Annotated in this window: 50 protein-coding genes and 3 pseudogenes (1 of these 53 cut by a window edge); 30 read left to right on the top strand and 23 right to left on the bottom strand. The window is 70.9% G+C overall.

Features of this window, described 5'->3' with window-relative positions:
• Together ABT057_RS19425 and ABT057_RS19420 are read right to left on the bottom strand one after the other, a co-directional pair.
• A protein-coding gene (locus ABT057_RS19425; protein WP_133912456.1) for a response regulator transcription factor crosses the window boundary here: on the bottom strand, positions 1-536 show its 5' portion. Its footprint begins 205 nt before the window's first position; the window shows 536 of its 741 coding nt (coding positions 1-536); its start codon is at positions 534-536; the stop codon falls past the left edge of the window.
• A 122-nt stretch (positions 537-658) separates the two neighbouring features.
• The gene (locus ABT057_RS19420) at positions 659-1,354 is read right to left on the bottom strand and encodes a spermine/spermidine synthase domain-containing protein (protein ID WP_352344292.1); all 696 of its coding nucleotides are present in this window, start codon (positions 1,352-1,354) and stop codon (positions 659-661) included.
• A gap of 228 nt (positions 1,355-1,582) precedes the next feature.
• Between ABT057_RS19420 and ABT057_RS19415 the strand changes: the two genes are divergently transcribed.
• A complete protein-coding gene (locus ABT057_RS19415) occupies positions 1,583-2,341 on the top strand; it encodes a rhomboid-like protein (RefSeq protein ID WP_352344291.1) in 759 nt (252 codons plus the stop codon).
• Here ABT057_RS19415 and ABT057_RS19410 read toward each other — a convergent pair.
• Complete coding sequence (locus ABT057_RS19410; RefSeq protein WP_352344290.1) at positions 2,329-3,348, bottom strand: DUF5954 family protein; 1,020 nt, start codon at positions 3,346-3,348, stop codon at positions 2,329-2,331. The two genes, ABT057_RS19415 and ABT057_RS19410, sit on opposite strands and share 13 nt — an antisense overlap.
• Before the next feature lie 322 nt (positions 3,349-3,670).
• Here ABT057_RS19410 and lon point away from each other — a divergent pair, with 322 nt between their 5' ends.
• Complete coding sequence (gene lon / locus ABT057_RS19405; protein WP_352344289.1) at positions 3,671-6,085, top strand: endopeptidase La; 2,415 nt, start codon at positions 3,671-3,673, stop codon at positions 6,083-6,085.
• Positions 6,086-6,237: 152 nt separating this feature from the next.
• Complete coding sequence (locus ABT057_RS19400) at positions 6,238-6,720, top strand: MarR family winged helix-turn-helix transcriptional regulator (protein ID WP_352344288.1); 483 nt, start codon at positions 6,238-6,240, stop codon at positions 6,718-6,720.
• 10 nt (positions 6,721-6,730) lie between these two features.
• Here ABT057_RS19400 and ABT057_RS19395 read toward each other — a convergent pair whose 3' ends face one another.
• Positions 6,731-7,519: a hypothetical protein gene (locus ABT057_RS19395; protein ID WP_352344287.1), complete on the bottom strand. Its 789-nt coding sequence runs from the start codon at positions 7,517-7,519 to the stop codon at positions 6,731-6,733.
• A gap of 369 nt (positions 7,520-7,888) precedes the next feature.
• On the opposite strand from ABT057_RS19395, the gene ABT057_RS19390 reads away from it, so the two are divergent.
• From ABT057_RS19390 to ABT057_RS19370, 5 genes are read left to right on the top strand one after another with little or no spacing between them, the layout of a single operon-like run.
• On the top strand, positions 7,889-10,630 hold the full coding sequence (locus tag ABT057_RS19390) for a sensor histidine kinase (protein ID WP_352344286.1): 2,742 nt from the start codon (positions 7,889-7,891) through the stop codon (positions 10,628-10,630).
• Positions 10,627-11,130, top strand: coding sequence for a roadblock/LC7 domain-containing protein (locus ABT057_RS19385; RefSeq protein WP_352344285.1), 504 nt, complete (start codon positions 10,627-10,629; stop codon positions 11,128-11,130). The genes ABT057_RS19390 and ABT057_RS19385 overlap by 4 nt, the downstream gene beginning before the upstream one ends.
• The gene (locus ABT057_RS19380; RefSeq protein WP_352344284.1) at positions 11,127-11,549 is read left to right on the top strand and encodes a DUF742 domain-containing protein; all 423 of its coding nucleotides are present in this window, start codon (positions 11,127-11,129) and stop codon (positions 11,547-11,549) included. The genes ABT057_RS19385 and ABT057_RS19380 overlap by 4 nt, the downstream gene beginning before the upstream one ends.
• Complete coding sequence (locus tag ABT057_RS19375; protein ID WP_502973941.1) at positions 11,530-12,210, top strand: GTP-binding protein; 681 nt, start codon at positions 11,530-11,532, stop codon at positions 12,208-12,210. Before ABT057_RS19380 ends, ABT057_RS19375 begins: the two co-directional genes overlap by 20 nt.
• Positions 12,211-12,265: 55 nt before the next feature.
• A complete protein-coding gene (locus ABT057_RS19370) occupies positions 12,266-13,519 on the top strand; it encodes a styrene monooxygenase/indole monooxygenase family protein (protein WP_352344283.1) in 1,254 nt (417 codons plus the stop codon).
• Here ABT057_RS19370 and ABT057_RS19365 read toward each other — a convergent pair.
• The 5 genes and pseudogenes from ABT057_RS19365 to ABT057_RS19345 all read right to left on the bottom strand — a co-directional run bounded on the left by ABT057_RS19365 (position 13,516) and on the right by ABT057_RS19345 (position 17,107).
• Positions 13,516-14,628 carry a C40 family peptidase gene (locus ABT057_RS19365; RefSeq protein ID WP_352344282.1) on the bottom strand — a complete coding sequence of 371 codons (1,113 nt, stop codon included), beginning with the start codon at positions 14,626-14,628 and terminating at the stop codon, positions 13,516-13,518. The two genes, ABT057_RS19370 and ABT057_RS19365, sit on opposite strands and share 4 nt — an antisense overlap.
• A gap of 114 nt (positions 14,629-14,742) precedes the next feature.
• Positions 14,743-15,051, bottom strand: coding sequence for a DUF8847 domain-containing protein (locus ABT057_RS19360; protein WP_352344334.1), 309 nt, complete (start codon positions 15,049-15,051; stop codon positions 14,743-14,745).
• 14 nt (positions 15,052-15,065) lie between these two features.
• Entirely contained in the window at positions 15,066-15,716 is a 651-nt protein-coding gene (locus ABT057_RS19355) for a TetR/AcrR family transcriptional regulator (RefSeq protein WP_352344281.1), read from the bottom strand.
• Positions 15,717-15,783: 67 nt separating this feature from the next.
• A pseudogene (locus tag ABT057_RS19350) lies at positions 15,784-16,009 on the bottom strand (erythromycin esterase family protein); the annotation flags it as partial.
• A 147-nt stretch (positions 16,010-16,156) separates the two neighbouring features.
• Positions 16,157-17,107, bottom strand: a complete 951-nt coding sequence (locus ABT057_RS19345; protein WP_352344280.1) for an AurF N-oxygenase family protein — start codon at positions 17,105-17,107, stop codon at positions 16,157-16,159.
• Positions 17,108-17,226: 119 nt separating this feature from the next.
• Here ABT057_RS19345 and ABT057_RS19340 point away from each other — a divergent pair, with 119 nt between their 5' ends.
• On the top strand, positions 17,227-18,018 hold the full coding sequence (locus ABT057_RS19340) for a hypothetical protein (protein WP_352344279.1): 792 nt from the start codon (positions 17,227-17,229) through the stop codon (positions 18,016-18,018).
• Positions 18,019-18,033: 15 nt separating this feature from the next.
• Here ABT057_RS19340 and ABT057_RS19335 read toward each other — a convergent pair whose 3' ends face one another.
• The 7 genes from ABT057_RS19335 to ABT057_RS19305 all read right to left on the bottom strand — a co-directional run bounded on the left by ABT057_RS19335 (position 18,034) and on the right by ABT057_RS19305 (position 25,108).
• Positions 18,034-18,567: a DUF3291 domain-containing protein gene (locus ABT057_RS19335; protein WP_352344278.1), complete on the bottom strand. Its 534-nt coding sequence runs from the start codon at positions 18,565-18,567 to the stop codon at positions 18,034-18,036.
• A 44-nt stretch (positions 18,568-18,611) separates the two neighbouring features.
• Entirely contained in the window at positions 18,612-20,069 is a 1,458-nt protein-coding gene (locus ABT057_RS19330; protein ID WP_352344277.1) for a peptidoglycan D,D-transpeptidase FtsI family protein, read from the bottom strand.
• Positions 20,070-20,202: 133 nt separating this feature from the next.
• Positions 20,203-21,561 carry an FtsW/RodA/SpoVE family cell cycle protein gene (locus ABT057_RS19325; protein WP_352344276.1) on the bottom strand — a complete coding sequence of 453 codons (1,359 nt, stop codon included), beginning with the start codon at positions 21,559-21,561 and terminating at the stop codon, positions 20,203-20,205.
• A gap of 20 nt (positions 21,562-21,581) precedes the next feature.
• On the bottom strand, positions 21,582-22,289 hold the full coding sequence (locus tag ABT057_RS19320) for an SH3 domain-containing protein (RefSeq protein WP_352344275.1): 708 nt from the start codon (positions 22,287-22,289) through the stop codon (positions 21,582-21,584).
• 101 nt (positions 22,290-22,390) lie between these two features.
• Positions 22,391-23,647 carry an ATP-binding protein gene (locus ABT057_RS19315; protein WP_352344274.1) on the bottom strand — a complete coding sequence of 419 codons (1,257 nt, stop codon included), beginning with the start codon at positions 23,645-23,647 and terminating at the stop codon, positions 22,391-22,393.
• On the bottom strand, positions 23,644-24,501 hold the full coding sequence (locus tag ABT057_RS19310) for a hypothetical protein (RefSeq protein ID WP_352344273.1): 858 nt from the start codon (positions 24,499-24,501) through the stop codon (positions 23,644-23,646). The genes ABT057_RS19315 and ABT057_RS19310 overlap by 4 nt, the downstream gene beginning before the upstream one ends.
• Positions 24,502-24,598: 97 nt before the next feature.
• Positions 24,599-25,108: a protein-tyrosine phosphatase family protein gene (locus tag ABT057_RS19305; protein ID WP_352344272.1), complete on the bottom strand. Its 510-nt coding sequence runs from the start codon at positions 25,106-25,108 to the stop codon at positions 24,599-24,601.
• A 253-nt stretch (positions 25,109-25,361) separates the two neighbouring features.
• Between ABT057_RS19305 and ABT057_RS19300 the strand changes: the two genes are divergently transcribed.
• Entirely contained in the window at positions 25,362-26,165 is an 804-nt protein-coding gene (locus ABT057_RS19300) for a nuclease-related domain-containing protein (RefSeq protein ID WP_352344271.1), read from the top strand.
• Positions 26,166-26,177: 12 nt separating this feature from the next.
• Here ABT057_RS19300 and ligD read toward each other — a convergent pair whose 3' ends face one another.
• Positions 26,178-27,068: a non-homologous end-joining DNA ligase gene (ligD, locus tag ABT057_RS19295; RefSeq protein WP_352344270.1), complete on the bottom strand. Its 891-nt coding sequence runs from the start codon at positions 27,066-27,068 to the stop codon at positions 26,178-26,180.
• 77 nt (positions 27,069-27,145) lie between these two features.
• Here ligD and ku point away from each other — a divergent pair, with 77 nt between their 5' ends.
• The gene (ku, locus tag ABT057_RS19290; RefSeq protein ID WP_502973940.1) at positions 27,146-28,258 is read left to right on the top strand and encodes a non-homologous end joining protein Ku; all 1,113 of its coding nucleotides are present in this window, start codon (positions 27,146-27,148) and stop codon (positions 28,256-28,258) included.
• A 137-nt stretch (positions 28,259-28,395) separates the two neighbouring features.
• Here the strand turns inward: ku and ABT057_RS19285 are convergent, their stop codons facing one another.
• Together ABT057_RS19285 and ABT057_RS19280 are read right to left on the bottom strand one after the other, a co-directional pair.
• A complete protein-coding gene (locus ABT057_RS19285) occupies positions 28,396-29,790 on the bottom strand; it encodes an acyltransferase family protein (RefSeq protein ID WP_352344268.1) in 1,395 nt (464 codons plus the stop codon).
• A 249-nt stretch (positions 29,791-30,039) separates the two neighbouring features.
• On the bottom strand, positions 30,040-31,998 hold the full coding sequence (locus tag ABT057_RS19280; RefSeq protein ID WP_352344267.1) for an SMI1/KNR4 family protein: 1,959 nt from the start codon (positions 31,996-31,998) through the stop codon (positions 30,040-30,042).
• A gap of 581 nt (positions 31,999-32,579) precedes the next feature.
• On the opposite strand from ABT057_RS19280, the gene ABT057_RS19275 reads away from it, so the two are divergent.
• From ABT057_RS19275 to ABT057_RS19260, 4 genes are all read left to right on the top strand, one after another.
• A complete protein-coding gene (locus ABT057_RS19275) occupies positions 32,580-33,755 on the top strand; it encodes an MFS transporter (protein ID WP_352344333.1) in 1,176 nt (391 codons plus the stop codon).
• A 205-nt stretch (positions 33,756-33,960) separates the two neighbouring features.
• Entirely contained in the window at positions 33,961-35,718 is a 1,758-nt protein-coding gene (locus ABT057_RS19270) for a glycoside hydrolase family 35 protein (protein ID WP_352344266.1), read from the top strand.
• A gap of 123 nt (positions 35,719-35,841) precedes the next feature.
• On the top strand, positions 35,842-38,298 hold the full coding sequence (locus ABT057_RS19265; RefSeq protein WP_352344265.1) for a beta-galactosidase: 2,457 nt from the start codon (positions 35,842-35,844) through the stop codon (positions 38,296-38,298).
• Between the two features lie 180 nt (positions 38,299-38,478).
• Positions 38,479-39,564, top strand: coding sequence for a LacI family DNA-binding transcriptional regulator (locus tag ABT057_RS19260; RefSeq protein WP_352344264.1), 1,086 nt, complete (start codon positions 38,479-38,481; stop codon positions 39,562-39,564).
• On the opposite strand, the pseudogene ABT057_RS19255 reads toward ABT057_RS19260, so the two are convergent.
• Positions 39,564-39,697: pseudogene (locus tag ABT057_RS19255) on the bottom strand (transcriptional regulator); the annotation flags it as partial. The gene ABT057_RS19260 and the pseudogene ABT057_RS19255 sit on opposite strands and share 1 nt — an antisense overlap.
• Before the next feature lie 205 nt (positions 39,698-39,902).
• On the opposite strand from ABT057_RS19255, the gene ABT057_RS19250 reads away from it, so the two are divergent.
• The 5 genes from ABT057_RS19250 (at position 39,903) to ABT057_RS19230 (ending at position 43,889) form a co-directional block, all read left to right on the top strand.
• Positions 39,903-40,427, top strand: a complete 525-nt coding sequence (locus tag ABT057_RS19250; protein ID WP_352344263.1) for a hypothetical protein — start codon at positions 39,903-39,905, stop codon at positions 40,425-40,427.
• Between the two features lie 513 nt (positions 40,428-40,940).
• Positions 40,941-41,345 carry a PepSY domain-containing protein gene (locus tag ABT057_RS19245; protein ID WP_352344262.1) on the top strand — a complete coding sequence of 135 codons (405 nt, stop codon included), beginning with the start codon at positions 40,941-40,943 and terminating at the stop codon, positions 41,343-41,345.
• Positions 41,346-41,375: 30 nt separating this feature from the next.
• Positions 41,376-41,525, top strand: coding sequence for a hypothetical protein (locus ABT057_RS19240; protein ID WP_352344261.1), 150 nt, complete (start codon positions 41,376-41,378; stop codon positions 41,523-41,525).
• A gap of 187 nt (positions 41,526-41,712) precedes the next feature.
• A complete protein-coding gene (locus ABT057_RS19235) occupies positions 41,713-42,456 on the top strand; it encodes a response regulator transcription factor (RefSeq protein ID WP_352344260.1) in 744 nt (247 codons plus the stop codon).
• Positions 42,453-43,889, top strand: coding sequence for a sensor histidine kinase (locus tag ABT057_RS19230; protein ID WP_352344259.1), 1,437 nt, complete (start codon positions 42,453-42,455; stop codon positions 43,887-43,889). The genes ABT057_RS19235 and ABT057_RS19230 overlap by 4 nt, the downstream gene beginning before the upstream one ends.
• A 190-nt stretch (positions 43,890-44,079) precedes the next feature.
• On the opposite strand, the gene ABT057_RS19225 is transcribed toward ABT057_RS19230, so the two are convergent.
• The gene (locus ABT057_RS19225; RefSeq protein WP_352344258.1) at positions 44,080-44,415 is read right to left on the bottom strand and encodes a hypothetical protein; all 336 of its coding nucleotides are present in this window, start codon (positions 44,413-44,415) and stop codon (positions 44,080-44,082) included.
• A 151-nt stretch (positions 44,416-44,566) separates the two neighbouring features.
• Positions 44,567-45,853, bottom strand: a complete 1,287-nt coding sequence (locus tag ABT057_RS19220) for a condensation domain-containing protein (RefSeq protein ID WP_352344257.1) — start codon at positions 45,851-45,853, stop codon at positions 44,567-44,569.
• Positions 45,854-46,298: 445 nt separating this feature from the next.
• Between ABT057_RS19220 and ABT057_RS19215 the strand changes: the two genes are divergently transcribed.
• The 10 genes and pseudogenes from ABT057_RS19215 (at position 46,299) to ABT057_RS19170 (ending at position 56,442) form a co-directional block, all read left to right on the top strand.
• Positions 46,299-47,180: an ABC transporter ATP-binding protein gene (locus ABT057_RS19215; protein WP_352344256.1), complete on the top strand. Its 882-nt coding sequence runs from the start codon at positions 46,299-46,301 to the stop codon at positions 47,178-47,180.
• Between the two features lie 2 nt (positions 47,181-47,182).
• Positions 47,183-47,950 carry an ABC transporter permease gene (locus ABT057_RS19210; protein ID WP_352344255.1) on the top strand — a complete coding sequence of 256 codons (768 nt, stop codon included), beginning with the start codon at positions 47,183-47,185 and terminating at the stop codon, positions 47,948-47,950.
• The gene (locus tag ABT057_RS19205) at positions 47,947-48,735 is read left to right on the top strand and encodes an ABC transporter permease (RefSeq protein WP_352344254.1); all 789 of its coding nucleotides are present in this window, start codon (positions 47,947-47,949) and stop codon (positions 48,733-48,735) included. Before ABT057_RS19210 ends, ABT057_RS19205 begins: the two co-directional genes overlap by 4 nt.
• On the top strand, positions 48,732-49,214 hold the full coding sequence (locus ABT057_RS19200; protein WP_352344253.1) for a cobalamin B12-binding domain-containing protein: 483 nt from the start codon (positions 48,732-48,734) through the stop codon (positions 49,212-49,214). Before ABT057_RS19205 ends, ABT057_RS19200 begins: the two co-directional genes overlap by 4 nt.
• Positions 49,211-50,515: a methylaspartate mutase gene (locus ABT057_RS19195; protein ID WP_352344252.1), complete on the top strand. Its 1,305-nt coding sequence runs from the start codon at positions 49,211-49,213 to the stop codon at positions 50,513-50,515. The genes ABT057_RS19200 and ABT057_RS19195 overlap by 4 nt, the downstream gene beginning before the upstream one ends.
• A 100-nt stretch (positions 50,516-50,615) precedes the next feature.
• A complete protein-coding gene (locus tag ABT057_RS19190; protein WP_352344251.1) occupies positions 50,616-52,952 on the top strand; it encodes a lantibiotic dehydratase in 2,337 nt (778 codons plus the stop codon).
• A gap of 190 nt (positions 52,953-53,142) precedes the next feature.
• Positions 53,143-53,293 (top strand): annotated as a pseudogene (locus tag ABT057_RS19185) (IS5/IS1182 family transposase); the annotation flags it as partial.
• 175 nt (positions 53,294-53,468) lie between these two features.
• Positions 53,469-53,714, top strand: a complete 246-nt coding sequence (locus ABT057_RS19180) for an acyl carrier protein (protein WP_352344250.1) — start codon at positions 53,469-53,471, stop codon at positions 53,712-53,714.
• Entirely contained in the window at positions 53,711-55,192 is a 1,482-nt protein-coding gene (locus tag ABT057_RS19175) for an AMP-binding protein (protein ID WP_352344249.1), read from the top strand. Before ABT057_RS19180 ends, ABT057_RS19175 begins: the two co-directional genes overlap by 4 nt.
• Positions 55,189-56,442 (top strand): ATP-grasp domain-containing protein, encoded by a 1,254-nt coding sequence (locus ABT057_RS19170; RefSeq protein WP_352344248.1) that lies wholly within the window; start codon positions 55,189-55,191, stop codon positions 56,440-56,442. Before ABT057_RS19175 ends, ABT057_RS19170 begins: the two co-directional genes overlap by 4 nt.
• Before the next feature lie 252 nt (positions 56,443-56,694).
• Here the strand turns inward: ABT057_RS19170 and ABT057_RS19165 are convergent, their stop codons facing one another.
• Entirely contained in the window at positions 56,695-57,033 is a 339-nt protein-coding gene (locus tag ABT057_RS19165) for a hypothetical protein (RefSeq protein ID WP_352344247.1), read from the bottom strand.
• Between the last annotated feature and the right edge of the window lie 638 nt (positions 57,034-57,671).

The following is a 57,671-nucleotide window of genomic DNA, read 5'->3' as shown; positions in this document are numbered from 1 at the left end:
TCGGTGGGCGTGAGGTGCACGTCCTCCGAGCGCACCCGCACCCGGCGCTGCGCATGGTCGATCTCCAGCTCGCCGAGCCGCAGGATCCCGCTGCGGGGCGTGGTCGCCGCGATCGCGGCGCGCTCCACCCGGCGCAGCAGCACGTGCACGCGTGCCGCGAGTTCCCGCATGGAGAACGGCTTCGTCATGTAGTCGTCGGCGCCCACGCCGAGCCCGACGAGCATGTCGGTCTCGTCGTCACGCGCGGTGAGCATGAGCACCGGCACCGGCCGCGCGGCCTGCACGCGACGGCAGACCTCCAGACCGTCGAAGCCGGGCAGCATGATGTCGAGGATCAGCAGGTCGGGCTGCCAAGCCTCGGCGGTGTCGACGGCCGCCGGTCCGTCGCCCGCGGTTTGCACGAGGAACCCCTCGGCGCGCAGGCGGGCCGCGATGGCGTCGACGATCGTCGGGTCGTCCTCGACCACCAGGACGCGCCGCTGCGCGCCCGGGGTCGCCGTCGTCGTGCCGTTGTGCGAGGTGTGTGTTGTCTCCATCGCCCGCCCCTGAGTGAGCTTTCCGGAACCAGTGGGGTGGTCCCTTGTCTTCGCATGACTGCGGTTGACGCGTAAATGATCGGCGTCAGGCATGCAACGTACCCGGAGTCACCTTGCCTTTGCTATCCAGGCCTGACGGCGACGTGCACGACGTCCGGCACGCCTCGGGCAACGGGGATCTCTTCGGTACGCACCCACCGGAACCCGGCATTCCCCATGGTTCCCTCGAATTCCGGCGAGGGTTGTGCAGACCATACGGCGAGGACTCCACCAGGTCTCAACACTCGTGCGCAGCTTGTGAGTCCGGTGTGTGAATACAGGTTTTCGTTGCCCTCGGTGACGGTCCAGGCCGGGCCGTTGTCGATGTCGAGGCATACCGCGTCGAACGTGTCGTAAGTCTCATCGAGATGGTCCAGCAGGTCCGCGGTCACGATCCGTGTGCGCGGATCGGCCAGGGCCCGCGCGCTGAACGCGGACAGCGGGCCGTCGAGATGCCAGTCGATGACGGCGGGCTCGCGCTCCACGACCGTGATGCGGCCCCAGCGGGGATCGGCCGCGGCGTGGGCGAGCGAGAACCCCACGCCGAGGCCGCCGATCAGCAGGTCCGGGGAGTCGCGGCCGTCCAGCGCGGCGAGCGCGGCGTCGACGAGCAGCCGTTCCGAGCGGCCGTCGGAGGTGTCCATCAGGAAGCAGCCGTTGGCGATGATCTGGAGCAACTCCCCGTGCCGCCGCAGGACGACCTCGCCGTAGGGCCCTGTGCGGCGGTCCAGCACTTCGGGTACTCGGGTGTCGTCCGGGACGTCCTGGGAGAGCGGCATCGGTCCATCGTTCCATTCCCCTGACGGTTTGTTGACGAATTCTCGGGACCGCCTGTCAGGCGAGGGTGAACGACCGCTGCGACGTTGACGAACCCCTGTGTTCCCACCCTGCCGGACCCTCCGGGGGACTCTGAGGTTCCTGTGAATCGGCCCCCGGGTGGCGCCGGTCACAGACACGCCACAGGTCGGGCGCGAAGGGTGGGGTGTGACGGAAGGAGCGCCTCTCAAGTGGAACGCACGGTGAAACCCACGAGTCCGCCCCTTCCCGACGCCGGCGGACTGCTCGACGGCATCCCGGGCCAGCGCGCGCCCCGGCGCACCGGCAGCCCCGCGGCGCCGGCCCTCCGCCCCCGGCCCCGCCTCCGCATCCCCGTCCCCTTCACCCTCTCCTACGGCGCCGTCCTCGCCGTCACCTCCTACGTCACCGCGCACGCCGACCCGGCCCTCGTGCACGCCCTGCACCAGGGCTCCAGCACGGACGTGGCCCATCTGCTGCGCACCCCGGTGCTGGTGCTGCTGGCCAGCGCCCTGTGGGTGGCGGGCGGCTTCGCCTCGCCGTTCACGCTCGGCTTCCTGATCGTCCTGACCGCGCTGGAGCGGCGCGTCGGGGCCGCCCGCACGGCCGTCGTCTTCCTGCTCGGGCACGTCCTGGCCACCCTCGCGACCGAGGGCCCGGTGGGTCTGGCCGTCCTGGCGGGCCATCTGCCGGACAGTTCGCTGCACCGCCTCGACTACGGCATCAGCTTCGGCGTCGCCACGAGCGTGGGCGCCCTCGCGGGCCTGCTGCGGCCCTGGCTGCGGTGGCCGCTGCTCGCCGCGTTCGGCGGGATGCTCCTGCAGGACCTGATCGGGTTCACGGACCCCATGACCAACTGGGGACATCTGATCGCGCTGGCCACCGGCGTCGCGGCCTGGCCGTGGGTACGGCGCTGGAGCCGGGCCCACCGGGACGCGGCCGCTGCCGCAGCGGGCCGTCAGTCGTCGTAGCGGACGGTGCCGTCCTCCCGCAGGGTCGGGTGGATCTTCATGGGGCCGTACTCGTCGACGTCCGAGGGGCGGGGCGGCTCGGGGCCGTCCGGGCCCATGCGGATCATGCGTTCCACGCGGCAGACCCGGAACAGGCGGTTCTCCACCCTCACCTCGTCGGCGCGGCCGGCCGCCCGGAATTCCTCGGCGGCCCGGGCGTAACGGGCCTTGCGGCGGTCGTCGTAGCGGTACAGCATCGCCCACACGCGGGACATCCCGTCGTACAGCGAGCGCCGGGCTTCGTGCGGGGTCGGATGGAGCGAGCCGGAGGGCGTCCATCCGTCGTCCCCGCGTTCGGCCACCGCGAAGCCGACCGGCAGCCGGACCACGTCCGGGTGCGTGCCGGCCGCGCGCGCGGAGTCCGCCCGTACGTCGGCCGGGAAGCGGGCGCCGGTGTACACGAACTCGCGCAGTCCCAGCCGCAGGGCGCCCGCCATCGGCCCCTCGTCCCGGCCGGGGTCGAGCACGAAGCCCACGTCGGGCGAGCGGGCGGTGCCGCGCTCCTCCCAGGAAGGGGACACCGGCTCCGGGTCGGTGGGCCGGGGCGGCTCCAGACCGTCGTCGCCGGTCCGCGCGAACTCGTCGCCGCGTACGACGCGGTAGCGCACCCCGAGCGCCTCCACCTCGTCCGCGGGGTGACGCTCCAGGACCGAGACGGCCGCGAGCAGCGCACGCCGGGCGGCCGGGTCGTCGGTGCCGTCCTTCGCCGTGAACCACAGGTGGGAGTTGAGCCCGTCCCTGGCCTGCTGGGGCATGCCGTCCACGACCGGCTTCAGCAGCCGCCAGCCCCCCGCGGACCCGGCCGGGTCCTGGGCGGCGACACCGAAGACGGGCCCGCGCAACGCGATGTGCGGGTAGCGCCGGGAGGCCTCCACGGCGTCCGCCTCCGTCACCCAGGCGATGGGGTCGTCCCGGAGCACCAGCTCCGCGTGCAGGGCGTCGAGCCGTCGCTTCCAGTCATCGGTCATATGCGCATTGTGGTCGCGGCGCGGGGCGGCTTCGGGGCGAATGCCGGAAGTGGGCGGGGAGAGGGAAAAGAGGCGGAAGTGGGAACGTGCGCCGGGTCGCACGCTCCCGCGGACACGCCCCCGACCGCCCCCGCGCACGACCGGCTGCACGACACCGGAGCCGCTGAGGCGCGGCTGACGCTCCGCGGTCGGCACTCCTCGAGGTTCACCCGTCCAGGGCGGTCGTGATCGCCCACAGCGAACGTGCCGCATGCCGGGGAACATTCAGGGGCTCATGTGCATTGAGTCGGCATAGCTCAACTTGACTGCCGAAGGGGAGATCATGGCTTCGACGTCCGCACCGCTCACTCTGCCCGTACTGCCTCTCGACGACGAGGTCGTGCTCCCCGGCATGGTGGTCCCGCTGGACCTCAACGACACCGACGTACGTGCCGCCGTGGAGGCCGCCCAGGCCGCCGCGCGGTCCGAGCCCGGAAAGCCCAGGGTGCTGCTGGTGCCCCGGATCGACGGGACATACGCGAGCACCGGCGTGCTCGGCACGATCGAGCAGGTCGGCCGGCTGGCCGACGGCGACCCGGGCGCGCTGATCCGCGGCCGGGGCCGGGTGCAGATCGGCGCCGGGACGACCGGACCGGGCGCCGCCCTGTGGGTGGAGGGGACACGGATCGACCAGACCGTGCCCGAGCCGCTGCCCGGTCATGTCGCCGAACTCGTCAAGGAGTACAAGGCCCTGGCCACCGCCTGGCTGCGCAAGCGCGCCGCCTGGCAGGTCGTGGACCGCGTGCAGGCCATCGACGACGTCTCCGCGCTCGCCGACAACTCCGGCTACTCGCCGTTCCTGACCACCGAGCAGAAGGTGGAGCTCCTGGAGACCGCCGACCCGGTGGCCCGCCTGAAGCTCGCCACCCAGCAGCTGCGCGACCACCTCGCCGAGCAGGACGTCGCCGAGACCATCGCCAAGGACGTCCAGGAAGGCGTCGACAAGCAGCAGCGCGAGTTCCTGCTGCGGCGCCAGCTGGAGGCCGTGCGCAAGGAGCTGCGTGACCTCAACGGCGAGCAGGAGGGCGAGGAGTCCGACGACTACCGCTCCCGCGTCGAGGCCGCCGACCTGCCGGAGAAGGTCCGCGAGGCCGCCCTCAAGGAGGTCGACAAGCTGGAGCGGTCCAGCGACCAGTCGCCCGAGGGCTCCTGGATCCGCACCTGGCTGGACACCGTCCTCGAACTGCCGTGGAACGAGCGGACCGAGGACCGGTACGACATCCAGGGCGCCAAGGCCGTCCTCGACGCCGAGCACTCGGGCCTGGAGGACGTGAAGGAGCGCATCACCGAGTACCTGGCCGTGCGCAAGCGCCGCAGCGAGCGCGGTCTCGGGGTCGTCGGCGGCCGGCGCGGCGGTGCCGTGCTCGCGCTGGTCGGCCCGCCCGGAGTCGGCAAGACCTCGCTCGGCGAGTCCGTCGCCCACGCGATGGGCCGCAAGTTCGTCCGCGTCGCCCTCGGCGGCGTCCGTGACGAGGCCGAGATCCGCGGCCACCGCCGTACCTACGTGGGCGCGCTGCCCGGCCGGATCGTGCGCGCGGTCAAGGAGGCCGGGTCGATGAACCCGGTGGTCCTGCTGGACGAGATCGACAAGGTGGGCTCCGACTTCCGGGGCGACCCGGCGGCCGCCCTCCTGGAGGTCCTGGACCCCGCGCAGAACCACACCTTCCGGGACCACTACCTGGAGGTCGAGCTCGACCTTTCGGACGTCGTCTTCCTCGCCACCGCCAACGTGCTCGAAGCCATCCCGGAGGCCCTGCTCGACCGCATGGAGCTGGTCCGCCTCGACGGCTACACCGAGGACGAGAAGGTCGTCATCGCCCGTGACCACCTGCTCCCGCGCCAGCTGGAGCGGGCCGGCCTGGACAAGGACGAGGTCACGCTCGACGAGAGCGCGCTGCGCAAGCTGGCCGGCGAGTACACCCGCGAGGCCGGCGTGCGCACCCTGGAGCGGACCGTCGCCCGGCTGCTGCGCAAGGTCGCCGCCCAGCACGAACTGGGCGAGCGGGAGCTGCCGTTCACCGTCACCGACGAGGATCTGCGCGGCCTGATCGGGCGCCCGCACCACGTGCCCGAGTCCGCCCAGGACCCCGCCGAACGCCGGACGGCCGTCCCGGGCGTCGCGACCGGCCTCGCGGTCACCGGCGCCGGCGGAGACGTGCTCTACGTCGAGGCATCCCTCGCCGACCCGGAGACGGGCGCGGCGGGACTGACCCTGACCGGCCAGCTCGGGGACGTGATGAAGGAGTCGGCGCAGATCGCGCTGAGCTTCCTGCGCTCGCACGGCGCGGAGCTGGAGCTGCCCGTCGGCGACCTGAAGGACCGGGGTGTGCACATCCACTTCCCGGCCGGCGCGGTCCCCAAGGACGGCCCGAGCGCCGGCGTCACCATGACGACGGCCCTCGCGTCCCTGCTGAGCGGACGGCTCGTCCGTACGGACGTGGCGATGACCGGAGAGGTCTCCCTGACCGGACGGGTGCTGCCGATCGGCGGCGTCAAGCAGAAGCTGCTCGCCGCCCACCGCGCGGGAGTGACGACCGTCGTCATTCCCAAGCGCAACGAACCCGACCTGGACGACGTCCCCGCGGAGGTCCTGGACAAGCTCGACGTCCACGCCGTCACCGACGTCCGCCAGGTACTGGAGCTGGCGCTCGCGCCCGCCACCGAGAGCGCGGCGCCCGAGGTTCCGGCAGCGGCGTGACGGACGCTGCCGGATGAAGGCAGGGCCCGGGTCCCCTTGAGGGAGCCCCGGGCCCTCGCCGTACCCGGCCGGGCCGCCGGCGGCCTGTGCCTGCGGAATACTTGAACCGCCGCGCCAATGGCCCGGAACTGGCGGAAAACAGGAGTGCTGACGTGCACGAGGAAGCAAGCGGCGACGAGCTGTCGTCGCGCGGGGTGGAGCAGGGCGACCGGGAGTTCCTCTCCCTGGAGCGGGAGCTGACCGTGCTCTTCCGCCGCGCCCGGGCCAACCAGGGCGAGATGGCCCGCGAGGTCCACCCGGACCTGGAGTCCGCCGCGTACGGCCTGCTCGTGCGGCTGGAGGAGTGCGGGCGCCAGCGCGCCACCGAGCTCGCCGCCTACATCGGCGTCGGCAAGGCCACCATGTCCCGCCAGCTGCGCGCCCTGGAGCAGCTCGGCCTGATCGCCCGCGAACCCGACCCGGCGGACGGCCGCGCCTGGCTGGTCGACCTGACCGAGGAGGGCCGCAGCCGGGTGAGCCGGGTCCGCGAGGCCCGCCGCGAGCGGTACGTCAGCAACTTCTCCCACTGGGACCGCCGGGAGGTCGCGGAGCTGGCCCGCCTGCTCAACCAGCTGAACCGGGGGATGGAGAAATAGCCCGGCGGCTTCACAGCTCCACGTACACGGCCGTCGCGTCGTCGTGCGTCTTGGCGCGCCCCAGGAACGCCCGCCCGGCGGCGTCCGCGAGCTCCAGCTCCCGTACGCGCTCCACCAGCGCCCGGGCGCCCGCCCCGCGGACCAGGGCGAACAGGTCCGTCCAGTCGCCCTGCCGGAAGGTCTCCGCCCAGCGCGTCGCCCCGTCCGACAGCGCGGCCAGGGCCCGCACCCGCGCCCGCGGCACGCTCCCCGTCACCGCCCGCCCGGCCACCGCCGGATCCGCGGCGGCCGTGAAGAAGCCGCCTTCCCGATTGCGCAGCCGGCCGTCGACGATTTCGGCGCTCCTCAGGAGCTCGCGCGGCAGCAGGGCCAGCCGGTCGTCGAGGACCGGGGTGACCATGCCGTCGGGTGCGGCGAGCAGCAGCGCGGCGTCGGACAGGACGAGGTACTCGACGCTCTCCGCCGACCAGCGCGCGACGGCCACCGTCGCCTGCGGGGTTCGCGGGTGAGAAAGGTCACAGGTTTCCGCATGGGCCCCGGCGGTACGTGCGATGGCGAGGGAAAGGGCCTCGATCAACGGAACATCCGGGAGTGAAACGGTCAGTTCGGTCAGGGCCCCGCCCAGTCGCGCAGTGAACCAGGGGACCGAATGCAGACAGCCCGCACCACCCGGCGGCGGCGTCACCCCGTCGAGGAGGACGACCGAACCGCCCTGCCCGCAGATGGGAACCCCGACGCTCGCGAAGTCCTCGTTGGGGCGGGCCGGATCGCCGGGTTCCGACACAAGTTCCGTACGCATTCGGCCAGTCTGCACGAGCCCTTCACGGTTTCCGCGAAAGGCTTGCATCCACCGCCGAACGGGCCTGCCGTCGCAGGTCAGACGCCTGTTTTGGGGGGTAATGCTGGGGTGCGGGAAGGTGTGGCGGCGAATCCTGCCAAAGCCCGCCGCCCACGTCCAACCGGCCCGCCCGGCAAGGGCGCCGCACACGCCACAGGAACTTGCCCGGCAACTCCCCTCCGATGTTCACTCCTTCGGGTGGCGGGGCATGCGATGCACGGCCCGCGCCCACCGGCACTGGGAGGGTCGGGGACCGAACCGGACGTACGCGCCAGTTGACGGGGCGTCATATCCGGCCCATGGGTACACGAGTCAGGAATGCGAGCACCGGTGCAGAAGACGCGGCCTCGGCGCACAGGCAGCAAGACGGCCTCCGAGGGGGGCGCGGAGCGCACCCCTGTCGGCAAGGGCCGTCCCACCCACGTACGCAACCGGCTGATCGTCGCCGTGGCCGTGGTGGCCGCCGCCATCGCCGGAGCGGGCGCCCCCGCCCTGCTCACCGCCTCGGGACAGTTGAAGGACTCGCAGGACCTGGTCACCCTGGCCGAGCAGACCGAGGACGCCCTGGTCCTCGCCCAGTCCGTCGCGGACGAGCGTGACGAGGTCACCACCTACCTCGCGGCCGGCCGCCCCAAGTCCGGGGCGCCCTCCTCCGACGGCACCGCCCGCGTGGACCGCCAGGCCCGCGAGCTGACCCAGGAGGGCGACACCTCCGCGGCACTGCGAGGGGCCATCGCCTCCCTCGCCTCCGTACGCGAGTCGGCGCTCACCGGCAGGAGCACGGCCGTTGAGGCGCACCGGGCGTACTCGGACGTCATCCTCGCGCTGCACGGCCTCGCCGACCGGCTCGCGGAGGACATGCCGCCCCGCGCGGGCGGCGGCGCCTACGCCCTCGCCCAGCTCGACACCGCCGTACAACAGGCCTCCGCCGCCCGGGGACTGCTGCTCGCCGCACTGAACGTGCCCACGAGCACCAAGACCGTCTACGACCCCGTCACCGGCCTGTCGACCACCCGGAAGGTGTCCTCCGAAGCCGGCACCAAGGTCCGCGACGCCCTCACCGAAGCCGCCCAGCAGGCCCGGGTGCGCTCCGACGCGGCCCTCGCCGACTTCCGCGAAGGCGCCCCGAAGGACGCGGTGGACTCCTACGACTCCACCGTCACCGGCGGCGACGTCGACGCCGCCGAGAAGTACCTCACCACCCTCACCGACCAGCCGACGCTGAGCGACGACGAACTCGGCACCAGCACCAGGAAACTGGACGCGGCGCTGTCCGCCCGCGTCGACCTGATGCGTGGCCTCGAGTCCTCGTTCTACGACCACCGCACCAAGGACCTCGCCGGGCTGCGCGACGACGACGTCACCGCGCTGGAGATCCGGGTCGCCCTGCTCGGGGCCATCATGCTGCTGGCCGTCGTCGTCACCACCGGTATGGCACGCAGCCTCACCTTCCCGCTGTCCGTGCTGCGCCGCGGCTCCGCCCGGCTCGCCGAGACCGAGAACCCGGCCGCCGAGGAACCCGTCCGGTTCACCGGCCGCAACGACGAGTTCGCCCAGGTCGTCCGCTCCGTCAACGCCCTGCACGAGCACGCCGTCGCCCTCCACGAGCGCGTCACCACCCTGGAGTCCGACCGCAAGCACCTCGTCGGACAGCGCCAGAAGATGGCGGACGCCCGCGAGGAACTCCGCGCCGAACTCGCCGAGTCCGCCGACCGGCTGGAGCGGCTGCGCGGCGCCATCACCGGCACCTTCGTCAACCTCGCGCTGCGCACCCTCGGCCTCGTCGAGCGTCAGCTCACCGTCATCGAGAGCCTCGAGGAACGCGAACAGGACGCGGACCGCCTCGCGACCCTCTTCAAACTCGACCACTTCGCCACCGTCATGCGCCGCCACAGCGAGAACCTCCTGGTCCTCGCCGGCACCGAACACGTCCAGCAGCACGCGGGCCCGATCCCGCTGGTCGACGTCGTCCGGGCGGCGGTCAGCGAGATCGAGCGCTACGAACGCGTCCGCATCTCCGCCCTGCCCCCGCACGCGCACGTGGCCGGCTTCGCCGCCGACGACCTGAGCCACCTGCTCGCCGAACTCATGGAGAACGCCACCTCGTTCTCCCCGCCGGACCGCCCCGTCGAGGTCTCCGGCTGGCTCCTGGAGAACGGCGAGGTCATGCTCTCCGTCCAGGACGAGGGCATCGGCATCGACGCGGAGAAGGCGACGCGCCTCAACTCCCGGCTCGCCGAGTTCGACCCGGACGCCCCCTACGACCAGGAGGGCGAGGAGGGTCTCGGCCTCGGGCTGTACGTCGTGGCCCGGCTGGCCCACCGGCACGGGGTGCGGGTGCAGTTGCGCGAGCAGAAGCAGGGTGGGGTGGCCGCCGTGGTCGTCCTGCCGGGCACCCTGCTGGCCGAGGCCTCGGCCGCCGCGGTCCCCTCGGCCACGCCGGCCTCGTCCACCGCCCAGTCCTTCACCCTGCCGGGCGTCGACGCCGAGGCCAACTCCAACGTCCTGCCGGGCCGTTCGAAGGACGCCGGGGACCCGCTGGTCGCCCTCGCGGAGAAGGCCGTCCGCAAGGCAGAGGACCAGCCCGCACAGCCCGTGGAGGACATTCCCGCGGAGCGCGCCGCCGAGACGACCATGGAACTCCTGCTGCCGATCCCGCCAGGGGAAGCGGACGACGAGCGGGAACCCGTGGCCGCCGAGGCCGACGCCGAGCACACCCGGGTCCCCGACGAGCCCGAGGAACTCGTCACGGACAAGGGCCTGCCCAAACGCACCCCCAAGATCACCACTCCCGCCCAGGCTCCGCGCAGGCGGACCGGGGCGGTCGACGCCGAAGCCCTCCGCCGCCGCCTGGGCGGCTTCCGCCGGGGGGCGGAGGCCGGATACCGCGAGGTCGAAGCGGAGACCACCGAGACGGGCCGGAACAAGGTCCCGTCACCCCCGGCCTCACCACAGGCATCACCTCAAGCGTCACCTCAGGCATCACCTCATGCAGACCGAGTCGCACCTCAAGAAGCACACGTACATGCCGAAGAAGACACGGGGGGCACAGTCGAGGAGGCAAGCAGTTGACCGCGCCCAGTACCTTCGGACTGAGCAGTGAAGCCCGTAACCTGCACTGGCTGTTGACGAACCTCGTGGAGGAGGTGCCCGGCATCCAGTCCGTGGCGGTCGTCTCCTCCGACGGCCTGCTCCTGCTCTCCTCGGACCCCGGACGGAACGACGAGGCACGCCAGGCCGGCAGCGGCAAACCCGCCGGCCCGCGCGGCTCCTCCGCCGACCTCGCCACCATCGTCTCCGGCATCGGCAGCCTCACCGTCGGCGCCGCGAAACTCATGGAGTCCGGCGGGGTCAAACACACCATGGTCGCCATGGAGGAGGGCAGCCTCTTCGTGATGTCGATCAGCGACGGCTCCCTGCTCGGCGTCCACGGCTCCGCCGACTGCGACATGAGCGTCGTCGCCTACCACATGGCGCTCTTCGTCGGCCGGGCCGGCCACGTCCTCACCCCCGAACTCCGCAGTGAGCTACGGCAGTCACTGGAGTCGGAGTCGGCCGGGAGCGGCCGATGAGCACCGGCCCGGTCGACAAGAGGCAGCAGCTCCCCGTGCGCGGCGGCGACCGCAGGCCCGCCCGCGTCCGCCCCTACTCGCTCACCGGCGGCCGCACCCGCGCCGGCCACGTCCTCCTCGTGGAGACCTTCGTGGCGGCGCTCGAGGCTCCCGAGGAGCGCAAGGAACTGACGAACGGTTCCCTCAGGTCCACGGTCATGCCGGAACTGCGGGCCATCGTCGAACTCTGCCGCCGTATGCGCACGGTGGCCGAGATCGCCGCGCTGCTGAAGATGCCGCTCGGCGTGGTCCGCGTGCTGCTCAGCGACCTCGCGGACCAGGGAAAGATCCGTGTGTACGGCACCGGTACCGCTCACGGTACGGGCCGTCCCGACCGCGCTCTGCTGGAAAGGGTGCTGAGTGGACTCCGTCGTCTCTGACGCCGCCTCCTCCTTTGGCGTCACCCCGGTCACACCCGTCACACCCGCCCCTCCCGTCACGCCGCTCGCCGAACCCGACGAGCCCCTGCAGCCGTGGCAGACGGACCGGACCCGCGCCCCCATCGCCACGAAGATCGTGGTGGCGGGCGGCTTCGGGGTGGGCAAGACCACCCTCGTCGGCACCGTCTCGGAGATCGAGCCCCTCCAGACGGAGGCGCTGATGACCGAGGCCGGCGCCGGCACCGACGACCTGACCGGGACGCCGCAGAAGACCACCACCACGGTGGCCATGGACTACGGCCGTCTCACGCTCGACGCCGATCTGGTGCTCTACCTGTTCGGCACGCCGGGCCAGCAGCGGTTCTGGTTCATGTGGGACGACCTGGTGCGCGGCGCGATCGGCGCGGTCGTCCTCGTCGACACCCGCAGGGTGAAGGACTCCTTCCCGGCGCTGGACTACTTCGAGAGCTGCGGACTGCCGTACGTCGTCGGGGTCAACCACTTCGACGGCAGCGAGCTGTTCGAGCCGGAGGACGTGCGGGAGGCCCTGACCATCCCCGCGCACATACCTGTCATGATCATGGATGCGCGCCGCCGGATCTCGGTGATCGAGACCCTCTTGGCCCTGGTGGGCCACGCGCTCGACGAAACCCCCGAGTAGCCCCCCACTCGCCCCGAGCAGCCCCGAGCAAGGCCCTTCAAGGAGAGTCCCCCGCATGCGGAAGATACTCGTCGTCGGAGCCGGCCAGTCCGGTCTCCAACTCGCCCTCGGCCTCCAGTCGCACGGGTACGAGGTCACCCTGATGTCGAACCGGACGGCGGACGAGATCCGCTCCGGGCGCGTCATGTCGACGCAGTGCATGTTCCACACCGCCCTCCAGCACGAGCGGGATCTCCAGCTGAACTTCTGGGAGTCCCAGGCCCCGAAGATCGGCGGGCTCGGCGTCTCGGTCGCCGCCCCGGGCTCGCACGACCCCGGCCCGACGCAGCGCGCGATCGACTGGGTGGGCCGCCTCGACGGGTTCGCGCAGTCCGTCGACCAGCGGGTGAAGATGGCCGGCTGGATGGAGACCTTCGCCCAGCGCGGCGGCCAGCTGGTCATCCACGGCGCGGCGGTCTCCGACCTCGACTACTTCTCCCGCGCCTACGACCTGGTCCTCGTCTCGGCCGGCAAGGGCGAGCTGGTGTCGATGTTCGCCCGCGACCCCGAGCGCTCCCCGTACACCGAGCCCCAGCGGGCGCTGGCCGTCTCCTACGTCCACGGCCTCGGCCCGCGCCCCGAACACCCCGACCTGGAAGCCGTCCGCTGCAACCTCGTCCCCGGTGTCGGCGAGCTGTTCATCATGCCGACCTACACCACCTCCGGCCGCGCCGACATCCTCTTCTGGGAGGGCATACCCGGCGGCCCGCTCGACGTGTTCAACGGCGTCAAGGACCCGGCGGAACACCTCTCCCTGACCCTGGAACTCATGGAGAGGTTCACGCCCTGGGAGTACGCCCGCGCGACGAAGGCCGAACTCACCGACGCCGGCGGCACGCTGGCCGGCCGCTACGCGCCCACGGTCCGCAACCCGATCGGCCGTCTCCCCGGCGGCGGCATGGTCCTCGGCGTCGCGGACGTCGTCGTCGCCAACGACCCGATCACCGGCCAGGGCTCCAACTCCGCGTCCAAGTGCGCTACCGCGTATCTCGCGTCGATCCTCGAGCAGGGCGAGAAGGAGTTCGACGAGGAGTGGATGCAGGCCACGTTCGACCGGTACTGGGACACCGCCCAGCACGTCACCAAGTGGACGAACGCGATGCTGGCGCCGCCGCCGGAGCACATCGTGAACCTGCTGGGCGCGGCGGGACAGCTGCCGGCCGCGGCTGATCGTTTCGCCAACGCCTTCAACGACCCGGCCGACTTCGAGAACTTCTTCTACGAGCCGGAGAAGACGGCGGCATACCTGGCCGAGGTCTCGGGCGCCTAGGGCGTCCCAGAGGGTGGGGCGTCCGGGCGTACGGCTCCGAGGATCGGGTGGGATGCGATGGGGGAGACCCTGATCTCCTCTCCCGTTCGAGGCGCCTGGATCACCTCGCCCTCGCCCAGGTAGACCGCCACGTGGGTGGCCTCCGGGAAGTAGATCACCAGGTCGCCGGGGCGCAGTTCCCCGAGGGGGACTCTCGGGAGCCGCGCCCACTGCTCCTGGCTGGTGCGGGGGATCGGGGTGCCGGCGTGGTTCCAGGCCTGGGAGGCCAGGCCCGAGCAGTCGTACGACGTCGGGCCCTCCGCACCCCATTCGTACGGCTTCCCGATCTGCCGTACGGCGTACCGCACCGCCCTCTCGCCCTCCTCCGACGGCTTGTCGTCGTCGCCGAGCGCGCCGGACGCCATGAACTCCTCCTGGGCCCGCGCGACCCCGTCCTTCTCCAGTTCCGTGACCGCGGTGAGCTGGGCGGCGGTCAGCGAGGAGAGGAGTCTCTCGACGTCGGCGAGCCGGCGGCGGACGTCGTCGCGTTCCCTCTTCCGCCGCTCGGCGAGGGTGAGCTGTGCGTCGAGGGCGGCCCGTGCCCTGCGGGCCAGTCCGCCGGCCCGGCGTTCGCTGCCCTCCAGCCGGCCGACCGTCTCGGCCCGCTCGTGCGCCAGCCGGCCGATGACGTGCCCCTGGTCGAGCGCGTGCTGCGGATCGCGGGCCAGCAGGAGCCGTACGTAGGGGGAGATGTCGGTGGTGTTCTGGTACTGCTGGCGGGCCAGTCGGCCGGCCGCGCCCCTGCTGTCGTGCAGGGTCAGCCGGGCCCTGGCGAGTTCGGCGTCCAGGCGGGCGGTCTCGGCCCGCCGCTCCGTGAGCTGTTCCTCGGTGGCGTTGTAGGTCTCGGTCGCCTTCTCGGCCTCCCGGTACAGCCGCTGAAGGTCCGTCAGCAGCGCTGCCACGGTCCGTCCGGCGGGCGGTCCCGGCTTCTCGGGCGCGGACGTCGGCCGCTCACCGGGCCCCGGCGGCTCCGGTACGGCGACGGCGGCGCCGGGGGTCGGTGCCGTCCCCGTGGCCAGCACCCCCGCCGCGGCGACCGTACAGGCCAGACGCAGCAGCCTTTCCGACACGTCGTCACCTCCACCGCGGGGGAGGCGCCCGGGTGGCGGCTCCGGCCCGCAGGGCGAGCATGGGACGCACGGGCGCGGACCGCGCGGCGGGGTGCTCGGTCCGGCGCAACGGCGTCACCCGTCGGTGTCGTCCCGCCTGTCGCCAGGCCTGGTGGTATCGGGTTTCGACCACGGCCACTTCAGCCGGCCGGCGGCCTTCCCCTCGGGGTCGAACTCGTACTTCCACCCCTGTGGCAGCCCCAGCTTCCCCCCGGCCCGGCTTCGCGGCACCCGCTGGTAGACCAGGACCGTCGGGGGTCCGCCGGCCGCGTCGGGGACGGGGATGCGGTATGTCTTCGGCGGGTGCCCGGTCGGGCCCAGCAGCACGGGCAGGACGCGGCCGTCCATGGGCCCGCCCTCGAAGGGGGTGTCTTGGCTCTTCACACCACCAGTGTCGATCAGGTCTCCGCCGCCAGCGCACCCCGGACCAGCTCGGCGGTCTGCGGGTCGCGGCCCGCGGTCACCATGAGGACCGCGACGAACTGTTCCACCAGCCAGTCCCGCAGCTCCCCGGCGGGCGGCTCCTTGCCCTCGTCCAGCCAGATCAGCGAGGCCGCCTCGACCGCGGTGATCCACATCCGTACCGTCATCCGCAGCCGGGGGCCGGGATCGGTGACCCCGAGATGGCTGTAGATGTTCTCGGCCGCGGCCCGTCGTACGCCGTCCACTATCGCGGTCGTACGGGAGGTCTCCACCACGCTGCCGCCCTGGAGCAGAGCGCTGAAGCCGGCGTCGTGCCGGCCGACGAAGCCGAGGTAGCGGTCCAGGGCGCGGGCGAGGCGGGGGAGGAGGGGACCCTCGCGGGGCTCGTCGAAGCAGTGCTCCAGCTCCTCGGCGGCGGAGCGCAGCGCGGCCTCGTACAACTGCTGCTTGCCGCCAGGGAAGTACCGGTACACGAGCGGGCGGGAGACCCCCGCGGCCTCCGCCACGTCGTCCAGCGAGACGTCCTCGGGAAGCCGGTGCGCGAACAGCGAGAGCGCGGCGTCGAGCAGCTGGCTGCGCCGCTCCTCGACACTGAGGCGACGGTAGGCGGGCGCGGCGGGGGTCATGGGGTGCAGGGTAGCCGCCCCGACGCCGCGGACATCCATCGGAAAGGGCCCTGGCCGTGCTGTCCGGGTCGGCGGTGTCCGGCGGCGGCGTGTCCACTCCTTGGTGCCGGTTCGTGCCGACGGCCGTGGCCACGAAAGGCGTATCCCTCGCCGGGCCGGGCGCTCACCAGTGCCCTGGCGCTCCACCGCTCCGGCACCGTCCCGCCCATCCGCATCGTGCTCTTCTCCCGCCGGAGACGGGAGTCGTGGGCGTGGACGAGTGCCGGGCCGCGAGCGGCGACGGCGAGGAGGCTGACATCGGGCCGCCGGAGGCCGCACTGCACGACCGGCGGGCTCGCCCTTCCGCCCGGGGGCTGGCGATGCAGGCCGGGGCCGGCCGCAGAGCCGGAGGCGTACACCCGCGAGCGCGGATGAGACGCCGGGCGGGGCCGGGCCGGTACCTACGCCAGCAGCCCGGACGACCTCCACATCCGTCGGCCGACACCCCGCAGCACGCCGATGTCGTCCAGGAAGTCCGTCAGCCGCTTCGCCCCCGTCTGCATGACCTCCCGCCGGTGCCCGCTCGCCTTCACCTGCGCCAGCGCCTCCCGCTTGTCCAGGCCGACGTTCGTGTAGACCTCCGGATTCACGAAGGCCACCGAGAACACCCGGGCGAACTCCCCGGACGTCAGCCGGGTGAACCCCTGCGACCACCGCGGCGCGGTCATCATCTGCCGGCGCAGCTCCTCGCGCGCGTACCGCACATGCCGCGCCTCCTCCGCCACGTGGATCCGCGTGACCCCCCGGACCAGCGGCTGCACCCGCTCGTCGGGGAAGGTCAGGCGCTGCATCCAGTCGAGCACCTCCTCACCCAGCAGGGTCGCCGTGAAGGACCCGGGCGTGGTGGAGATCGTCTTGAACAGGCGGCCCAGCTGCTGGTGCGTCCGGCTCACCGGGTACCAGGGCGTCCCCCCGGCCGTGATCAGCCGGGCGAACATCTTCGAGTGCCGGCACTCGTCCTCGATCTCGGTGAGCGCGTAGCGCACATGCGCGCTCGTCGCCGCCTTGTCGTAGATGTGCCGCACCAGCAGCTGCATCAGGATGATCTCGAACCAGATGCCCAGCGAGGCCAGCGCCGCGACCTCGTGCCGGGACAGCAGCAGCCGCTGCTCCTCGCTCATCCGCTTCCACAGGGGTGTGTCGTACAGCGACACCAGCTCCGGCGGCCAGAACCACTTGCCTTCCTCGAAGGGCGCGTCCCAGTCCAGTTCCTTGTCGGGGTCGAAGGAGTGCTTCGCGGAGGACGTCAGCAGCCGTTCGGCCACCTGCTCACGGTCCTTGAGCAGCCCCAGCGCGTCCCGCAGGCCGTCCAGCGCTTCGGCTTCCGTGAGGGTCGTCGGAGTCGTCGTCATGGCCCTTATGAGACTGCCTGTCAGTAAGGGCGTCAATCCTTTGTGCGCGACTTCTCGCCGGGTGTGAGGCGGGGGTCACCCAGGGGTGGTCTGTCATCCCCATGGAGTAACGTTCTGACGTGTCCACGCCTCCACCGCCACAGAACCCGTACGGCCCGCAGCCGCAGCAATCGCAGCCGCCGCAGGGTCCGGACGCCCCGGGCCCCTACGGCGGGCCGCCCGTGCCCCAGCCGTACGGCGCCGCGTACCCGCCGCCGGCCCACGGCTGGGTGCCGCCGCCCCCGAAGAGCCGGGCCCCGCTGATCCTCGGGATCGTGGGCGGGGCCGTCGGCGTGGTCGTGCTGGGCATGGTGGCGCTCGTGCTGATCGGGGCGAAGGCCGAGAGCGACTTCCCCGACGCCGAGTACCGGCTGACCCTGCCCAGGACGCTGCTCGACGACCGCTACGAACTCGCCGACGACCTCTCCGACACCGAGGGCCGGGAGATCGAGCAGGAGATGGACGGCGCCTGGGACGCCGAGGTCACCGACTCCAAGGTCGGCCAGTACAGCCTGGGCGGCGTCGAGACCGACGGCGCGCTGCTGGTCTCGGGCATGTACGGCCGGTTCCAGAACACGGACGACAACCGCGACGCCTTGCTGAAGGGCGTCGGCGACGCCGAGGGCCTCACGGTGACCGTGCAGCCGAAGGACTTCCGCCCGGGCGGCTCCGACACCACCGTCACCTGCGAGGTCGTCACCCAGGGTGCGGCGCTGGCGTACCCGGTCTGCGCCTGGGCGGACGGCAACACGGCGGCCGTGGTCGTCGAGATCACCGTGGCCGGGGTCGGCCGGGCCGCCTCCGAGATCGACCTGGAGACGGCCGCCGAGACCACCTTCGAGATCCGCTCCGAGACCCGCAGGCCCCTTTAGGGACTGTCGGCCCGCTCAGACGGAGCAGCCGAGGCCTTCGGGCACCGCGAAGCCGACCGGTTCCGCCCCCTGCGCCGGGAACGCCGTCCGCAGGGTGAAGGCGTACGGCGTCGGGCCGTTCGCGCGCAGATGCAGCAGCCGGGCCTCCGCCTCCGCGACCGTGGGGCGGTGGCCCGCCGGCACCCACCACAACGTCACCATCGCCTCCCGCACCCGCTCGAACCACTCCCGCCGGCGCGCGAGCATCTCCCGGTGCCGCCCCTGGTACATGTACGCGGTCAGGGCATCGGTGTCCCGCCACACCGACATGTTGATGATCAGCCACTGGTCGCCGAAGACCTCGATGTCGGTCGCGTCGCCCTCCTCGGACTGCAACCGCCACACGAAGCCGTCCGCGGCGTCGGCGTCCGCGTTGACCGGGTCGAGGGCGTCGACGAAGTCCTTCAACTCCGGGGAGTCCAAGGGGAACTTGAGGCGGGCCAGATTGACCTGTGCGAGTTCGAAGGCGGCGGTGACCTTCCCGGCGGCAGCGGCAGCGGCATCAGTCATGCGCGAACGTTAGGACGCACCTGTCCGCTCCGGAACCCCCCGTCTCACGAAGTGAGCACCGCCTTCATCACCGCCCGCGCGATCGGCGCCGCCACCCCGCCGCCGGTGATCTCCCCGCGGTTCGCCCGCCCGTCCTCCACCACCACCGCCACCGCGACACTCGGCTCGAAGTCCCGCGCGCCCTGCGCCCAGGAGACGAACCAGGCGTACGGCGTCCCGGAGTTGCCGATGCCGTGCTGGGCGGTGCCGGTCTTGCCGCCGACGCGCGCGCCCCGGATCGCCGCGGTCCTCCCGGTTCCCTCGCGCACCACGTCCTCCATCAGCTCCCGCAGCCGTCTCGCGGTCGACGGGTACATCGCCTGCCGTACCGCGCGGGAACCGGCCGTGGCCACCGTCGCGCCGCCCCGCCGCGTCGTGCGCTCCACCAGGAACGGCTCGCGCACCTGCCCGCCGTTGGCCACGGCCGCCGACACCATCGCCATCTGCAGTGGTGTCGCCCGGGTGTTGTACTGGCCGATCGACGACAGCGCGAGCTGTGCCCTGTCCAGCGAGGTGTCGAAGGTGCTGGTGGCGACCGGGAACGGGACGCGTACCCGGGTGTCGTTGAAGCCGAACGCCCGCGCCGTGCGCGACATCCGCGCGAGCCCCACGTCCACGCCGAGCTTGGCGAACACCGTGTTGCACGACCACTCGAAGGCCGCCCGCAGCGGAGCGTCGCCGCAGCCGTCGCCCTCGTTGGTCAGGCTCGTCGTCGTCCCGGGCAGCCGGTAGGGGGCGGGGGAGCGCGTCGGCCTGTCCAGGTCCGTGATCACACCCGCGTCCAGCGCGGCCGCCGCGGTCACCACCTTGAAGGTCGACCCCGGCGGATACGTCTGCCGCACCGCCCGGTTCAGCATCGGCTTGTCCGGATCGCCGTTCAGCCGCGCCCAGGCGCGTTCGGCGGCCGCGTCGTTCCCGGAGAGGACGGAGGGGTCGTACGACGGGACGGACACCAGCGCCAGGATCCGGCCCGTCGCCGGTTCCACCGCCGCGACCGCGCCCTTGCGGCCGGCCAGTCCCTCGTAGGCGGCCCGCTGGGCGCCGACGTCGAGGGTCGTGACGACGTTCCCGCCGGGCGGGCGCCCACGCGTCAACTCGTTCCACAGCGGGAACCCGGCGAGCATCGGGTCGACGCCGGAGAGGAGATCGTCCTCGGCGTGCTCCAGGAACGACGTCCCGTACTCCTGCGAGGAGAAACCCGTCACCGGCGCGTACAACGGCCCGTCGAGGTACGTCCGTTCGTAGCGCAGCTGCTCCCCGGTGTCCCGCGATCCGGTCACCGGGGCGCCGCCGACCAGGATGTCACCGCGCGGCTGGCCATAACGGGCGATGGACTCACGGCGGTTGGCCGGGTTGCCGTCGTAGTCGGCGGACCGGACGACCTGCACGCGCAGGGCGTTGACGAGCAGCGCCAGCAGGAGCAGGGCACAGAAGACGGCGGCGCGCCGGATGTACCGGGTCACTCCGGTACCTCGGATGCCTCGGAGGATTCGGGGCGTTCGGATGCTCCGGGGAGTCCGGGGAGTCCGGGGAGTCCGGGGAGTCCGGGGACCTCGGGAACTTCTGGGACTTCGGGGACCTCGGCCGTCATCGTGCTCACGGTGCCGCCTTTCCGTCGTACTGCCGCCGCGCCGAGTCGCTCACCCGGATCAGCAGCGCCACGATCGCCCAGTTGGTGACGACCGACGAACCGCCCTGCGCCAGGAACGGCATCGCCATGCCGGTCAGCGGGATCAGCCCGGTCACCCCGCCCGCGATCACGAACACCTGGAACGCCACGATCGAGGCGAGCCCGATGGCGAGGAGCCGCCCGAAGGGGTCGCGCAGCGCCAGGCCCGCCCGGTAGCCGCGCTCCACCAGCAGGCCGTAGAGGAGGAAGAGCGCCGAGAGGCCGGCCAGGCCCAGTTCCTCACCCGCCGTGGCCAGGATGAAGTCCGACTTCGTGGCGAAGCCGATGAGGACCGAGTGGCCGAGACCCAGCCCGGTGCCGAGCACACCGCCCGCGGCGAAGGCGAAGAGCGACTGGGCGAGTTGGTTGGGCCCGAGGCCCGCCTCGATCGACGCGAACGGGTGCAGCCAGTCCTCGATCCTGCCGTGGACGTGCGGTTCGAGGCGGCCCACGGCCACCGCGCCGAGCGTCGCGAGCAGCAGACCGACCGCGATCCAGCCGGTGCGGCCCGTGGCGACGTACAGCATGATCACGAAGAGGCCGAAGAAGAGGAGCGAGGTGCCGAGGTCCCGCTCCAGGATGAGAACGCCCACGCTGAGCAGCCAGATCGCCACGATCGGACCGAGCACCCGCCCGGTCGGCAGCTGCACGAACCAGATCTTCCGTCCCGCGTACGCCAGGGCCGTGCGGTTCGCCGCGAGGTACCCGGCGAAGAACACCGCGAGCAGCACCTTCGCGAACTCGCCCGGCTGGATGGAGAACCCCGCGATCCGGATCCAGATCCGGGCGCCGTTCACGGCGGGGAAGAAGATCGGGAGCGTGAGGAGAGCGAGCGCGGCGACCACGCAGACGTACACGTACTTCTGCAGTACGCGGTGGTCGCGCAGGGCCGCGACGACCACGATGAACAGGCCGATGCCCAGCGTGGACCACACGAGCTGGGCCGGGGCCGCGCGATCGCCGGGTGTCTCCAGGTCCAGCCGGTAGATCAGTACCAGGCCGATGCCGTTGAGCAGCACGCCGATGGGCAGCGGGAGGGGGTCGGCGTAGGGGGCGCGCAGGCGCACGGCGAGGTGCGCCAGCAGGGCCAGCACGCCGAGCCCGGCGCCGTAGCCCGCGGCACCGGGCGGAACCGTGCCGGTCCTGGCGAGGCCGACCGCGCAGTAGCCGTACACGGACAGCAGGACGGCCACGACGATGAGGGTGAGTTCGACTCCGCGGCGCCGGGGGAGGCGTCCGGCGGAGGCGACCGCCTCCGCCCTCGTCGTGTCCGTCATGTTCGCCATGTCAGGAACTTACCCAAATGTCAGCACCAGCGTGGGGCCTCGCCGATGTTGTCGATGTAGCGCGCCGCGCCCCAGGCCCAGGTGCCGTCCGTGAGGAGGTACCAGAGGGGGTTGCCCTGGACGTTCTGGCCGGAGGTCTTGCAGAAGATCGAGACGATCTCGCCGCGGTGCACGGTCCGGATCACCTGGCTGGCGCGGGTCGGCCTGCTGCGCAGGAGGAGCCGGCTCGCGGTGACGCGGCCGCGGTAGAGGCGCTGGCTGCTGCCGTTGTGCCCGCCCTGGCCACTCTGCCCACTCTGTCCGCCCTGTCCGCCTTGGCCACCCTGGCCGCTCTGCCCGCCCTGGCCACCCTGTCCGCCTTGGCCGGCTTGGTTGTTCTGGCTCCACTGGCCGCCTTCGCCGCCGCCCTGCCCGCCCTGGCCGCTCTGCCCGCCCTGTCCGCCTTGGCTCCACTGGTTGTTCTCGTTGCCGCCTTGGTTGTTGCCCCCCTGGTTGTTGCCGCCCTGGTCGTTGTTTCCCTCGTTGTTTCCCTGGCCGCTCTGGTCCTGCCAGTTGGTGCCGCCGCTCTGGTCCTCCTCGTCCCACTGGCTGGAGCCGGGGTCGTCGGTGCCCGAGTTCGTGTTCCATTCGTCGTCGGCGGCGGCCGGCGTGACGACGGCCGCGGTGACCAGTGCGCCGACGGCGGTCGCCAGGGCGAGGCGGGTGAGGGCGGAACGGCGCAAGGACATGGCGATACCTCCATGAACAGGATGGAGCTGACTAACCGCCACATTAGGAGCGCGGCCGGGCTGGCGCCCGTCACGCTGGGCCATCGGGGAGGGCGTCCCCGTCAGGAGGTGCCCGGCGGCGTCTGAGGGAGCGTCAGTGTGGCCACCGCGCCCCCGTCCGCCGTGTTGGCGAAGGCCAGCGCCGCGCCCAGCACCTCCGCCTGTCCCGCCGCGATGGTCAGCCCCAGCCCGTGCCCCTTCGCCCCGCCCTCGGTACGGAACCGCTGCGGCCCGTGCGCGACGAGGTACTCCGGATAGCCGTCCCCGTGGTCCCGCACGGCGACCACCGGCCCGTCCACCGTGAGGACGACGGGTGTCCGCCCGTGCCGGTGCGCGTTGGCCACCAGATTTCCCAGCACCCGCTCGAGCCGCCGCCGGTCGGTCTCGACCCGGGCGTCCCGTACGACCCTGATCTCCGTGTCGGTCCCCGAAGCCCGCACCACCCGCCCGGCGAGCGCGCCGAGCTGCTCCGAGTCCAGTTCCAGCCGCTCCCGGCCGGTGTCCAGACGGGAGATCTCCAGCAGGTCCTCGGTGAGCGTGCGCAGCGCCGCCACCCGGTCGCGCACCAGTTCCGTCGGCCGGCCCGGCGGCAGCAGCTCGGCCGCCGCGTGCAGCCCGGTCAGCGGGGTGCGCAGCTCGTGCGCCACGTCGGCGGTGAAGCGCTGCTCGCTGAGCAGCTTGCGCTGGAGGGTGGCCGCCATGGTGTCGAGCGCGACGGCCACGGCGGCCACCTCGTCCTGCGGCCGGGACGGTTCCCTGGTGTGGGGGTCGTCCACGCGTGCGTCCAGGTCCCCCGCGCTGATCCGGCGGGCCACCTGCGCGGTGGTGTGCAGCCGCCGGGTCACCCGGGTCACCGCGAACGCGCCGACCAGCAGGGTCGCGCCGATCGCCAGTCCCGACGACCACAGGATCGCCGAGTCGAGCGCCTCGATGGTGCGGGCGCTCTGCGAGTAGTCGACCTCGACCGCGAGGGCCCGCCCGCCGTCCGCGGGGCCGGCCGCCCACATCGTGGGGCGTCCCCGGTGGTCGGCGACCATCGTGCCGCGCTCCCCGGCCAGCGCCAGCGTCCGCAGCGGCGCGGGGAGGCCCGCCGGGTCGAGGCCGGCGCCCCCTCCGAGGCTGTCCCCGGCCTCGAACGCCGTCGTGGCGTCCGTCAGCCGGGACAACGCCAGGTCGCGGGCCTCGCCGACGGTCTGGTTCGTCACCGAGACGTGCACCAGGACGCCGAGCAGGGCGGCAAGGGCGCAGCACATCACCGTGATGAACACGGCGGCCTTCAGGGCGAGCGTGCCGGCCCACCGCGGGAGCGCGAGCCTCATCGGCCGCTCGCGGAGGCGGAGGCGGAGGCGGAGGGGGAGGGGGACAGGGATGGGGGCGTGGACGTGAACGTGGACATGGACGGGGACGGGGAGCGTGCGGGAGTGGCCGTCGGCGTCAGGGACGCGGACTTCCGGGACACGGGCTTGCGGCTGCCGGTGCGCAGCATCTCGTCGTGGGTGAGCAGCATGGCGTGCTGCTGCTGGTCCCAGGTCCACTGGAGGCGGTACTCGTACCCGGCGACCTCCGAGGGCGAGCGGATGATCACGGACCGGCCGGCCAGTTCGACACCGCTCACGGCGTCCTCGTAGGCCATGACCTGCACGAGCGTTTTCTTGCGGACGGTGTAGACCCGGACGGCCGTCAGATTGCCGGGCAGCTGCCGGAAGCCGAGCGTCATCTCGTCGTGGCCGTCACCGGTCAGATCGCGGTAGTAGGCCTTGAGAACAGGACAGTCGCGCCCACGCGCTCCGCCCTTCCCGCAGTCGGCCATCCGGCGGGCGGTCTCGTCGTACGCGCCGTCGCCGTAGTCTCCCGGACTCGCGGCGATCTCCGCTCGGACGACGGCGACGGGGTCCACCCGGTGGATGTCGCCGTCGGGTACGGCGATGCCCTTCACCGCCTCGGTCTCCACCTCGCCGATCTCGAAGGCGGGGCTGGAGGCCGGAGTCAGATCGGGCCAGAGCCTGTCCGGGCTGATCGCGGTGGGCGTGGATCCCGCGGCCTGCAGCCCGCCCGCGTCACCGCAGCCCGCGATCACCGGGGCCAGCAGGGCGGCCGCGGCGATGGCGAGGGCGGCGCGAGCGGCTCGGGTGCGGGGACGGCGACGGGGCGGCACGGGACTCCTGAGGTGCATGGTGATGCTGGGCCCCGTACACCTTATTCATGGGGAAGTCCTTTTTACCTACCGGGCGGCCGGGGGATGCCTGGACCGAGGAAACGATTGTGCATGATCACTCCGCCAGTTCTTCCAGCAACCGGGCGGTCGGCAGTCCGGCCCGCAGGTACTCCACGAACAGCTCGTTGTGGAGGGCCCACGGCGAGCGCCGCGAACGTATCAGCCGGATCGCCTCGTCGGCCGACCGCCCCCGGCGCATCAGGGTGTGGGCGACGACCAGCCCCGACCTGTTGTAGCCGCTGTAGCAGCGGACGAGGACGCTCCGCCCCTCGTCCAGCGCCTCACCCGCGGCCTGTGCCAGCCGGATCACCCCGGCGAGCTGGGTGCCGTCCAACGGCCCGTCCGGAATCGGCCACACATGATGGACGACCCCCGGATCGGGGCCGTGCCCGGAGCGGGCCCGGGTCAGCGTCTGCACGAGATCGAACTCGCCCTGCACCACGGCCAGTGCCGGCTGCCCGGCGGGCCCCCGGTACTCGTGTCCGCCCATCCACAGCCCCGGCACGATCTCGTCCCACGGCCGGTCCGGAGCCGGTACGTCGGGTTGCTTCCTGCGGGTCCGCAACGGCGCCTCCCCACGTGCGCTCCCTGAGCCCTGAGCCTGCCCGAGCGCCCGGCCCGCGAATCATGCCGCGGGCACGGGGTCCGGCACGCACTTTCCCCGGTGGGGGTCGCTCCGCCCCCGCTCACCGGCAGCGGACGGCACCCGTCGGCCTTCCGCGGCCCGATGCGGCGGGCAGGCCGACCCTTCCTCAAGGTAACCGCCTTCTTGCCCTGGCGGCATCCCGCCTGTTCCCATGGTCATGGGGTGATGGGGCATGAGCGGACTGCGCGTCATACCGACCTGGCGCCATGGTCAGGAGCGGCTCTACGTCTGTCTCACGGACGGCAGGAACGTCGCCTGGTACGACCGTGAGGCGGCCAGGATCAATCTGCTGGCCGAAGACCGCAGAGAGGACGTACTGGAAGCCCTGGGCCCCTTCCTGACCGGCCGGGTCGCGGTCGGCCCGCCGCCGGTCCCGACCCCCGCGGAACTGGCCCGCCTGGCCCTCCACCCGGACGACGACCTGGCCCCCAACCGCCCCGGCGAGGCCCTCCTGATCGCGCTGGACCGCGACCCCGGTCCCGCCCACCGCCTCAGGACAGATCCACGCCGCCACGCCCTGACCGCGGAACAGACAGTGGGCGCGGCCCTGGACCGCCTGGACGGCGCGGGCTGGCACGTGGTCCACTCCGTCCCGCTCCCCGGCGGCGACCGCATCCACCACCTGGCCATCGGCCCCGGCGGGCTCTTCGCGATCCACGCCCTCCACGCCCGCAAGCAGCGGGTCCGGATCGCCGATCCCGTGGTCACCCTGGGCCGCCGCACCGCGGACCCCCTCCTGCGCCGCATCCGCTCCGACACGGCCCGCGCCTCGCACGCCCTCACCGCCGAGGTCCACGCCGTCCTGGCCCTGGTCGCCCCGACCGACGTCTCCTTCGCCACCCCGCCCCGCGACGTCCGCATCCTCACCGACGCCGACCTCCCGGGCCTGTCCCGCCTCGGCGGCGTACTGAAACCGGCGGACGTGGAGGCCCTGCACTCGATGGCCCGGGACCGAAGGACATGGACCAACCTCTGAACCCCCGCCGACTCAGGGCACCGCCCCGGCCGCCCCACCCTCGAACAGCCCCGCCAGCAGATCTCCCCGCTCCCGCACCCGTTCCACCACCTCCGACGCCCGCAACACCAGCCCCTCCAACACCCCCGACTCGGCCACCTCCGCCACCTCCTCCCACCCCACCGGCGCCGAAACAGCCGGCTCCGCCCGAGCCCGCAACGTATAAGGCGCAGCGGTCGTCTTACGCGCCGCGTTCTGACTCCAGTCCACGAACACCTTCCCCGGCCGCAGACTCCGCGTCATCCGATGCACCACCAGCCGCGGCATACCCCGCTCCGCCTCCACGGCCAGCCGCTTGGCGTACTCCGTTACCCGTTCGGAGGACGCCCCCCGCACCGCCGCCAGCAGATGCAGCCCCTTCGACCCGGATGTCTTCGCGTACGCCTCGATCCCGTCCGCCGCCAGCCTCTCCCGCAGCCAGAGCGCGACCTCGCAGCACTCCACGACCGTCGCCGGCGCCCCCGGGTCGAGGTCGAAAACCAGCCGGTCGGCCTCACCGGGCTCCTGGATCACCCACTGAGGCGTATGGAACTCGGTGACGAGGTTCGCCGCCCACATCAGGCTCGCCAGATCCTGGACGAGCACCATCCGCGCCGGTCCCTCCGACCGCGGCACCTCGGCCGTGGTGACCCACTCCGGCGTCCCCGGCGGCACGTTCTTGGCGAAGAAGACCTGCCCATCGGGCCCGTCCGGGTAGCGCAGGAAGGACAGCGGCCGGTCGCGCAGATGGGGGAGCAGCACGTCGGCGACGGTCGCGTAGTAGTGCAGCACCTCGCCCTTGGTGAACCCGGTGGCCGGATACAGCACCTTCTCGAGATTGCTCAGAGCGAGCCGCCGCCCCTCCACCTCCGTGATCGGCGTCATACGATGAGAATCACACGAAATGCTCCCATAGCGCTCATCTCGTAGAGATTCCTACGTCTCCCAGGAGGGTGCTGCACGTGCGATCCATATGGAACGGCGCGATTTCCTTCGGCCTGGTCAGCATCCCGATCAAGCTGGTGAACGCCACCGAGAGCCACTCGATCTCCTTCCGCCAGATCCACATCGAGGACGGCGGCCGCATCCGCTACCGCAAGGTCTGCGAGCTGGAGGACCGAGAGGTGAGCTCGGCGGAGATCGGCAAGGGCTACGAGGACGCGGACGGCGCGATCGTCCCGATCACCGAAGACGACCTGGCCCACCTCCCCATTCCCACCGCGAAGACGATCGAGATCGTGGCCTTCGTACCGGCCGACCGGATCGACCCTCTCCAGATGGACGCCGCGTACTACCTCCAGGCGGGCGGCGCCCCCGCCGCGAAGCCGTACACGCTCCTGCGCGAGGCCCTCAAGCGCAGCAACAAGGTGGCGATCGCCAAGTACGCGCTCCGCGGGCGTGAGCGCCTGGGCATGCTCAGGGTGGTCGGCGACGCGATCGCCATGCACGGCCTGCTCTGGCCGGACGAGGTACGGGCCCCCGAGGGCGTCGCCCCGGACACCTCCGTCACCGTCCGTGACCAGGAACTCGACCTCGCGGACGCCCTGATGGACACGCTCGGCGAAGTCGACCTGGAGGACCTGCACGACGAGTACCGCGATGCCGTGGAGGAGGTCGTGGCCGCGAAGGCGGCCGGCGAGAAGCCACCCGAGGCTCCGTCCGCACCCTCCGGCGGCAAGGTCCTGGACCTGATGGCCGCCCTGGAGAGCAGCGTGCGGGCGGCGCAGAAGTCTCGGGGCGAGGAGGCCTCGGCGGAGGCCTCCGAGGAGGCCGACGTCAGATCCCTCCCGGAACGCAAGTCTGCCCGTACGTCACCCAAGGAGACAGGCGGCAAGAAGACGACATCCACGGGGAGGAAGACGGCGACCGCGACCGGCTCCGCACGAAAGTCCACGGCGAAGACGTCGAAGACGTCCAAGTCCACCGGAACGGCGAAGTCGGCGCAGGGCACTCGCGGAGCGAAGAAGACGACGGCATCGAAGAGCACGACCGCTGGTACGGGCAGGACGGCGAAGAAGACGGCGGCGAAGAAGACCACGGCGAAGAAAGCGACACCCCGCAAACGCACGGCCTGACCCCAGGCCTCCGCGCCGAGGCGCCCCCGCGACACGCCCGTCCCACGGCACGCCCTGCTCCGTCACCCGTGCCCGGCGGTTCGCGCGCTCCCTACGTCACTGTCCCCCACCGCCCGCACTCCCCGTCGCCCCCACCCTCACGCAGCCTCCCCCAAGTCCCCTCCTCCCGCTCCTCCTCCCTCTTCCGCGGCCACGACCGACCGGCCGCCCGCCACGGCCCGCCCCGGAAACAGAACCAGTCCCGTCCCCACCGCCAGCCCCACCGCGGCCGTGACGGGGAACCGGCCGTCGTACGCGAAGCCGTGCCCGGCGAAGTAGGCCAAAGCCCCAGCGCTCACCCCGAGCCCGGCCCACAGCCGCCACGCCGCAGCCCCTCGGAGCCCGGCGCCCGGCCGCACCCGTCCGCCCAGCGCCCCGAGCCCCCGCTCCAGCGGCCGCAGCGCTGCCACCACACCGGCCAGTACGACCCCGAGCACCAGCAGCCACGGCACCCGCAACCCCCACCAGGCCGCCGAGCCGTAGTCGGGCTCGGGCGCGAGGCCGGTCAGATAGAAGGCCGCGGCCGCCACCAGCACCGGCACCATGTGCCACAGGTACAGCGTCATGCTGGCACCCCCCAGCCCCCGCACCGCCCGCCACACCGCCGCCCGCTCCAACACCCGCCGCACCCCCGGCGCGATCAGCAGACACACCCCGACCTGCGCCACCGCCCAGGCCAGCATGGCCGGCGACGGCGGGTTGGTGTTGCCGGGGTCCTGCCCGGTCACCAGGATCAGGCTCACCGGGAAGGGCCCGAGGCCGACGAGCAGGGCGAAGCCGAGCCCACCCCCGGCAGCCATGGCAACAGGCACCCCCCGTCTCCTGCCCAACAGCCCGTCCCGCCAGCAGAAACCGAGCTGGTAGACGACACCCCACACGAGCAGATAGTTGAGCGCCCCCAAGACGTCGACGGCCTGCCCGAACCAGCCCCCTCCACCTCCGCTTCCACCTTCACCACCCACGACCTGCAACGCGCCCACCCCGAGACCGACCACCCCCATCCCCGAAGGAACCCACATCCCCCACCGTCGATGCAGGGCATGCATCGCCGGAGTCAGGCCGCTGAGCAGCAGATACACCGGAAGAAACCAGAACTGCATCCCCATCGCCCACCCCACCAACGCGAGCAGGCCCGGATCCACGCCGGCCGCCGAGGAGACCCCGACCGCGAGCAGCACGAGGCAGCTGTACGCGGCCACCGGCACGAGCAACCGCACCGCCCGCTGCCCCACCCACCCCGCGGCCGTCGCACCGCCGGCCCGTGACCGCGCCCAGGACCCGCTTGCCGCATGCCCGCCGGCGAGGAAGAACAGCGGCATGATCTGGAAACCCAGCGTCAGCCACTGCGTCCAGGGAAGGGTCGCCAACAGCTCCGGCGCGGTGATCCGCCCGTCCGGATGCCGTATCAACCCGGTGATCAGCCAATGGCCCAGCACGACGAGCGCAATGGCCCAGGCCCGCAGAAAATCGACGTACCGATCCCGACTGCCCATGTTCCGCATGGTGCCTTCCCCCCAACTTCCCTGCGCCACATAGCCCTTCTCGCAACCAACCCGTGCTCGACACGACACCCTGAGGCGAGGGCATCCACCCCCTGGGCCCAACCGAACCGCTCAATCACCTGGTCACTTGATCGCTCAACGGCCAAGGGCCGAGGCCAATGGGCAGGGGCCAAGGGGCAATGGGCATGGGGCACGGAGCATGCAGTAAAGGAGCATGGGGCAACGGGCCATGACGACCGGCTAGTTGTCCCGGTGCCGCACGAAGCGGAGGACGGCATACGTTTCGCCGGGCTGGGGCGGCCGCGTCCAGGACCGGGTGATGAGGGTGTGCGCCCGTCCCTCGGTGAGGGCGAACCGCGGTAGCCCCACCCCGAACTCGGCCGCTACGGCGTCCAGGACCCCCGCCTCGCCAGTCCCGTCACTCCCGAAGAAGCGCTCGGGGTCGAGGGAACCGGGTATGTCCCCCCGCCGGTCGATGGTCAACTCCTCCCGGCCCCCCTCGCCCGCTCCGTCCCCCGACTTCCATCGCGCGGTGAACGCGTACCGCTCCTCACCGTCCTGCGCGACGGAGAGGTGGAAGACGCCCCACGGTCCGGGACGCGACGCATCGGCGCTCCACACCACCACGGCCCGGCCCGCCTCGGCGCCGCCCCTGGAGGCGGCGACGGCCGGCGACACGAACCTTTGCGGGTTGAACACCTGCGGCCGCCCCTCGAACGCGAAGCTCCACCCGGGTGCGGCCAACCCGACCGCGGCGGTCGCCCGATCCTCCCAGTCGGCGGCCTCCGCCCCCTCGCCCCGCCGCGGCCCGAAGCGCGCCTCGAACCGACTCTCGGGCCCCCGAAGGCCGCCGCCACGCCCACTCTCACCGCGGCCGCCACCTCCACTTCCGTCTCCGTCATCCCCCCGGCCGTCTCCGGCGCCTCCGCCTCCCTGCTCGGCTCCTATCAACCCGGGCAGTTCGTCGGGCCGAACACCCTCGACGAGCACGAACCGATACCCCGCCGCCATCTCACCGCCGGGCTCGGCCAGCCACCCCAGCCCGGGCGGATCGATATCGGCCGCGGGCACGGGAGCGTCCCCGGTCTCCCCGGCCCGCGGTGTCGCCAGCAACTCCAGCCCGCGCTCCCGGACACCGCACACCGGACCGAGGAAGGGGTCGGCCAGCAGGCCGACCGGCGCCAGCAGTTCCGGTCCCAGGGGCCGCCACTGCGGCAGCGCGGCCCGAAGTATGTGCCACGCCTCGTCGGTCCGCCCCCAACGGGCCTGCTCCCGAGCCTCCTCCACCGCCTGCCCGAAGGGCCCGTCGGGCGCGTACCGGTACGAACGGTCCCGCACCTGTCCCAGCACCGCGTCACCCAGCTCCCGCACGGCGCTGTCCGCGGTCTGCAGTTTCATTGCCCAGACCCGGTCGTCCTTCCAGCTGTCGCGGGCATGGTCGGCCGCGAGCACGGGCAGCAGTTCGGGCGCATGGACGGGATCCGTGGCCAGCGGCTGGAAATCGACCATGTAACTGTGTCCGGACAGCCGCCGTATCTGGTCGTACAGCCCCTTCGCCCGTGGCCTGCCGTACTCCTTCGCCTCGGCGAGCGCCGTCTCGGCCTGCTCGTACCGCCCGCGCAGTGCGTCCAGCCGGGCCTGCTCCACCGCGGCGTCCAGCGCCCGAGTGGTGTCGTTGACGAAGGCCGCCCCCAGCCGGCCCACCGTCAGATGGTGGAACTGCCGGTGCATGGCTCGCATGTACTCCTCGAAGGAGCCGTACCGGGTGGGTGGAGCCGCGTGCCAGGAAGCCCAGACGTACACGGCCCACTCGCCCGAGTCGTCCACATCCCCCGGATCCATCAGCACGTACATCGCGTCCGCCTCGACGCTCAGCTCCAGCGACCGCCCCCACATCCCCGCGAGCAGCACGTCCGCCGGAGTCGAGTCCTCGTCCAGCTCGCCCGGGAAGTACTCGCTTAGCCCCGCGGCGTCCTGATGCCACGTCAACTGTTCACTCCCCGCCAGCACCCAGACGAACCCGCCCGCATGCCGCCACCCGTCACTCACCTCCAGAAACGTCCGGTACGAAGGCGGCAGCCGGCATCCGAGCCGCTCCTCGGCAGCCGCTATCCGCGACTCGTCCGCCCCGCCGAACCCCAACCACCGCTCCCGGACCGCCTGCTGGTCCCGTTCCCTGACGGTCTCCCCGGACTCCATCGCGCACGCATCCGCCCACTCCCCGCTCCACCGCACCAGAAATTCCCGCCACCCCACCTGATCCAGGCCCACCGCACCCTGGCCGCCCCCGCCCGCCCCGCTCCCACCAGACCCGCTCCCGCCCGCGCCCCGCTCGCTCACCGGCCCCCGCCCTTCCGCTCCGATTCCCGCCCGTTTCGAACCCTGCCCCCATGCTGACACCCACCACTGACAACGCCCTGTCCCGGCGACGCCCTCCGCCCCCACCCCGCGGATCCCGCTCCGACTCCGACTCCGACTCCGACTGGGGCTGGGACTGCGTCTCCTGGTCCACTCCCCGTCTCAGTCCCAGTCTCAGTCTCAGTCCCAGTCCCAGTCCCAGTCCCAGTGTCACCTCCATTCCCACTCCCGCGTACCATCTTGACGCCGTGAATGTTACCGGTAACATCGAGCAGCGTCGGAGCATCACCCGTCGCCCACACCCGCCCACCGCCGTGGGCCGCCACCGTGGGCCGTCCGCCCCTGGAGCCCGCGTGGCCGACCGCCTCACGCAGCAACAGCGCACCCCACCGATCCCCGGCGCGCCGGACATCACCGCCCACATCGCCGCCGATGCCGTCACCGGTACCGCCGACACCCCCGCCTTCAGCCCTTCCGCCGTGGCCGCCTCCTGCGTCGGCTTCGTCCTGATTGGCGCGCTCCAGGCTTTCTACGGCCCCGCGATCCCGGCCCTGCGCAAGGAGTTCGGCCTCGCACCCTCCACCGCCGGCCTCGCCCTGAGCGCCCACTTCGTCGGGGGAGTGGCCGGGGTCCTCCTCTTCGACCGGCTGTACGGCCGTATCGGCAACCGCCGCATCCTCGGCACCTCCTACCTCCTGATGGCCGCCGGAGCCGCGGGCTTCGCCCTGGCCCCGAACTGGCCGCTCGCCCTCACCGCCTCCCTCCTCGCCGGACTCGGCTTCGGCGGCATCGACTACGGTCTGAACCAGCTCTTCTCCACGGGCTTCGGCCGCCGCTCCACGGCGATGCTCAACATCCTCAACGCCCACTTCGGTATCGGCGCGATCCTCGGGCCGGCTCTGATCGGCGTGTTCGGCGCCGGCCACTATCCACTCGTCTTCCTGGCGTTCGCCCTGGCCAACCTGCCCGTGCTGCTCTGTCTGAGGGGCGTGCGGGACCACACCCCCCGGCCCACCGGCGACAACGGCCCGGCACCGGCCAACCGCGCCCTGCGCACCGTACTGGCCGTGTTCGTGGCCCTCTACGTCCTTCATGTCGGCATCGAGGCCGGTGTGGGCGGCTGGGAACCGACGCACCTGGAGACCGTGGGCTTCAGCGCAGGCACGGCCGCCACGGCCACGTCCGTCTACTGGCTGATGATGACCGTGGGCCGCTTCCTGGTCGCCCCCCTGGCCCTGCGCCACTCGGCCCAGACCATCATCACCGTCTCCTGCGCCGGAATGACGGCCTCCCTGCTCCTGGCCGCCGTACCCGACCTGGCGCCGTACGCCTACGCCGCCGTAGGCCTCTTCATCGCCCCCGTCTTCCCGACCGGCCTCCCCTGGCTGCACCGGGCCGCTCCCACGGCCCGCCGCGCCGGTGCGCTGGTCATCTCCGCCTCCATGGTGGGCGGAGTGGCGGCGGGCCCGACCCTCGGCAAGGTCATCGAGTGGTCGGACGTCGGCGCCGTGCCCCTCCTGCTTGCCGTCACCTCGGCCGCCTGCCTGGCTGCGACGGGGTGGCTCACCCGCGCGACGCGCACGACGGCCGGCCCTTAGGGCCTAAGGGCCTACGGGCCCAAGGCCCCGACGCGCCCGCAGCCGCGACACGGCGGGAGCGGGTCGTGGCGGCTTGCGGCGCAGCGCCCTGTGCACCGCAAGCCGCCACCTCACCGCGAGTCACCCCGCCACCCATCCCATCCCGTCCCACCCCACCCGTCTCCCCACCAGCCTCTCCACCCGCCTCTCCACCGAAGGAACCCGCATGCCCGCCCTGACCACCACTCCCGACGGCTTCCTCCTCCACAACGCCCCCTTCCGCATCCTCTCCGGCGCTCTGCACTACTTCCGAGTCCACCCCGACCAATGGACCGACCGCCTCCGCAAGGCCCGTCTGATGGGTCTGAACACGGTCGAGACCTACATCCCCTGGAACCTCCACGAGCCACAACCCGGCACCCTCGACCTGGACGGCCTCCTCGACCTCCCCCGCTTCCTGCGGCTGGCCGCCGCCGAGGGGCTTCACGTCCTCCTCCGCCCCGGCCCGTTCATCTGCGCGGAGTGGGACGGCGGCGGCCTGCCCTTCTGGCTGACCGCCGATCCGACGATCCGCCTCCGCACCAGCGACCCCCGCTTCACCGAGGCCGTCGACAGCTACCTGGACCTCCTCCTTCCCCCGCTCCTGCCGTACATGGCGGCGGCGGGCGGCCCGGTCATCGCGGTACAGGTGGAGAACGAGTACGGCGCGTACGGCGACGACACCACCTACCTCAAGCACGTCGAGTCCGCGCTGCGCTCCCGCGGCATCGAGGAACTCCTCTTCACCTGCGACCAGACCGACGGCGACCACCTCGAGAACGGCACCCTGCCCGGCGTACTCGCCACCGGCACCTTCGGCAGCCGGGTCGACCGCTCCCTGGCCCGCCTGCGTGAGGCCCAGCCCGAAGGCCCGTTGATGTGCTCGGAGTTCTGGATCGGCTGGTTCGACCACTGGGGCGGCCCGCACCACGGCCGGGACGCCGCGGACGCGGCCGCCGACCTGGACCGCCTCCTCGCCGCCGGCGCCTCCGTCAACATCTACATGTTCCACGGCGGCACCAACTTCGGCTTCACCAACGGCGCGAACCACCACCACGCCTACGTCCCCACCATCACCTCCTACGACTACGACGCCCCGCTCACGGAATGCGGCGACCCGGGCCCGAAGTACCACGCGTTCCGCGAGGTGATAGCCCGTCACACAGACACTCCTGCCCACCCGGTGCCCCCGCCGTCCCCCAAACTCCAGTCCACGACACTGGAGTTGACTTACCGCAGCCCCCTGCTCGCGCATCTGCCCACCCCGGTGCGGTCCACCGACCCCACCACTGCCGACGAGCTGGGGCAGCGGGCCGGCTACACCCTGTACCGCACGACCGTCACCGCCGACTCGCAATCCGGCCTACTGCACTTCGAGGGCGGTGTGGGCGACCGAGCTCAGGTCTTCCTGGACGGCGCCCCAGCCGGCGTACTCGAACGCGAGCGCTATGACGAGACCCTGCCCGTCCAGGTGCCCCGCCCCGGCGCGGTCCTGGACGTCCTGGTGGAGAACATGGGGCGGGTCAACTACGGCCCCCGCATCGGTGTCCCCAAAGGCCTGTTGGGCCGGGTCACCCTCAACGGCGAGCCCGTGGAGCACTGGGACTGCCACGCCCTGCCCCTGACCGAGCTCCCGGACCCGACCGACTTCACCCCGGCCGAAACCCCCGCGTCCGCCGAACCGGCCTTCCATCACGGCACGTTCGAGGTGACGACCCCGGCCGACACCTTTCTCTCCCTCCCCGGCTGGACCAAGGGCCAGGCCTGGATCAACGGCTTCCACCTGGGCCGCTACTGGAACCGCGGCCCCCAGCGCACGCTCTACGTCCCGGCCCCGGTGCTGCGCCCCGGCACCAACGACCTGATCCTCCTCGAACTCCACGGCACCACCACACCCCGGGCCCACCTCACCGACAAGCCCGACCTGGGCCCGGCAACACCCTGACATCCCCCACACGCCCCAGCCCCCCACCTCCCCCTCCACGTCCCCCGCCTCCCTCACCTCCACCCCAAGCCCCCACCCCCACCCCAAGCCGCCCCCCACCCCCACCCTCGTCCGGGAGATCCCTTGCCGCCACCACCCCACCGCGTCAGCGTCCCCACCCCCTCCCCACCGGCGCTGCGCGGCCACCTCCCCTTCGCCGACGCCCCCGGCACCGGCGCTCCCATCGAGGTGACCAGCCGCTACCTCACCCGCGACGGCCGCCCCTGGTTCCCGGTCTCCGGCGAGTTCCACTACTCCCGCTACCCCGCAGGGGAGTGGGAGGAGGAGCTCCTCAAGATGAAGGCGGCCGGCATCACGGCCGTGTCCTCGTACATCATCTGGATCCACCACCAGGAGCAGGAGAACCACCTACGGTTCGACGGCGACCGGGACCTGCGCCGGTTCGCGCGCCTCTGCGCCCTGCACGGCCTCGACTTCATCCCCCGTATCGGCCCGTGGTCCCACGCGGAGGTCCGAGGCGGCGGCCTCCCCGACTGGGTACTTGCCCGCACCGCAGCGCCCCGCACGGACGACCCCGCGTATCTGGACGCCGTCCGGCCGTGGTTGGAGGCGATCGCCACCCAACTCAAGGGCCTGGACCGCGCATCCGGCGGTCCGATCATCGCGATCCAGATCGAGAACGAGCTGTACGACCAGCCCGGCCACCTCCTGACACTCAAGCGCATGGCCCGACAGGCGGGCCTCAGCGCGCCGTTGTGGACCTCGACGGCCTGGGGCGGAGTCCAACTCCCGGGCGACGAACTGCTCCCGCTCTACGGCGGCTACCCCGAGGCCTTCTGGACGGACGCCGACGGCGGCTGGCCCGACACCTGCCGCAAACACTTCTTCTTCACCCACCAGCGCGACGACGAGGGCATCGGCGCCGACCTGCGCCCCACCGCCGTGCGCGGCATCGACCCAGCGGTTCATGCCGCGCACGTGGCCCGATTTCCCTGGGCCACCTGCGAGTTGGGCGGCGGCATGGCGGTCGCCTACCATCGCCGCCCGCACGTGGAAGCGGGCGACATCGCCGCCCTCGCCCTCACCAAGATCGGCTGCGGTTCGGTCTGGCAGGGCTACTACATGTTCCACGGCGGCACGAACCCGCCCGGCGAACTCACCACCCTTCAGGAGTCCCACGCCACCGCCTACCCCAACGACCTCCCGGCCCTGACATACGACTTCCAGGCCCCGCTGGGCGAGTACGGCCAGTACCGTCCTTCCTACGACGAACTCCGGCTCCAGCATCTCCTGTTGGCCGACTTCGGCGACACGATCGCCCCCATGGAGTCGGCCCTCCCTCGGCCCGGCCCACGCGACCAGCACGACCGCGACACCCTGCGCTGGGCGGTCCGCACCGACGGCCGCGCCTCCGGCTTCCTCTTCGTGAACAACCACCAGCCGCACGAACCGCTGCCCGACCACCCGGCGACGAGCTTCACGGTGGAGTTCCCGGACGGCGAGCCCCTGACCCTGCCCGCCACCCCCGTCACGGTCCCGTCCGGCGCCTTTTTCTGCTGGCCCCTGCGCCTGAAGGTGGCCGGCCTCCGCCTCGACTGGGCCACGGCCCAGCCCGTGTGCACGGTCACCGGCACCGACGGCGGCACGGTCCTGGTCCTGGCGGCGACCGAGGGCGTACCCGTGGAACTGGCCCTGGACGCAAGGACCGTACGCACCGGACGACCCTCCAGGGTCCCGGACGAGGCCGTCACCCGAACGGTGAACGACCGGATCCTCGTCACCGGCCTGCGCCCCGGCACCGAAGCATTGGTGGAGACGGAGACGACCGACGGCACCCGGGTGTCCCTCCTGATCCTGGACGCGAGAACGGCCCGCACGGCCTACCGCGGCACGGCATGGGGCGCACGACGCCTGATCCTGTGCCCGGACGGCGTGGTCTTCGACGCGCAGCGGGACGAGGTACGCATCCACACCCGCCACACCCGCCACACCCGCCGCACCCCCGCCACGCCCGACGAGCCGGTCTCCCTCTCCGTCCTCCCCGCCCCCCACCACCCCCCGAGGACACCCGGCGCCACGCTGAAGGAGAGCCAGGACGGCCCCCTGACCCGCTACACCCTCCTCCCGGACACGAGCCCGGACCTCCGCCACCCCGAACCCGCCCTCACCCGCCTCCGCCCGGCGGGCCCGCCCCCGACGCCCCGGACCGGCCCCCTGGACCGCGCGAGCGCCCCCGCCGACGAGCACTACGACGCCGTGGCGGCGGTGTACCGCGTGGACATCCCCGCACCCGCGCCCCGGGGAGCCCTCCTGCGCGTCCACTGGACGGGTGACGTGGCCCGCGCGTACGCGGGGGACCGACTGGTCGCCGACCAGTTCTTCACGGCCCGCCCGTGGGACATCGCGCCGCACCGACTGCCGCCGGGGGAGCCCCTGATCCTGAAGGTGCTGCCGCGGGCTGCGGAGGCGAAGGTGCACGTACCGGGGGAGGACGCGACTCCCGGCGCGACTCCCCGCCCGGCGGACGTACTGCGGGTGGAGTGGATCGGAGGCGAGACCTGGACACTGGGGCGCGGATGACCGGGCTCCCCGCCGCCGCCCGCCGGGCACCCCACCCCCTTCCCGCCCACCCCTCTCGCTTCCCTCGGCCTATCCTGTGGTTCCGTTCCGCCGGGCTCACCCTGCCCCGCGGAACGGCCGCGGCCGTCCCCACCGGCGCCCGCGGATCCCGGGCCGAAGGAAGAAGAGCGAGCAGCCACCATGACCCCAAGCGCCGCCGACGGCGCGGCGGCCAAGGGCCGCAGCCGACGCAACTTCGCCGGCGCGCGCCCCGTGATGGACGACGTGGCGAAGCTGGCCGGTGTCTCCAAACAGACGGTGTCGCGGGTGCTCAACGACAACCCGGCCGTGCGCGCCGAGACCCGTGAGGCGGTCCAGGCGGCGATGCGCACCCTCGGCTACCGCCCCAGCCGCAGCGCCCGCTCGCTGGCCAGCGGCCGCACCCGCATGCTGGGGGTGATCTCCTTCGATGCCTCCCGCTACGGTCCGGCCGCCACCCTGACCGCGATCAACACGGCGGCGCAGGAGGCCGGTTACCTGCTGAGCTCGATCGCCCTGGACACGGCCGACAAGGACACGGTGGTCCAGGCCGCGGACCGTCTCTCGGCGGAGGGCGCGGACGGCGTCATCGCGATCGCCCCCCAGCTGTGGGTGGCGCGGGCCCTGGGGGAGGCCCATCTGGACATGCCCCTGGTGGTCATGGACAACGAGCTCGGCGACGGCACCCCCATGGTCACCTCGGACGCCCGCACCGGCGCCCGCAAGGCCACCGAGCACCTGCTCTCCCTCGGCCACCCCACGGTGCGGCATGTGGCGGGCCCGACCGGCTGGACCTCCGCGGACCGCCGCGCGGAGAGCTGGCGGGACACCCTGAAGGCGGCCGGTGCCGAGATCCACCCGCCGCTCATCGGCGACTGGAGCGCCGACTCCGGCTACGACGCCGGCCGCCGACTGGCCGCCGACCCGGCCGTCACCGCGATCTTCGTCTCCAACGACCAGATGGCCCTGGGCGTCCTGCGCGCCCTCCACGAGGCGGGCCGCCGGGTACCGGAGGACGTCAGTGTGGTCGGCTACGACGACATCCCCGAGGCCGCCCACTTCCTTCCCCCGCTCACCACGGTCCGCACCGACTTCACGGACGTCGGCACCACGTCCCTGCGCATCCTCCTGGACCGCATCGACGCCCCGCCGTCCCCGGGGACGGCCGTGGCCCCCCTCACCCTCGTGCCGGTGGAACTCTGCCTCCGCGCCAGCACTGCACCCTGGACGGATCGCCGTCCGCGGTAGATGTGCGCGCGGACCGCGGCCTCCTCACGGCGCAGACCCGGTGTCCGGCGTCGCGGTCCTGAGGGGAGGCCGACGTCCCCGGCCGGAGCCGCTCGCGGCGGCTTTCGATGCGTGAGCGAATCCGGCACCTGATCGCATGTGCGCTCCGGTGATCTGTTTCGGCAGGGTTACCCAACTATCAAAGCGAGACCAGGGGTTGGACAACCAGCCGTCATGGGCCGGTAAGGCTTCGGCGAGTTCACTGATTCTTCGCCCAACGCATCTACCCGCATAGACCCCGGTGGTGCTGTCATGCACACGCCTGCCCGGATTCCCCGGGTCGACCGCGGGAGATCCCCATGCGTGCCACGCACCGCCTCACCGCCACCACCACGTCCCTCACCCTCGCCGTCGCCGGCCTCATCCTCACCACCGGCTCGGCCGCCCACGCCGCAAGCTGCTCCCAGGAATACCTGCCGCTTCCGGACCCGACCTGCCAGCCCGGCGCCTACAACCCGGACGTCACGCAGGACACGATCGACTCGACGATATGCGTCTCGGGCTGGACGGCCACTGTTCGGCCCTCCACCTCCTACACCAACAAGCTCAAGGTCCAGCAGATAGCCGAGTACGGCTACGAGGACACCAGCACCTCCGACTACGAGGAGGACCACCTGGTCCCACTCGAACTCGGCGGCGCTCCCAAGGACCCGGAGAACCTCTGGCCGGAACCGAGGTACGGCGACGAGACCGCCTACAGCAAGGACTCCGTGGAGAACAAGCTCAAAAAGGCGGTCTGCAACGGCACGGTGACCCTCGACGACGCGCGCAGCGCCATCGCCACCGACTGGACCACCGCGCTGTCCGACCTCGGCCTCGGCTGACCCCCCTCGGACCGCACCACCCGGCGGTCTGCCTGCCGTCGTCGGCAGGCGGACCGCCGCTCCGTATCTCCGCCCGGAAGCGAAAGATCCACAGAGGGCGCTTGTCCTGGTCGTCGGGCATGGCCGGGGGTATCGACGGGATCGGAGGCGGCTCCCTGCTCGGCCCGATCCTCGTCGGCCGCGGAGCACCGATCGCCACCATCGCACCCACCGCTCCGGCCTGTACTGACGGCGTGTGGCTCAGGGCCCAACGCTCGGGCCGCTGTCGACACTCGTGAGCATTCCGGAACCACTCACCGGCCTGGCACCTCCCGGCCTGGTGTCGAAGTGCTGCCCCTTCCGGTGGGCAGAGCCAGGGGGCCCGAGTACAGCGGCGGCGGCAAAAGATTGGTCGTTTGCTGGTCTGTTGCTGTCAGTTCTCTGGCCTTGCTCTGGAAGGCGGGTTCCTAGGGTCGTTGACGTCCCCCGGAGGTCCGGTCCGGACCCCGTACCCCACTGTTCTGGAGACACCTGATGCGTGCAATGCCCCGTCGTGCCGTGGTCGCCGCTCCCGCCGCCGTGCTGATGTTCGCTCTCGTGGCTTGCGGTGGCGGTTCCGACTCCGACTCCGGCAGCTCGAATGCCGCCGACACCCAGCAGTCGGCACAGAGCGCGGGTGGCGCGCAGGCCGAGGATGAAGCCGACGAGAAGAAGGAGCCGCCGCTGACCGGTGAGGTCAAGCAGAAGGCCGAGACGGCGGCGCTGGCCAAGTACCCGGGCACGGTTGTGAAGTCCGAGGAGGACACGGAGAAGCCCGGCATGTACGCGGTGGAGATCAAGAAGCAGGACGGTACGACGGTCGAGGTCTACCTCGACAAGTCGTACACGGTCACTGACACCAAGGAGGAGGGCACCGAGGAAGGGGAGAACGAGGGCTGATCCCCGGACCGGCCGTAAGGGAGGAACGCCATGCCTCCCGACCCTGGACGCCGCGCATCGTCCGGTGAGCCGGAGACCGACGCGACGGCGGTGTCCGACTCCGATTCTCTCGGTTCGGCTCCGGGCGGTTACGGAGACCGCTACGCGGAAGATGCCTTCGGCTGCGCCGACGACGGCTGACCTCCCCCGCGTCCGGCGATCCCGCAGCCCTGCCGCCGCCCGGCTGGTTGTCGACTCCCCCGTTGACCAGCCGGGCGGCTCACGGCCTCCGCCCCGCGGCGGCCGCACCAATCCCGTTCCCCCAGGTCTCAGGCGGGTTCTCGTGGACACCCCAACTCCCCTGGCACGGCTGTGCGAGCCTGTCGCCATGCGGCTGCTGTTGATCGAAGACGACGACCGGATCGCCGGACCGCTCATCGAAGGGCTGGGCCGCTACGGCTTCACCGTGGACCGGGTGCGCACCGGCGCCGACGGACTGGCCGCCTCTTCTGCTGATCTGGTCCTGCTCGACCTCGGGCTGCCGGACATGGACGGCCTGGACGTGTGCCGGAGCCTGCGGGCGACCTCTCCGGTCCCCATCATCATGATCACGGCCCGGGGTGAGGAGGCCGACCGGGTGGTGGGCCTGGAGCTCGGCGCGGACGACTACATGGCCAAGCCGTTCGGTGTACGGGAGTTGGTGGCCCGCATCCGCGCGGTGACCCGCCGCACCGGCGCGCTGCCGGCCGTGCCGCCGGGACCTGAAGCGACACCCCCCGTGCCCGCGACGGCTCCCGCGGCGCAGACGACATCCGCGCCGCAGCAGCTCGGCCCGCTGCACATCGACCGTCGCACCCGTGAGGTCCGTCTCGACGGCCGCGACATAGCCCTGTCTCCGAGGGAGTTCGACCTGCTCGCCTACCTCGCTGAGGATCCCGGCGCGGTGCACGCCCGCCAGCAGATCATGGACACGGTGTGGGACCCGCACTTCTTCGGCCCCACCAAGACCCTCGACGCCCACGTCGCCGCCCTGCGCCGCAAGCTCGGCGATGCCGCTTGGATCACGACCGCGCGTGGCGTCGGCTTCCGCCTGACCGTGCCGGGGGACCCATCGCCCGAGGACACCCGATGACCCGACGCCTGCTGGTCAGCTATCTCGGCCTGGCCCTGCTGGTCCTGGCCAGCCTGGAGATCCCGCTCGGCTACCTCTATGCCCGCGGCGAGACCTCCCGCTTCTCCCGGACTGTCGAGCGCGACGCCACCATGCTCGCCGAAGTCACGGAAGAGGACATCGAGGAGGGCAAGATTGCCGAACTGCCCACGGCGATCGGCGACTACACCGCCCGCAATGGCGGCCAGGCCATCGTGGTCGATCGCAACGGGATTGTCCTGGCCGCCTCCGGATCCACCGTGCGCACCGGCACGGACCTGTCCGCCGAGGCGGACATCGCCGCCGCCTTGCGCAACCAGCCCACCACCGGCACCCGCACGGACACCGGCGGGGATGAGGTCCTTTACTCCACCCAGCCAGGCTCGTCGGGCACCACGATCCGCGGCGCCCTGCGGCTGACGTATCCGACGACGATGGTCACCGACCGGGTGCACCGGCTCTGGCTCGCCCTCGCGCTCGCCGCGGCCTGCATCCTGGCCGCGATCGCGCTGGTCGCCTTCACTCTCGCCCGCTGGATCACCCGCCCCCTGCGCACCTTGCAGCGCGCCACCACCCAGCTCGCCGACGGCCGCATGACCAACCCGCCCGACGCCACCACGGGCCCGCCCGAACTGCGTGAGCTGGCCGCCTCGTTCACGCACACCGCCGCCCGCCTGCAGCAGTTGCTCGATGCCCAGCAGGCGTTCGCCGGGGAAGCCTCCCACCAGCTCAAGACGCCGCTGACCGCGCTGCGGCTGCGGCTGGAGAACTTCGAGCCCTACCTCGACCCACGCGCCCATGCCAGCCTGGACGAAACCATCGGGGAAGTGGAGCGACTGGGCCGCATGGTGCACGGGCTGCTCGCCCTCGCCCGCTTGGAGAACTCCGCCACCACACCCGAGCCGACCGATCTGGACGCCGTGCTGGCCGAGCGTGCCGCGATGTGGGAGTCGCTGGCCGCCGAACAGTACGTCACCGTCGCCGTGACTGGTACGACCGCGGGCAGGGTCTGGGCGATCCCGGGGGCGCTGGAGCAGATCATCGACAACCTGGTCGCCAACGCGCTGCGCGTCTCTCCGCCTGGAACCACCCTCACCCTCACCCGAGCCCCCGGCGTCGAGCTCCACGTCATCGACCAGGGCCCCGGCATGTCCGAGGCCGAGCGGGAACGCGCCTTCGACCGGTTCTGGCGCGCCTCGGACTCCCACCACGACGGCACCGGCCTCGGCCTGCCCATCGTCCGCCACCTGGTCCACGCCTCCGGTGGCGAGATCACCCTGAACGCCGCCGTCGGCGGCGGCCTGGAGGCCTGCGTCCGCCTCAAACCCGTGCCACCGGCAAGCGGGTCCAGCGGGCGACGGCGCACCGCAAACGGATCATCTCGGCCAGCACGAGCGGCAGCCACGACACGATGATCAACATCTGGCACGTCCGTCTCCAGTGATTGCAGCCTGAAGAGTGCGGGCAAAGCGCTTGGAAGGCGCCTGGTGTGATCGTTGGCGCATCTCTCCTGACAGAGTGTGCAGCCCGCTGCCATCGGTTCAGGTCAGAGGGTCTCCAGCTTCCCCACTGCGTCCGCCCAGGCCGGGCTCTCGGCATACTTCTTCAGCCAATCGACCATCGCTTCACAGCTCGCGATGTAGTCCTGGGCTGCACCAGCGGTCGGGAGACGCCTTCTGTCTCGCCGATCCTGCCGTAGGTCGTGTGCTCCAACACCATGCGGCTGATGGTCGAGCGAACTTGACTCCACGCTTCGAGCATCGCGTTGGCCGGGTCGAGGAAGGGAGCTGTCGGCCGCGCATCACGTTCACGTCGCTCGGCAACTGTCGCGGTCGACGGCAGCGGCGGTTCGCCGGCTTGCGGCTCGGCCTGTATCACGACCTCTTCCACCTCAGCGCTGGCCTGCTCAAAAGCTTCCGAGAACTCGGCGTCCACACCCACAGCGCTCAGTCTTTGACTCGCCGGAGCAAGCCTCGAACCTCCTCCCTGAACTATCAGATCTTGATGACGGTGGCGCGCTCGCCGCGCAGCGCTGCGAGGTCCTCGGGATCTGAGGTCTTGCGGATCGTCCTCCGGTCTGTCCCTGTTCGGGTTACCAGCGGCCGCTTGCAGCATCGTCGATATAGCCGACGAACCGATCCCGGAGCTGTTCGAGGAAACTCCGGAGGAGTTCGATGTCCACGTCGCTCGTGTTGCCGCTCATCCGAAACATGAAGCCGCCGGTAGCCAACGGGGCGACCCAGAGCCCAATGGTGTCAGTGGGAACGGGTTCGCGTTTATCGGCGAAGTCTGCGTCAGAGACATTGTCAGACGCATCACGGAAGAGGTTGACACGTAGATGGCGTGGGCCGCTCACGACGCTACCCTCGGCGGAGCCGGCGTCAGGAAACAACGCCTTGAAGTACGGCTTAGGTGTGTGTTGAAACGGAAGGGCCTTCAGCCACGCGGTTCGCGCTGTCGCAACCGCGGTGTGGAAATCTGCCAGACCTGGGTGATGGAGTCGAATCGGGATCAATGTGGAGAGCCATCCCAGCACGTCCGACGACGTCGGGGTACGGCCGCTGGTGTACATGTGCACAATGAGGTCGTCGATGTGCGAGGTATCGGCCACCAGGGCGGCCACGGTTGCCAGGAGGAACACCGCAGGTGTGGTCCGACTGGCACGGCATGCCGCCCGCAGTCGATCAGTGGTCACCGGCACCCGCACGCTGAGCAGGATGGCTTCCGATCCCTTCGGCTGGGCAATCGGAGAGTTGAAGACCCGAAGTGGTGCAGCGCAGTCTGGCGACACTCCGTCGAGGTAACGGTTCCAGAATTCGGAGGCCTCGCCGAGACGCGGCTGCTCGCGGCTGAACTCGACGTGCTGTCGGCGGACCCAGTCGAGATAGCCTCCTGCGCCCTTGCCCGGGTTACCCTCGACGCCGGTCTCCAACTCGTGTCGCGCCAGAGCGGCGGCGGCGCGGTCGGCAATGAGGTGGTCGAACAACAGTTGAGCGGTGCGGGATGGCCGGCCGTTCTCGTCTTGATGGTTGACGATCGTCAAATTCCACAGCGGGCGACCTGTGTCCCACACGAATTTCTGACTCCGAGACTGGGTGATGAATTCCCAGAGGCTCTGTGGTCCGTCACACTGAGTGCGCCGGACCACTGGCACGACGCGGTCCGCGACGGAAACACCCTCCAGGTCGAAGTCGACGACGCGGAGTCCCGTCTCTCGTTGCATGAGCCGTCGAACCCGGTACAACAGTTCGTCGTCGGTCAAGGCATCAGGAATGGTGAAATGCGTTTCGACCGGACGACGGTACGACCCCAGTTTCCGTTTCAGCAGGCTTTCCTGCTGCCAAGAAAGAGGTGCGCGGCTGAGGGCGATGCCTGTCATGATCCTCGTTTCGGTCTGTGCGGCCGGGTGGCTACGCGTTTTCCGGGCATGTTCGAGTCTTGACAGCCATCTCGTTCCCCTTTGATGTGGCGTCCGTCTCGCAACCCGCTTCGCATCCCGGCAGGCGTTGCTGCAACGAGCGTGGGTCACGTATCCATCGCGGCCGCATGCCCGCGCTATCGCCGCCTTATCCCGGCCCTGTCCCGCCGTGGATGTGCCAGGATGCCGGTCCGATAGGGCGACACCGGAGATTGGGTTCTGCCGACCTCGGCGCCCCTTCAGGGGATGGCCCTCAGGGAGTAATCCGATGACCGTACTGCCCCGGGATGCGGTGACGCACGCCCCGTTAGGCGTCCCGAAACCCGAAACACAGGGCAACACAAAGACCCCCGCGATAGATGCGGTAGACCTTGTCAGGGAGTTCCCACGGAAGAGGAAGGACCCGGTGCGTGCGCTCCAGGGCCTCTCCTTGACCGTGGCCCAGGGGGAGGTGCACGGCCTCCTCGGTCCGAACGGGGCAGGAAAGACCACCTTTGTCAAGATTCTGAGCACCATTCTCCTGCCGACCACCGGTCAGGCCATGGTCTGCGGCCATGACGTCGTACGCCACGGCCGTGACGTGCGCCGGCTGATCGGTGTCGTGATGGGCGGCGACCGCGGCCTGTACACCCGATTGACCGGCCGCCAGAACCTCGAGTTCTGGGGGGCCCTGCAAAAGGTCCCCCGCAGGGTGCTGCACTCGCGCACCGAGGCCTTGTTGGAGCGGCTCGGCCTCGGGGCAAAGGCTGACACGCGGGTCGAGACGTACTCGCGTGGCATGAAGCAGCGGCTGCACCTGGCGCGGGGGCTGATAGGGGACGCCCGGGTGCTGTTCCTGGACGAGCCGACGCTGGGAATGGATCCGGTCGCCGCCCTCGAGTTCCGCAAGCTGATTGGCGAGTTGCGCAGCGAGCAGCGCACGATCCTGCTGGCAACCCACGACATGGCCGAGGCCGAAAGCCTTTGCGACAGGGTGAGTTTCGTGCGTGACGGCGCGGTCGTCGCCACCCGCTCGCCGGACGCGGTGGCCGGATTGGTATCGGCGGCACAAGGTCTCGAACTGGACGACGTGAAACCCGCCCTGGCCCTCGCCTTGGCCAAGGTCCCCGGTGTCACCTCGATCATCGCCGACGGCGCGACCACCCGGGTTCTTGTCCGCTCCCAGGATGACTTCCCGCGGCTGCTGCGCCTGCTGGCCGACCACGGTGTTACGTCGCTGCGCACACTTCGGCCCTCCCTTGAGGACGTCTATGTGCGGCTCATCGGCGACCGAGGGCTAGAGGTCTGACCATGGACACCGTCCGTGCAGGGTTCGTTCTCCAGATGCGCTTCTACCGATACCGTCCCGACCTGCTGGCTCCGCTGCTCACCAGCCCGCTCTACGGCGGGATTTTCGCAATGATCATGCGGTACAGCGGGCGGAGCGATCTGGTCGGCTCCGTGTCGCTCACTCCCTTCTACATGTCTTTGTGGTGGTTCGCGCTGTTCAGTGGCGGATGGATCATCCAGACCGATCGCTGGGAGGGCACGCTTGAGTACCTCGTGTCTGCACCGGCTGATTTCGCGGCGGTGGTATTCGGCCGGGTCGGCGCGACCGTGTTACCCGGGGTCGCCGCGTTCGGGGAGACCTGGTTGCTCGCCCGTTACGTGCTGCGCGGCGACGTCGCGGTACGCCACTGGGGCGTCTTCATCGGCTCTTTCACTCTCACGCTGTTCGCGATGGCAGCGACGGCGCTGCTGATGGCCGGCGCCTTCGTTCTGGCCCGCAGCGCAGTCACGTTCTCGAACTCGGCCAGCTTCCCGTTCTACGTGCTGGGCGGGATTCTGGTGCCCGTCGCGCTTCTGCCCGGCTGGCTTCAGCCGCTGTCCAAGGCCGTCTTCCTGTCGTGGTCCGCCGACCTGCTGCGGGCGAGCATCGTGCCCGGGCCGGTGCCTCACCCGGTACGGGGCATGGTCATGATCGCCCTGCTCGGGACGTTCACGTTGGTCGCCGGCTACACCGTCCTGCGGCGCATCCTCCAGCAGGTCCGCCACACTGGAGAGCTGGGGCTGCGATGAATCTGCTGCTCGTCATCCGCCGCGCTTTCTGGCTCGGCGCCCGCGACTACACCGCGATCTTCACCTGGAAGACCTGGCTGACCAACTGGTTCGTCCGGGTGATCGCCCAGGTCAGCTTCTTCGCCCTGGTCGGGCGCATGCTCGGCAATCCCGGCCAGACGCAGTTCCTGCTGGTCGGCAATGCCGTGACGCTGGCCGCGATGGTGGGGATGTATGCCGTCAACATGGTGAGTTGGGAGCGCAGCGCCGGCACCCTTCCGCTGCTGGCCGCCAGCCCCACCCATCCCGCAGTGGTGCTTACCGCCCGCGGCTCCTATCTGATCCTTGACGGCACCCTGTCGGCCTCCGGCGCTCTGCTGGTGACTGCCCACCTGTTCGGCATGCCGCTGCCGTGGCCGCGAGCAGTCGTGGTGGTTGCTCTGATCGCTGTGGTCGCTGCCTCCGCGTACTGCTTCGGCATCCTGGCCGGCAGCCTGCTCCTGGGCTTCCGCTCGGTCCAGACGATCGTCACCAATGTCTGTCTGGTCACCCTGATGACCTTGTGCGGGGTGAACGTCCCGCTGGACTACTACCCAGAACCGGTGCGTTGGGTCTCGTCCGTGCTCCCGCTGACCCACGGGCTGGTGGCGGTTCGGCTCGCCGTGACCGGCCAATGGCAGGCTGCGCTGTTCCCGGCACTGCAGGAAGCACTGGTCGGCATCGGGTGGCTGACCCTCTGCGTGCTGCTGGTCACCGGACTCTTCAGGCGCGGCCGACTGCACGGAACCCTCGACTACGCGTCGTGACCGGCAACGCCTACCTCATTCCAATGGAGCGCACGATCCCACACGCAACATCCCCCACCGCCGTCGTGAGTGCGGTCTCCTCCGACGCGCACACCTGGAACCTGATCTTCCTCGAACTGCTGCTCACTGAGACTGGCTACCGGGTCCACAACATCGGTGCCTGTGTCCCCGACGAGCTCCTGATCGAGACCTGCCGCGCCCAGAGACCGGATCTGCTGGTGCTCAGCTCCGTCAACGGACACGGCGCGATCGACGCGGAGCGCTTGATCAGACGCCTGCGTGCCGTATCGGACCTGGCCTCGCTGCCAGCCGCGGTCGGCGGCAAGCTGGGCACTGACGGAGACCGTGGCCTACCCGCGCGCCGACTGCGGCTGACCCGCGCCGGCTTCGACGCGGTGTTCGAGGGTTCAGCAGCCGTCGCACGCTTCCAGACCTTCGCACGCGACGTGCGTGACTCCGCACGAGGAGGCCGGCCATGACAACCGGCACCGAGCAGGACTTCGGAGGCTTCGTACGCCGGGCGCGGGCCCGCGACACGATTGTGGTGCAACCCCGGATGGGGTTCAGCGACCCGGCCCTGATGCGCTCGGGGCTGGCAGCCGTGGCGGCGCTGCCAGTGGCCACCGCCGGGACGATCACAGTCGACAGCTACACCCGGCTGGGGGACTACGCCGCCCTGCGTGCGGCCCTCGCCGCCGGGGAGAACCTCAACGGCTATCCCCTCGTCACGGCTGGCGACCGGGCCACCAGAAAGGTCACGCAGGGCCTCGCCCACGACAACTTCCAGATCCAGGTGCGACACGGCTGCCCCGCGCCGCTCGACATCGTCCAGGCGATGACGGACGCCGGGCTCTTCGCGACCGAAGGCGGCCCGCTGTCGTACTGCCTGCCCTACAGCAGACTCCCCGTGGCCGAGTCCGTGGAGAACTGGCGGCGGACATGCGATCTGCTCGCGACCCTGCACGGACCGGACACAGTTCCGCACCTGGAGACCTTCGGCGGCTGCCTCATGGGCCAGTTGTGCCCGCCGGAACTCCTCATCGCCGTCAGCATCCTGGAAGGCCTCTTCTTCCGGCAACACGGCCTGCGCAGTGTCTCTTTGAGCTACACCCAGCAGACCAACCACGCGCAGGACCGCGAAGCGCTCACGGCACTGCGAACATTGGCCGGCGAATACCTCACTGACATCGACTGGCATATCGTGCTCTACACGTACATGGGAGTGTTCCCCTCGACTGCGGGCGGCGCACGACGGCTCAGGCGACAGGCTGCCCGGCTGGCCGTCGAAGGGCAGGCCGACCGGCTGATCGTCAAGACCGGGGCCGAGGCACACCGCATTCCGACAGTGCCCGAGAACACCACGGCATTGCTCGACGCCGCAGGCGATCTCACAGCCGCTGCCGTCCTCCCCGTACCCGGCACCGACGACTGCGCCGCCACGGTCCTGCACGATGCAAGGAATTTGATCGAGGCGACCCTCGAGCTGTCCCCAGACGTGGGCGCCGCCCTGACCGGCGCACTGCGCCGCGGCTACCTCGATGTGCCGTTCTGCCTGCACCCGGACAATACGGGCCGTGCCGCCTCGTGCATCGACCAGACCGGACGGCTGACCTGGCTCTCCGTCGGCTCCATGCCGCTGCGTCCCGGCCCCGGAGCGCAGCCTCTGACCTCCGGGGAGTTGCTGGCCGATCTGGCCTTTGTCGCCAACCACTTCGACGGACTCGAACCCCGCTCCGGACTTCGACGCCGGCCGCTCCTCGACACCGAAGGAATCCGATGACCCTCAGCACCCCGATCCGCAGGCCGCGCCCCGGCGATCTTGACGGCGGGCCAGACGACCACCGTGCCGCACACGCGCGCGCCGTCATGGGAGCCGAACGATGACCGTGGCCCGGACGGCCCGCATCGGCGACAGTGAGTGGGCCCTGTGGCCCTCGGCCATGGTCCGTGGGGCAGGGTTCCCCGCCGGTGCCCTCCAGAGCCTGGCCGGCGAACGGCTCGCGGCCCTCGCTGACGCCACTCGCGAGTCCGACTCCACCGACGCCGTCTTCCTGCGGGCATGGGACGAAGCCGCTGAACAGACCAGCCGCGAACTCGCCGAGGTAGCCGGATCCGAGAATTTCCGGTCGGCCGTGGGCTGGCAGAATGCGCATTTCCTCCGCACCGCAGTGGATCCGTTCCTGCGCCAGCATGCCGAGGGAGGCCCTGCCAACCACAAGCGCCGCGCACGGGAACGGGCCATTGCGACGTATTGGCAGCGGTACTGCCTCAAGAACGAGTCCATCGGGTTCTTCGGGCCGACGGCCTGGGCCACGGTCGGCGGCGGCGACGAGGTCCTTCACGCCGATCCAGGCCATGACCTTGTGGCCGAGGCCGCCGTCTACCTTGAGCGGTGGGCGGTCGACGCACTCGCCCGCAGCCTGACGGAGAAGTTTGACCTGCGGCCCTGGCTGCGCCCGCGGCGCAGCCCTATGGTTCGGCTCGACGGCGACCGAGTCGGCCTGCCCGACGGCGGCGGCGAATCGTTGGACGCATGCTCCGCAGTGGTGCTGTCTCTGGCGAACGGCAAGATGACCGCCCGCCAGATCGCCCAGGACGTAGTCGCGCAGGCGGAGTTTCCGGTAACCAGCGAGGCAGAGGTATTCGCGATACTCGACCGGCTCCAGCGTAGGCGGTGGCTGATCTGGCGGCTCGAACTCCCGACGTCGCTGGCCCCGGAGGAGGACCTGCTCGTCCTGCTCGACGGAATCGACGACAAAGACGTTCGAACGGAGGCAGTCGGCCAGGTCACCGAGCTGATCGACGGCCGTCGGCGGCTGCAGGCGGTCTGGAACAAGCCCGCTGAAATGCGGCGCGAGTATGACCGACTGGAACGCACGTTCCAGGATCTCACCGGAGCCACCGGAACCCGGCACGCGGGCCAGGCATACGGTGGCCGGACGCTCGCCTACCTGGAGTGCCGCCGTGACGTGACCATGCGCGTCGGGGCCAGGTTCACCGACGCGATGCGTCCGATCACCAGTGTGCTGGACAGCATCCGCTGGCTGACATGGCGGATTCGCGAGCAGCTCGAACCAGATCTGCGTGCGGCGTACCGGTCGGCCCGGGGGCGCCAGTCCGGGGGAGATGGCGTCAACGTGGCCGCTCTCTGGGTCTCATGCATGCCGCTGCTGGGCACCCGCATGGAGACCGTGGTCCGCGAAACGGTCGCCGAGTTCCACCAGCGCTGGCACACCGTTCTCGACCACGACCCTGCCGTATCCCAGGCCGCGTACACCATGGCGGACTTGGAACCGGCGCTCAAGGAACTGTTCGACGCCCCCGAACCCGGGTGGAGCCAGGCCCGGCTCTCCTGTCCCGACGTGATGGTGGCCGCGGCAAACGAGGAGGATGTCCGCCAGGGGCGGTACACCCTCGTGCTCGGCGAAGTTCATCCCGCGATGAACTCGCTCGACTACATCTCCTTGGTCCCCACCCATCCCGAACCCGGTCTGCTGCACGCCGGCCTCGACGCCAGCTTCCCCGGGCCGCGGCTCATGCCGGTGCTGCCGACCGAGAGCCGTCCGCCCTTCACCGCGCGGTCCCACCCAGCTCTCTTCCGCTCCGACGACCACCAACTCGCCGTGATGCCGCAGACACCGCTGCCTCGAGTGGGAACCACGGTCCTGGCCGCAGACGCGATCGTGCACGACCGCGACGGCCGGCTTGTCGTTTCGGCTCCGGGTAGCGCGGCGGAATTCGACGCCTTTGACTTGTTCGGTGAGGCCCTGAAATCCCTGATGCTGAGGCACTTCAGCCTCTTCCCCATCAAGAGCCACCGTCCTCGGACGGTAGTGGACGACGTCGTCCTCGCCCGCGAGGGCTGGCGTGTCCCGGTGAGCGCCCTGGACTTCGCTCTGCTGGCGGACGGGCCGCAACGGTTCATCGCAGCCCGCCGATGGGCCGCAGAGCTCGGCCTGCCCCGCTACGTTTTCGTCAAATCCCCCGCGGAGACCAAACCGTTTTACGTCGACTTCGCTGCGCCCGTCTTCATCGACATCCTCGCCGCCTGCGTACGCCGTACCGCCAAGGACGGCGAGACGGCCACGCTCGCCTTCGTAGAGATGGCACCGGGCCCCGACCAGCTCTGGCTCACCGGCTTCGACGGCCGGCGGTACACCTCCGAACTCCGGTTCGCCGCCCACGACCTGCGCACACAGACCGGAGACGGACTGTGATCCCCTCCGCGCAGGCCCCGACCGCGATCGAAGCCGGCCACATCCGGTTCGCCTGTCACTACGCAGATGCCGGCGCCAGTGCGGCCCGTACCCCGAGCTGCTGCGGCAGCAGTTCAAGGGCGTGATCCGGCGGTTTCGAACGGGTGGGCAGCGGCGGGAGATGCCTCGTGAGTTCGGTGCCTGGCCGACCGTTAAGGAGAGGAACGCTGTCGAGCGCCTGATCAACAAGCTCAAGTCCTGGCGGGGGCATCGCCACTCGGTACGACAAGATCCCGGCCGGCCACCTCGCCGGCCTCCACCTGCGAGCCTCGATGATCTGGATCAAAGACCTCAACCGGACCACCTTCATCGCGGACCGGCAACACGTCGCCGCAGTGGGCACCGCACACACGCGGCCCCTGGCCACCGCAGTGGAATTCACCGATGTCTTCACCCTGTCCCGCGACGCGCTCGTCCTGCGCCGGCGTCGCTACCCGACCGACAACAGCACCAGTACTCATGGAGAGGAATAGGGCGATGAGCCACACGGTTCCCGACCTCGACCAGGTCGTCGAACTCGTCACAGAGATCGTCGGACACCGGGAAATCACCGCGGACAGCAACTTCTTCGACGCCGGCGGTGACTCGCTGACCGCTGCTCACCTGTCACTCCTGCTCGAAGAACGCTTCGGCACGGGCGTGGATGTCTTCACCATCTACGCATCCGAAGACCTGCGTGAGATCCACACGGCGCTGCTCAACCCGACGGGACACCTCGCGTGAGCGCCGGTATGCTCCCGACGAAGCACTCGGCAACGGCTTCCGTCCTGATGAGCCGGGTGCGACAGGTCGCGGCCGAGCACGGCCGCAACGTCGCGATCAGCGGGCCGCGGACCTCCCTCAGCTACCGCGATCTGATCGACAGGACCGACGCCTGGAACGAATTGCTGCGCGGCCATGGGCCCCCTCCGGGGGCCGTGGTGGCACTGCGGGTGGTGGACCCCACCTTCCTGGCCTCCGCTTTCCTGGCCGTCCGCGCCGCCGGACTGGTGCCGATGCTGATCGACCCGCATTCTCCTGCAAGCCGCCGCGCGGCAGTCATGGGCGCAGCCCGCCCGGCCCTTTCCATGGTCGTATGCGACGCCCCCGACATCACCGAGGAGGCCGCTGATCCGAAGCTGCTGCCCGTCGACGCGGGCTACCTGGGCTTCACCTCGGGAACGCAGGGGCCTCCCAAGGGGATCGTCTCCCAGGAGCGCGGTGTGTTGCACTTCGTCGACTGGGAGACCTCGACCCTCGCCGTCCACCCCGCCGACCGCGTCGCGATGATCAGTCCGCCAACGTTCGAGGTCGTCTTCCGCGAACTGTTCGTCGGCCTCACTTCGGGCGCGCAACTCGTCACCGCGGACGCCATCACCCGCACCGATCAGCGCGCTGTCCTTCCCTGGCTGAAGGAGCAGGAGATCACCGTCGTACACGCGGTCCCCAGCCTGGCAGCACGCTGGACGGCCGCGGCACCCGATGTCCGCATGGACCGGCTTCGGTGGACGCTGTTCGCCGGCGAACCACTGCATGCCTACCACGTCGACGCCTGGCGCGGCGCGGCCCCGCACACGGAAGTCGGCAACCTCTACGGGCCATCAGAGACGACCCTGGCCAAATTCTGGTACCACGTACCCCGCGACCGCCACCCCGGCCTGCAACCCGTCGGCAAACCGCTGCCCGGAGCACGCCTCCAGACCCTCGAACCCGCAGGCGGCGTCTTCCGCGTGGGCATCGAGACCCCCCACGGTTCCTACGGCTATCTGGACGGCACCGCGTCACCGGAAGACCAGGCCGCTCTGACGCGAACAGAGGGAACGACCGTCTTCCACAGCCAGGACCTCGGAACGGTGGACGACGACGGTCACCTGGTCATCAAGGGACGCTCCGACGCGCGAGTCAAGCGGCGCGGAGTGTTCGTCGACCTCGGCGGCATCGAAGATGAGGCTAATCGGCATCCTGGCGTGCGACTGGCTGGCTGTGTGCAGACCACACCGGCCACGGGCAGCACCATAGTGCTGTTCGTCGAAGTCCGAGCGGGAGTGTCGGTGTCGGACGTCCGCAAGGCCTTGCTGCGAGTACTCGGACCGCAGTCACCGGACCGAGTCGTCTCCCTGCCCCGTGTACCGCTCTCCCCGAACGGCAAGATCGACCGACAGGCGCTCCTCGCTGCCTTCGAAGCGGAGTCGGCACCGACCCCGGGCAGGCCGAGCGTATGACGAAGCGCACCGTCGTCATCGTCGATCCGTACTCCTCCGGAGTCCTCTACGCGCCAGCACTGCGCAGGGCGGGTTTCTCACCCGTCGCCGTGCGTTCCATCCCCTTCCCTGCCGAACAGTTCACCTCCAGCTTCCGCCCGGACGACTTCGAGCGGCACATGCTGGAGGACGGCAACCCGGACTCCCTTGTGAGGCAACTGGCTCCACTGGGTGTCACCGCCGTGATCCCCGGCTCGGAGAGCGGAGTCCGGCTCGCCGACCGCCTCGCAGCAGAACTGGTACCGGCGACCGCCCACCTCCCCTCGCTCGCCCACTGCCGTTACCACAAAGGCCACATGGTGGCCGCCGTCGCTGCCGCAGGTCTGCCGGTCACCCCCACCGTCTGCGTCCGCGAACCGAACCAGGCCGCCGACTTCGTGCAGCGCAGTGACATCACCGGACATGACCTGGTGATCAAACCAGCGACCAGCGTGTCCAGCGACGGCGTGACCCTGGCCCCCGGCGGTCGGGGCTGGCGGTCCGCTGTCGAGGCATTGCTCGGCAGGACCAATGCCATCGGCGTACTCAACGAGGAGGTCCTCGTCCAACGGCGCCTGACCGGCCCCGAGTACGTGGTGAACACCTTCACCGCCGAGGGCCGCCACGTCGTCACCGACGTATGCCGCTACACCAAAGTGAGCAACGGTGACAGCTTCGCGGTCTACCAGGACGTGGATTTCCTGGCGATGGACGCGCCCCATGTCCCGGAGCTGATCGCGTATGTACGACGGGCCCTGGACGCACTCGGATTCAGGTTCGGACCTGCACACACCGAAGTGATACTGACAGCGCAAGGCCCCCGCTTGGTGGAGGTCAACTCACGGATCGCCGGCAGCGGCATGCCCGCCGCCGCCGAACTCGCCACCGGAAACAGCGCGGTTCGGCTGCTCGTGAGACAACTGCAGGGCGAACGGGACCATCCCGATGGGTTCACCCTGCGCCGCGCGGTGAAGGTGGCCATGTTCATCGCCAAGGACAACGGCATCGTCACCGATACTGAAGCCTTCGAGTCGATCCGCTCCCTCCCGACCTGCCGCGGACTGCACATCAACGTCCGCAACGGCACCCGGATAGAGGCGACCTCTGATCTCCTTTCCTCTCTGCGCCTCGGTTGGGCACTACTGGCCCATCAGGACCAGGCGCATGTGGACCGCGACTACGCTCGCCTGCGAACCTACGCGGCCCGCATGCGCATCGTGGCTGCATCCTGACCAGGGCCCCGGGGAGAGTCCCGTGCGCTCGGTTTGACCATGCAGGGCTCGGAGGGGTGCCGGACACGAGGTGAGCACTGCGCTTGTAGATCATGAAGTTCTCGACGCTTCAGGATCCGCAAGGTTGCCGTGCTCGTTCCTCCGTCATCCCCTGTGCCAATCCCCTCGCAGCGTGGAGACGATCCATGCGGCCGGGTGGGCGTACTCGACCTTCAGCTCGCTGTTGCACGCCTCGCTGACCGCGTTGTCGAATCAGGATCCGACTCTGCCCGTCGACTGCACGACGCCCAGCTCGCGGCAGGCTCGCTTGAACTTCCGGGAGCAGCATTCGGAGAACAGATCGATCACCGTTGCCAGGTAGAGCCTGCCCTCGACGGCGTCGATCTCGGGCATGTCGCCTGCCCGGACGAGGTCCGGCGCCTCGGCGGTGAAGTCCCGGTGGACGGAGTCCGGGGCGGCCGGCCGCCTGCCCGGCCTGGTCAGCGACTGACGGCGCTCGGCCTTCCGGCCGGCCGGCCCGGGCTCGGCCATCGGCTTTGCGACGGCGTTCACCGACACCCGCCGGCCCCGGCGCACCAGCTCGATGAACACTTTCGGCGAGCCGTAGGTACCTCCGGGCAGCTGAAGATCTCCTCGGTCTCCTCCGTCAGGTGCTGCCGGTGCATCTCCCGCTCGGTCGGCGGCCGGTCGCGCCACTTGTAGAACCACGACTCCGACACCCCCAGAGCCCGGCAGGCGACGCGATGCGGATGCACTCCTCGGCTTTGCAGCTGCTGATCGCCCCGACCGTCACGGCCGGGTCCACCTCAGCTACTTCACCCACAAGGCCACGAATCGCCTGTACGCATCGCGCTCCATCTCCAGCTCGCGGATGCGCTTGTCCTTCTCCCTCGCCTCGGCCCGCAGCCGCTCCAGCTCCGCCCGCTCTCCCGCAGCCGGCCACCAGACGGCTCGGCCACCGGCCGGTCTGACGACGGCGACACGTTGCGCCAGGAGGAGAGGAGGTGCACCGGCCGTCGTCCTGTCAGCGTGGTGTGCCCTCTTCGCGCAGTCCGGGAGGAGAGGAGGTGCACCGGCCGTTGTCCCGTCAGCGCGGTGGTGTGCCCTCCTCGCGCAGTCGGGGATGGGTTTGGCTCGACACACCAGCCGGGCGTCAACTAGCCTGCCGCGCAACACAGTTATGGCGCCTGTGACCAGTCATGCAGCCTTCCGTGGCACGTGCCACCAAC

The sequence above is a fragment of the Streptomyces sp. NPDC002588 genome (genome assembly GCF_040295925.1).
In the GTDB taxonomy this organism is placed as follows: Bacteria; Actinomycetota; Actinomycetes; order Streptomycetales; family Streptomycetaceae; genus Streptomyces.
The sequence above is the reverse complement of the archived record's forward strand: the minus strand, read 5'-3'. Positions and strand labels throughout refer to the sequence as shown.

Excerpts from the sequence above, each read along its gene's own strand:
- ABT057_RS19235 (WP_352344260.1), top strand. The coding sequence starts at position 41,713 with ATGCGGCTGCTGTTGATCGAAGACGACGACCGGATCGCCGGACCGCTC.
- ABT057_RS19190 (WP_352344251.1), top strand. The coding sequence starts at position 50,616 with ATGACCGTGGCCCGGACGGCCCGCATCGGCGACAGTGAGTGGGCCCTG.
- ABT057_RS19370 (WP_352344283.1), top strand. The coding sequence starts at position 12,266 with ATGCGGAAGATACTCGTCGTCGGAGCCGGCCAGTCCGGTCTCCAACTC.
- ABT057_RS19180 (WP_352344250.1), top strand. The coding sequence starts at position 53,469 with ATGAGCCACACGGTTCCCGACCTCGACCAGGTCGTCGAACTCGTCACA.
- ABT057_RS19250 (WP_352344263.1), top strand. The coding sequence starts at position 39,903 with ATGCGTGCCACGCACCGCCTCACCGCCACCACCACGTCCCTCACCCTC.
- ABT057_RS19170 (WP_352344248.1), top strand. The coding sequence starts at position 55,189 with ATGACGAAGCGCACCGTCGTCATCGTCGATCCGTACTCCTCCGGAGTC.
- ABT057_RS19280 (WP_352344267.1), bottom strand. The coding sequence starts at position 31,998 with ATGGAGTCCGGGGAGACCGTCAGGGAACGGGACCAGCAGGCGGTCCGG.
- lon (WP_352344289.1), top strand. The coding sequence starts at position 3,671 with ATGGCTTCGACGTCCGCACCGCTCACTCTGCCCGTACTGCCTCTCGAC.
- ABT057_RS19230 (WP_352344259.1), top strand. The coding sequence starts at position 42,453 with ATGACCCGACGCCTGCTGGTCAGCTATCTCGGCCTGGCCCTGCTGGTC.
- ABT057_RS19355 (WP_352344281.1), bottom strand. The coding sequence starts at position 15,716 with ATGACCCCCGCCGCGCCCGCCTACCGTCGCCTCAGTGTCGAGGAGCGG.
- ABT057_RS19270 (WP_352344266.1), top strand. The coding sequence starts at position 33,961 with ATGCCCGCCCTGACCACCACTCCCGACGGCTTCCTCCTCCACAACGCC.
- ABT057_RS19240 (WP_352344261.1), top strand. The coding sequence starts at position 41,376 with ATGCCTCCCGACCCTGGACGCCGCGCATCGTCCGGTGAGCCGGAGACC.
- ABT057_RS19310 (WP_352344273.1), bottom strand. The coding sequence starts at position 24,501 with ATGCACCTCAGGAGTCCCGTGCCGCCCCGTCGCCGTCCCCGCACCCGA.
- ABT057_RS19300 (WP_352344271.1), top strand. The coding sequence starts at position 25,362 with ATGAGCGGACTGCGCGTCATACCGACCTGGCGCCATGGTCAGGAGCGG.
- ABT057_RS19320 (WP_352344275.1), bottom strand. The coding sequence starts at position 22,289 with ATGTCCTTGCGCCGTTCCGCCCTCACCCGCCTCGCCCTGGCGACCGCC.
- ABT057_RS19205 (WP_352344254.1), top strand. The coding sequence starts at position 47,947 with ATGAATCTGCTGCTCGTCATCCGCCGCGCTTTCTGGCTCGGCGCCCGC.
- ABT057_RS19285 (WP_352344268.1), bottom strand. The coding sequence starts at position 29,790 with ATGGGCAGTCGGGATCGGTACGTCGATTTTCTGCGGGCCTGGGCCATT.
- ABT057_RS19195 (WP_352344252.1), top strand. The coding sequence starts at position 49,211 with ATGACAACCGGCACCGAGCAGGACTTCGGAGGCTTCGTACGCCGGGCG.
- ABT057_RS19260 (WP_352344264.1), top strand. The coding sequence starts at position 38,479 with ATGACCCCAAGCGCCGCCGACGGCGCGGCGGCCAAGGGCCGCAGCCGA.
- ABT057_RS19345 (WP_352344280.1), bottom strand. The coding sequence starts at position 17,107 with ATGACGACGACTCCGACGACCCTCACGGAAGCCGAAGCGCTGGACGGC.
- ABT057_RS19335 (WP_352344278.1), bottom strand. The coding sequence starts at position 18,567 with ATGACTGATGCCGCTGCCGCTGCCGCCGGGAAGGTCACCGCCGCCTTC.
- ABT057_RS19380 (WP_352344284.1), top strand. The coding sequence starts at position 11,127 with ATGAGCACCGGCCCGGTCGACAAGAGGCAGCAGCTCCCCGTGCGCGGC.
- ABT057_RS19410 (WP_352344290.1), bottom strand. The coding sequence starts at position 3,348 with ATGACCGATGACTGGAAGCGACGGCTCGACGCCCTGCACGCGGAGCTG.
- ABT057_RS19325 (WP_352344276.1), bottom strand. The coding sequence starts at position 21,561 with ATGGCGAACATGACGGACACGACGAGGGCGGAGGCGGTCGCCTCCGCC.
- ligD (WP_352344270.1), bottom strand. The coding sequence starts at position 27,068 with ATGACGCCGATCACGGAGGTGGAGGGGCGGCGGCTCGCTCTGAGCAAT.
- ABT057_RS19315 (WP_352344274.1), bottom strand. The coding sequence starts at position 23,647 with ATGAGGCTCGCGCTCCCGCGGTGGGCCGGCACGCTCGCCCTGAAGGCC.
- ABT057_RS19220 (WP_352344257.1), bottom strand. The coding sequence starts at position 45,853 with ATGACAGGCATCGCCCTCAGCCGCGCACCTCTTTCTTGGCAGCAGGAA.
- ABT057_RS19245 (WP_352344262.1), top strand. The coding sequence starts at position 40,941 with ATGCGTGCAATGCCCCGTCGTGCCGTGGTCGCCGCTCCCGCCGCCGTG.
- ABT057_RS19420 (WP_352344292.1), bottom strand. The coding sequence starts at position 1,354 with ATGCCGCTCTCCCAGGACGTCCCGGACGACACCCGAGTACCCGAAGTG.
- ABT057_RS19210 (WP_352344255.1), top strand. The coding sequence starts at position 47,183 with ATGGACACCGTCCGTGCAGGGTTCGTTCTCCAGATGCGCTTCTACCGA.
- ABT057_RS19395 (WP_352344287.1), bottom strand. The coding sequence starts at position 7,519 with ATGCGTACGGAACTTGTGTCGGAACCCGGCGATCCGGCCCGCCCCAAC.